This window comes from Devosia sp. J20-27 (assembly GCF_055808595.1).
Window position 1 is genome coordinate 3830742 of sequence record NZ_CM147875.1, and the last position, 56503, is coordinate 3887244.

52 protein-coding genes and 2 riboswitches (2 of these 54 only partly in view) are annotated in these 56503 nt (G+C 65.4%); of the genes, 23 read left to right on the forward strand and 29 right to left on the reverse strand.

Features of this window, described 5'->3' with window-relative positions; translation table 11 throughout:
* Positions 1-576, forward strand: partial view of an HD domain-containing protein gene (locus AC0L4C_RS19050; protein WP_473401320.1) — the 3' portion only. Its footprint begins 36 nt before the window's first position; 576 of the gene's 612 nt are visible here — the last part of the coding sequence; its start codon lies off the left edge, out of view; it ends in the stop codon at positions 574-576.
* A 100-nt stretch (positions 577-676) separates the two neighbouring features.
* The gene (locus AC0L4C_RS19055; protein ID WP_473401321.1) at positions 677-1198 is read left to right on the forward strand and encodes a hypothetical protein; all 522 of its coding nucleotides are present in this window, start codon (positions 677-679) and stop codon (positions 1196-1198) included.
* A gap of 73 nt (positions 1199-1271) precedes the next feature.
* Here AC0L4C_RS19055 and AC0L4C_RS19060 read toward each other — a convergent pair whose 3' ends face one another.
* Together AC0L4C_RS19060 and AC0L4C_RS19065 are read right to left on the reverse strand one after the other, a co-directional pair.
* Complete coding sequence (locus tag AC0L4C_RS19060) at positions 1272-2195, reverse strand: cell wall hydrolase (RefSeq protein ID WP_473401322.1); 924 nt, start codon at positions 2193-2195, stop codon at positions 1272-1274.
* 222 nt (positions 2196-2417) lie between these two features.
* A complete protein-coding gene (locus tag AC0L4C_RS19065; protein ID WP_473401323.1) occupies positions 2418-4685 on the reverse strand; it encodes a putative PEP-binding protein in 2268 nt (755 codons plus the stop codon).
* 99 nt (positions 4686-4784) lie between these two features.
* On the opposite strand from AC0L4C_RS19065, the gene ispH reads away from it, so the two are divergent.
* The 4 genes from ispH (at position 4785) to AC0L4C_RS19085 (ending at position 7347) form a co-directional block, all read left to right on the forward strand.
* A complete protein-coding gene (gene ispH / locus AC0L4C_RS19070; protein ID WP_473401324.1) occupies positions 4785-5756 on the forward strand; it encodes a 4-hydroxy-3-methylbut-2-enyl diphosphate reductase in 972 nt (323 codons plus the stop codon).
* Positions 5753-6280, forward strand: coding sequence for a GNAT family N-acetyltransferase (locus AC0L4C_RS19075; RefSeq protein ID WP_473401325.1), 528 nt, complete (start codon positions 5753-5755; stop codon positions 6278-6280). Before ispH ends, AC0L4C_RS19075 begins: the two co-directional genes overlap by 4 nt.
* Positions 6277-6747, forward strand: coding sequence for a ribonuclease HI (gene rnhA / locus AC0L4C_RS19080; protein ID WP_473401326.1), 471 nt, complete (start codon positions 6277-6279; stop codon positions 6745-6747). Before AC0L4C_RS19075 ends, rnhA begins: the two co-directional genes overlap by 4 nt.
* Before the next feature lie 261 nt (positions 6748-7008).
* On the forward strand, positions 7009-7347 hold the full coding sequence (locus tag AC0L4C_RS19085; RefSeq protein WP_473401327.1) for a hypothetical protein: 339 nt from the start codon (positions 7009-7011) through the stop codon (positions 7345-7347).
* A 371-nt stretch (positions 7348-7718) separates the two neighbouring features.
* Here the strand turns inward: AC0L4C_RS19085 and glyS are convergent, their stop codons facing one another.
* The 7 genes from glyS to AC0L4C_RS19120 form a co-directional block, all read right to left on the reverse strand.
* Positions 7719-9743 carry a glycine--tRNA ligase subunit beta gene (gene glyS, locus AC0L4C_RS19090; RefSeq protein WP_473401328.1) on the reverse strand — a complete coding sequence of 675 codons (2025 nt, stop codon included), beginning with the start codon at positions 9741-9743 and terminating at the stop codon, positions 7719-7721.
* A 77-nt stretch (positions 9744-9820) separates the two neighbouring features.
* Complete coding sequence (locus AC0L4C_RS19095; protein WP_473401329.1) at positions 9821-11728, reverse strand: DUF2207 domain-containing protein; 1908 nt, start codon at positions 11726-11728, stop codon at positions 9821-9823.
* Between the two features lie 23 nt (positions 11729-11751).
* Positions 11752-12309 (reverse strand): LemA family protein, encoded by a 558-nt coding sequence (locus AC0L4C_RS19100; RefSeq protein WP_473401330.1) that lies wholly within the window; start codon positions 12307-12309, stop codon positions 11752-11754.
* Between the two features lie 340 nt (positions 12310-12649).
* Complete coding sequence (locus tag AC0L4C_RS19105) at positions 12650-13552, reverse strand: glycine--tRNA ligase subunit alpha (RefSeq protein ID WP_473403558.1); 903 nt, start codon at positions 13550-13552, stop codon at positions 12650-12652.
* A gap of 92 nt (positions 13553-13644) precedes the next feature.
* Positions 13645-13866, reverse strand: coding sequence for a hypothetical protein (locus AC0L4C_RS19110; protein ID WP_473401331.1), 222 nt, complete (start codon positions 13864-13866; stop codon positions 13645-13647).
* Between the two features lies 1 nt (position 13867).
* Positions 13868-14695, reverse strand: coding sequence for a S49 family peptidase (locus tag AC0L4C_RS19115; RefSeq protein ID WP_473401332.1), 828 nt, complete (start codon positions 14693-14695; stop codon positions 13868-13870).
* Between the two features lie 50 nt (positions 14696-14745).
* Positions 14746-15528, reverse strand: a complete 783-nt coding sequence (locus AC0L4C_RS19120; protein WP_473401333.1) for a tRNA1(Val) (adenine(37)-N6)-methyltransferase — start codon at positions 15526-15528, stop codon at positions 14746-14748.
* Between the two features lie 67 nt (positions 15529-15595).
* Between AC0L4C_RS19120 and AC0L4C_RS19125 the strand changes: the two genes are divergently transcribed.
* Entirely contained in the window at positions 15596-16615 is a 1020-nt protein-coding gene (locus AC0L4C_RS19125) for a polyprenyl synthetase family protein (protein WP_473401334.1), read from the forward strand.
* 351 nt (positions 16616-16966) lie between these two features.
* On the opposite strand, the gene AC0L4C_RS19130 is transcribed toward AC0L4C_RS19125, so the two are convergent.
* The 6 genes from AC0L4C_RS19130 to AC0L4C_RS19155 all read right to left on the reverse strand — a co-directional run bounded on the left by AC0L4C_RS19130 (position 16967) and on the right by AC0L4C_RS19155 (position 24687).
* Entirely contained in the window at positions 16967-18178 is a 1212-nt protein-coding gene (locus AC0L4C_RS19130) for an ABC transporter permease (protein WP_473401335.1), read from the reverse strand.
* 1 nt (position 18179) lies between these two features.
* Positions 18180-18917, reverse strand: a complete 738-nt coding sequence (locus AC0L4C_RS19135; protein WP_473401336.1) for an ABC transporter ATP-binding protein — start codon at positions 18915-18917, stop codon at positions 18180-18182.
* Positions 18917-20104 carry an efflux RND transporter periplasmic adaptor subunit gene (locus AC0L4C_RS19140; protein WP_473401338.1) on the reverse strand — a complete coding sequence of 396 codons (1188 nt, stop codon included), beginning with the start codon at positions 20102-20104 and terminating at the stop codon, positions 18917-18919. Before AC0L4C_RS19140 ends, AC0L4C_RS19135 begins: the two co-directional genes overlap by 1 nt.
* Positions 20105-20249: 145 nt before the next feature.
* A complete protein-coding gene (locus tag AC0L4C_RS19145; protein WP_473401340.1) occupies positions 20250-21125 on the reverse strand; it encodes a 4-(cytidine 5'-diphospho)-2-C-methyl-D-erythritol kinase in 876 nt (291 codons plus the stop codon).
* Positions 21126-21136: 11 nt separating this feature from the next.
* A complete protein-coding gene (locus tag AC0L4C_RS19150; RefSeq protein WP_473401341.1) occupies positions 21137-22927 on the reverse strand; it encodes a tetratricopeptide repeat protein in 1791 nt (596 codons plus the stop codon).
* Positions 22928-23037: 110 nt separating this feature from the next.
* Positions 23038-24687, reverse strand: a complete 1650-nt coding sequence (locus AC0L4C_RS19155) for an electron transfer flavoprotein-ubiquinone oxidoreductase (protein WP_473401342.1) — start codon at positions 24685-24687, stop codon at positions 23038-23040.
* A 77-nt stretch (positions 24688-24764) separates the two neighbouring features.
* On the opposite strand from AC0L4C_RS19155, the gene AC0L4C_RS19160 reads away from it, so the two are divergent.
* From AC0L4C_RS19160 to AC0L4C_RS19185, 6 genes are all read left to right on the forward strand, one after another.
* Entirely contained in the window at positions 24765-25592 is an 828-nt protein-coding gene (locus AC0L4C_RS19160; RefSeq protein ID WP_473401343.1) for a uracil-DNA glycosylase, read from the forward strand.
* 80 nt (positions 25593-25672) lie between these two features.
* Complete coding sequence (locus AC0L4C_RS19165) at positions 25673-27082, forward strand: MFS transporter (RefSeq protein ID WP_473401345.1); 1410 nt, start codon at positions 25673-25675, stop codon at positions 27080-27082.
* Positions 27069-27605 (forward strand): molybdenum cofactor biosynthesis protein B, encoded by a 537-nt coding sequence (gene moaB, locus AC0L4C_RS19170; protein WP_473401346.1) that lies wholly within the window; start codon positions 27069-27071, stop codon positions 27603-27605. Before AC0L4C_RS19165 ends, moaB begins: the two co-directional genes overlap by 14 nt.
* A 497-nt stretch (positions 27606-28102) precedes the next feature.
* Positions 28103-29245 (forward strand): PA0069 family radical SAM protein, encoded by a 1143-nt coding sequence (locus AC0L4C_RS19175; protein ID WP_473403559.1) that lies wholly within the window; start codon positions 28103-28105, stop codon positions 29243-29245.
* Positions 29246-29400: 155 nt separating this feature from the next.
* A complete protein-coding gene (locus AC0L4C_RS19180) occupies positions 29401-30051 on the forward strand; it encodes a ribonuclease HII (RefSeq protein ID WP_473401347.1) in 651 nt (216 codons plus the stop codon).
* A 132-nt stretch (positions 30052-30183) separates the two neighbouring features.
* The gene (locus tag AC0L4C_RS19185) at positions 30184-31314 is read left to right on the forward strand and encodes a DNA methyltransferase (RefSeq protein WP_473403560.1); all 1131 of its coding nucleotides are present in this window, start codon (positions 30184-30186) and stop codon (positions 31312-31314) included.
* Between the two features lie 24 nt (positions 31315-31338).
* Here the strand turns inward: AC0L4C_RS19185 and AC0L4C_RS19190 are convergent, their stop codons facing one another.
* Positions 31339-32439 (reverse strand): A/G-specific adenine glycosylase, encoded by a 1101-nt coding sequence (locus tag AC0L4C_RS19190; protein WP_473401348.1) that lies wholly within the window; start codon positions 32437-32439, stop codon positions 31339-31341.
* A gap of 90 nt (positions 32440-32529) precedes the next feature.
* Here AC0L4C_RS19190 and AC0L4C_RS19195 point away from each other — a divergent pair, with 90 nt between their 5' ends.
* The 9 genes from AC0L4C_RS19195 (at position 32530) to AC0L4C_RS19235 (ending at position 40704) form a co-directional block, all read left to right on the forward strand.
* Positions 32530-33039 carry a DUF721 domain-containing protein gene (locus AC0L4C_RS19195; RefSeq protein WP_473401350.1) on the forward strand — a complete coding sequence of 170 codons (510 nt, stop codon included), beginning with the start codon at positions 32530-32532 and terminating at the stop codon, positions 33037-33039.
* A gap of 104 nt (positions 33040-33143) precedes the next feature.
* Positions 33144-33785: a DsbA family protein gene (locus tag AC0L4C_RS19200; protein WP_473401351.1), complete on the forward strand. Its 642-nt coding sequence runs from the start codon at positions 33144-33146 to the stop codon at positions 33783-33785.
* Between the two features lie 24 nt (positions 33786-33809).
* Positions 33810-37268: a chromosome segregation SMC family protein gene (locus AC0L4C_RS19205; RefSeq protein ID WP_473401352.1), complete on the forward strand. Its 3459-nt coding sequence runs from the start codon at positions 33810-33812 to the stop codon at positions 37266-37268.
* 186 nt (positions 37269-37454) lie between these two features.
* Positions 37455-37850, forward strand: a complete 396-nt coding sequence (locus AC0L4C_RS19210; protein ID WP_473401355.1) for an AtpZ/AtpI family protein — start codon at positions 37455-37457, stop codon at positions 37848-37850.
* A 24-nt stretch (positions 37851-37874) separates the two neighbouring features.
* Positions 37875-38630 carry a F0F1 ATP synthase subunit A gene (locus AC0L4C_RS19215; protein ID WP_473401356.1) on the forward strand — a complete coding sequence of 252 codons (756 nt, stop codon included), beginning with the start codon at positions 37875-37877 and terminating at the stop codon, positions 38628-38630.
* Between the two features lie 68 nt (positions 38631-38698).
* Entirely contained in the window at positions 38699-38926 is a 228-nt protein-coding gene (locus tag AC0L4C_RS19220; protein ID WP_395010337.1) for a F0F1 ATP synthase subunit C, read from the forward strand.
* Positions 38927-39001: 75 nt separating this feature from the next.
* On the forward strand, positions 39002-39676 hold the full coding sequence (locus AC0L4C_RS19225; RefSeq protein ID WP_473401357.1) for a F0F1 ATP synthase subunit B family protein: 675 nt from the start codon (positions 39002-39004) through the stop codon (positions 39674-39676).
* A complete protein-coding gene (locus tag AC0L4C_RS19230) occupies positions 39673-40173 on the forward strand; it encodes a F0F1 ATP synthase subunit B family protein (RefSeq protein WP_473401358.1) in 501 nt (166 codons plus the stop codon). Before AC0L4C_RS19225 ends, AC0L4C_RS19230 begins: the two co-directional genes overlap by 4 nt.
* Positions 40174-40248: 75 nt before the next feature.
* Positions 40249-40704, forward strand: a complete 456-nt coding sequence (locus tag AC0L4C_RS19235; protein WP_473401359.1) for a GNAT family N-acetyltransferase — start codon at positions 40249-40251, stop codon at positions 40702-40704.
* A gap of 9 nt (positions 40705-40713) precedes the next feature.
* Here AC0L4C_RS19235 and AC0L4C_RS19240 read toward each other — a convergent pair whose 3' ends face one another.
* The 8 genes from AC0L4C_RS19240 to AC0L4C_RS19275 form a co-directional block, all read right to left on the reverse strand.
* On the reverse strand, positions 40714-42120 hold the full coding sequence (locus AC0L4C_RS19240) for an MFS transporter (RefSeq protein ID WP_473401360.1): 1407 nt from the start codon (positions 42118-42120) through the stop codon (positions 40714-40716).
* Positions 42121-42309: 189 nt separating this feature from the next.
* Entirely contained in the window at positions 42310-43854 is a 1545-nt protein-coding gene (gene gcvPB / locus AC0L4C_RS19245) for an aminomethyl-transferring glycine dehydrogenase subunit GcvPB (RefSeq protein WP_473401361.1), read from the reverse strand.
* Positions 43854-45188 (reverse strand): aminomethyl-transferring glycine dehydrogenase subunit GcvPA, encoded by a 1335-nt coding sequence (gcvPA, locus tag AC0L4C_RS19250; RefSeq protein WP_473401363.1) that lies wholly within the window; start codon positions 45186-45188, stop codon positions 43854-43856. Before gcvPA ends, gcvPB begins: the two co-directional genes overlap by 1 nt.
* Before the next feature lie 176 nt (positions 45189-45364).
* Positions 45365-45730 (reverse strand): glycine cleavage system protein GcvH, encoded by a 366-nt coding sequence (gene gcvH / locus AC0L4C_RS19255; protein WP_473401364.1) that lies wholly within the window; start codon positions 45728-45730, stop codon positions 45365-45367.
* Positions 45730-46881, reverse strand: coding sequence for a glycine cleavage system aminomethyltransferase GcvT (gene gcvT, locus AC0L4C_RS19260; protein ID WP_473401365.1), 1152 nt, complete (start codon positions 46879-46881; stop codon positions 45730-45732). The genes gcvH and gcvT overlap by 1 nt, the downstream gene beginning before the upstream one ends.
* 54 nt (positions 46882-46935) lie before the next feature.
* Positions 46936-47031, reverse strand: a riboswitch (glycine riboswitch).
* A riboswitch (glycine riboswitch) is annotated at positions 47032-47129 on the reverse strand.
* 57 nt (positions 47130-47186) lie between these two features.
* Entirely contained in the window at positions 47187-47777 is a 591-nt protein-coding gene (locus AC0L4C_RS19265; RefSeq protein ID WP_473401366.1) for a hypothetical protein, read from the reverse strand.
* A 13-nt stretch (positions 47778-47790) separates the two neighbouring features.
* Positions 47791-48291, reverse strand: coding sequence for a redoxin family protein (locus AC0L4C_RS19270; RefSeq protein WP_473401367.1), 501 nt, complete (start codon positions 48289-48291; stop codon positions 47791-47793).
* Positions 48292-48363: 72 nt separating this feature from the next.
* Positions 48364-49164 (reverse strand): protein-disulfide reductase DsbD domain-containing protein, encoded by an 801-nt coding sequence (locus AC0L4C_RS19275; RefSeq protein WP_473401368.1) that lies wholly within the window; start codon positions 49162-49164, stop codon positions 48364-48366.
* A gap of 152 nt (positions 49165-49316) precedes the next feature.
* Here AC0L4C_RS19275 and AC0L4C_RS19280 point away from each other — a divergent pair, with 152 nt between their 5' ends.
* The gene (locus AC0L4C_RS19280; RefSeq protein ID WP_473401370.1) at positions 49317-49895 is read left to right on the forward strand and encodes a YqgE/AlgH family protein; all 579 of its coding nucleotides are present in this window, start codon (positions 49317-49319) and stop codon (positions 49893-49895) included.
* Between the two features lie 5 nt (positions 49896-49900).
* Here AC0L4C_RS19280 and AC0L4C_RS19285 read toward each other — a convergent pair whose 3' ends face one another.
* The 5 genes from AC0L4C_RS19285 to AC0L4C_RS19305 form a co-directional block, all read right to left on the reverse strand.
* Positions 49901-52780 carry an EAL domain-containing protein gene (locus AC0L4C_RS19285; protein ID WP_473401371.1) on the reverse strand — a complete coding sequence of 960 codons (2880 nt, stop codon included), beginning with the start codon at positions 52778-52780 and terminating at the stop codon, positions 49901-49903.
* A gap of 74 nt (positions 52781-52854) precedes the next feature.
* Complete coding sequence (locus tag AC0L4C_RS19290; RefSeq protein ID WP_473403561.1) at positions 52855-53460, reverse strand: GNAT family N-acetyltransferase; 606 nt, start codon at positions 53458-53460, stop codon at positions 52855-52857.
* 15 nt (positions 53461-53475) lie between these two features.
* Positions 53476-54738, reverse strand: a complete 1263-nt coding sequence (locus AC0L4C_RS19295) for a M16 family metallopeptidase (RefSeq protein ID WP_473401373.1) — start codon at positions 54736-54738, stop codon at positions 53476-53478.
* Positions 54735-56141: a threonine synthase gene (gene thrC, locus AC0L4C_RS19300; protein WP_473401375.1), complete on the reverse strand. Its 1407-nt coding sequence runs from the start codon at positions 56139-56141 to the stop codon at positions 54735-54737. Before thrC ends, AC0L4C_RS19295 begins: the two co-directional genes overlap by 4 nt.
* Before the next feature lie 103 nt (positions 56142-56244).
* Positions 56245-56503, reverse strand: partial view of an SURF1 family protein gene (locus AC0L4C_RS19305; protein ID WP_473401377.1) — the end only. 446 nt of this gene lie beyond the right edge of the window; 259 of the gene's 705 nt are visible here — the last part of the coding sequence; the start codon falls outside the window, past its right edge; its stop codon occupies positions 56245-56247.

Below are 56503 nucleotides of genomic sequence, written 5' to 3' on the forward strand. Positions count from 1 at the left end.
CTGAGCGGCAGGCGCCTGGACATCCTTGATCCGTCGCCGCTCGACGTCGAACTCAGTGATATTGCACATGGGCTGGCCCGCGTGGCGCGCTGGAACGGCCAGACGCAGGGCGACTACCCGTTTTCCGTGGCACAGCACTCGGTGCTGGTACTGGAACTGTTCCGGGCGCTCAATCGCGAGGCGACGGTGGCCGAGCAACTCTACGCGGTGCTGCACGATGCGCCCGAATATGTGATGGGCGACCTGATCAGCCCCTTCAAGACAGTGATGGGCGGCAACTACAAGGACGTGGAGAACCGGTTGCTCGGTGCGGTGCACCTGCGGTTCTCGCTGGGCGCCATGCCGCCGGCGCAACTGGTCAAACGGATCAAGATTGCAGACCGCGAGTCGGCCTATCTCGAAGCCGTGCATCTGGCCGGGTTCGACGTAGGCGAGGCCCGCAAGTTCTTCGGCGAACCGGCCCTGCCCGCCTTCGAGCTCGACCGGTTCGAGCAGTTGATCCGGCCATGGCCGACTCGGGAAGCGCATGATCGCTTCGTGGCCGCTGTCGAGGACCTGGCAGACAACCTCCACTGAATGGTGAAGTTAACGTAAACGAGCGTTCCATTTTGACACAGTCGCCCGGATGGTTGATGAAGAGTTAAGGCTCTCATGAGTCATCCGCGGAGCGACCCCCATGGCCGACAAGACCAAGCATATCCTCATCGGTGCAGTGATCGGCACGGTGGTTTCTGTCGGATTGGCGTGGCCGAACCTGATCCCCCACGCCATCGCCGACGACCAGCCGATGAAAGTCCTGACGGCCAACAAGGCCAAGCTGATCGAGATCTTTGAAGGGCGTCCCGCAGAGTTCTTCAAGCCGGACTGGACAGTGGAAGCGAGCGTCTCGACCGACGTGCAGAGCACCCGCACGGTGCGCAAGATTTCCGCCGGCAAGACGAGTTTTGTCACCGTCGCCACGACGGCAACCGGCGTCTATTCAAGCGACGGGCTGACGTCCGAGAATGTGCGCTATCCCGGCATCCATGCCGAAGGTCAGGCTGCGGCGACCCTGGCACTGCTCGCCGGCGGCCACTGGAGCGTGGTCCAGCCGGTGGCGGCCGGATCGTTCATGCACGTCATCCGCACCGAAGCGGGCGGCAGCATCGTCACCGGCGGCGGCTCGTGCCATTTCGTCAACGGATCGATGTTCTGCTGAGCAGCCCATAGCATCGACGGACTTCACACATCGCTTCAACGATGGCGATTTGTCGTTTCCGAACGAGTCCTTCTCAGCCGAACTTCCAGCCACGCTTGAACTGATAGAAGACGTGCAGGCCGACCTTGGTCACCTTTTTCATGCGCGGCGCCCAGTGCGGGTAGACATAGGTGGCGTGGTAGTGCGTGGCGTAGCCGACCTCGGTGAGATAGAGGCTGCCGTCGACGATGCCCTTGGCGATTTCCTGCGCCTGCTTCCACGGCTTGGGTTCGTTGATCCGCTCGGGGATGCCGTCGCAGGCAAACGAGAACTGGCAGGCATTGCGCTTGGACTGGTTCTGAAAGACGACGCCGCAGATCGTCGAGGGGTAGAGCCGGTGCTTGACGCGGTTCATTACCACCTGCCCGACCGCGACCTGGCCACGATAGGCCTCGCCACGGGCCTCGAAATAGATGGCAGTGGCCAGACAACCCAGTTCCTTCTGGCTCCACTTCCTGCCGTCCCTGGAGGTGGCGGGCGCATCCAGATCGATGCCGCCCAGGCCGCCGTCGGAGGGCGCGTAGGCGAGCTGGGATTCGGGCCGACGCTTGGGGACCACCAGATCGGGCGCCATGTCGTCGATGGCGTCGAGCGCAGTAGAGCCCAGCGACACATCGACAGAGGCGACAGCCACCGGGGCCGACTTGGCCACGACGACGGTCTGGGGCAGGCGCAGCGCTGCCAGTCGCGCGCGGACGCCGGCAAAGCCACTGACATGGGTCATGACATCGACCACCGGACGCAGGCGATCCTGCTTTTCCGAACGGTTGGGACCGGCGAAGGCCTCGAACATGTGCTCGATGGAGCCGGTGATGATGAGATCTGTGCCGGACCGGGTGAGGCTGGCGAGGGGCGAAACCGAACCGGCGATATCGCCATAGGCGGGGCCGACGGCCGGAAAGGTGAGCCCGGCGTAGCCGACCAAGGCCAACACGGCCGCGCCGAAGCCCTTGAGCACGGCAAACTCGCTCCGAACCCTACGGGCTCCGGCGGACCTGAACTGAGGGGCCATCAAACTCTGTACTACCCAAAACGCAACGCAACTAAAACAACCCGGCAATTCAGATAAACTGTGACGCAAAAGCCGGACTTCGGAATAATGCGGCAGTAGGGTTATTTAGTCGTAAACGCCGGAGAAACTTCAGTTTGCGGGCGTTTGGCCGGTTAGTTTGCCGGCCGTTCAGCGGGTCGCGGCCTGGGCCAGGGCGAGGCGGGCGACAGGCACGCGGTAGGGCGAACAGGAGACGTAATCGATCGGCAGACCGGCGAAAAAGCGCAGCGATGCCGGGTCGCCGGCATGTTCGCCGCAGATGCCGATCTTGAGGTCGGGGTTGGCTGCCCGGCCCCGCTCGATGGCAATCGAAATGATCTCGCCGACGCCCCGCTGATCGAGGGTGACGAAAGGATCGAGTTCGAACACGCCCTTGCGCTGATAGGCAGCGAGGAAGGCCGGCGCATCGTCGCGCGAGATGCCGAAGGTGGTCTGCGTCAGATCGTTGGTGCCGAAGGAGAAGAAGTCGACGGCATGGGCGATGTCGCCGGCGCGCAGGCAGGCGCGCGGCAGCTCGATCATGGTGCCGAACTTGAACCGGCTGCGGGCTTCCTTTGGCAGATCCCCGGCATCGACGATCTGCATGACGCGGTCGCGCATCCACAGCACTTCGGCGGCCAGCGAGACGAATGGCACCATGACCTCGAGCGCCACCGGCTCGGACTGGCGGCGCGAGGCCTCGCGGACGCCGGCGAGCAGCGCCTGCATCTGCATTTCGAGGATTTCGGGATAGGTAATGGCGAGGCGGACGCCGCGGTGCCCGAGCATCGGGTTGACCTCGGCAATGCGATCGAGCCGCAAGCGCAGGGCGCGGCTGGCAAGACCGAGCGACTGCGCGGTTTCCTCGATGTCCTCTTCGGTGCGCGGCAGGAACTCGTGCAACGGCGGATCAAAGAGGCGCACCGTGACGGGCTTGCCGCGCATGGCGGCGAAGAGGTCGGAATAGTCGCCGGTCTGGTAGTCAACAAGGCCGGTGAGGGCGGCGGCGCGGTCGTCTTCGTCCTCGGAGAGAATCAGCCGGCGCAGCGCCACCATGCGTTCGTTGGAAAAGAACATGTGCTCGGAGCGGGCGAGGCCGATACCCTGGGCGCCAAAGCTCTGGGCGGTGCGCAGCGCCTCGACTGTCTCGGCATTGGCCCGCACCTCGATCTGGCGCGAGGCATCGGACCAGTCGAGCAGCGTGCCCATGGCGCCACCGATATGAGGCTGGGCCAGCGGCAGGGCATCGAGATAGACCGACCCATCGGTGCCATCGATGGTGATGCGGTCCCCCTGCTGGAAGACGCGGTCACCGATGCAGCAGGTCATTTCCTGCAGGTCGACCGACAGCGAGCGGACCGAGGCGACGCAGGGCTTGCCGGTGATGCGGGCAACAACGGCGGCGTGGCTGGTCATGCCGCCGCGAGCCGTCAGAATGCCGGTGGCGGCCTTCATGCCCTGGATATCGGTGGGGCCGGTCTCGGTGACGACGAGGATGCAGTGGCGGCCACGCGCCTTGAGGCGCGCGGCGTCTTCGGCAGTGAAGACGATCAGCCCGGAGGCGGCACCGGGCGAGACGCCAAGGCCGGTGGCGATGGGCTCGGCGTCGGTCGTCTTCAGACGCGGATGCAGCAACAGCGCGAGGCCGTTGGGATCCAGACCGGCGACGGCGCGCTGGCGGTCCCAGACCTTGTGCCGGACGCGATCGACGCTGGCCTCGAGCACGGCAGCCATGCTGGCCGGCAGCGGCCGGGCCGAGACCAGGCGGGTGACATCCCCCTCGACAGTGACAAGGGCGGACAGGAAAGGACCGTGCGGATCGAGCGCCTCGACGAAGGCGTCGGCGCCCTCGGGCGGCGCCTTGCCATCGACAGGCAGGGGCCCGACGACGCCGGTCTGCGGGTCGCGGGTCATGAATTGCGACAGCGTACCGGGCGACGCTGCCTGCACGATGATGATCTGGCCGGCGCGGGTGGTGGTCTTTTCCGACGTGGTCCAGCTCTCGCCATAGGAGGCGAAGGCTTCATCGATGGCGCGGGCCAGGGGCTTTTTGGGATCGACGGCGTCGGCCTCGCTGGCCGGCGGGGTGATGCCGAGACGGGCGGACATCAGGCCGGCGGAGTGCACATCGGCCGACGTCCGGACCACCAGCGCCGGCGGCTTGCCGTCGCGGGCAACGAGGCGGAACAGCGTTGCCACCCAGTGCACCAGCAGGCGGGAGTCACCGGCCTTGCGCTCGGCCTGCAGCCCGTCCCAGGCGGCACGGGTGAGGACGATGGTGGGGACGGTGGGCAGACCCGCTTCGGCCGCCAGCCAGATCCACCGCGCCTTGCCGGTGAGCAGGGACTGCTGGAACGTGCTGAGGCCCGCCTTGCCATGGGCAGGCGCGGCAGCGAACATTTCCAGGGCAAGTGACAACCCTAAGTCCCTCAAGTTATTGGAGGCATACTGCCCCACGCGCCCCATTCACCGCAACAAGGCTTGACTTGGCAGCGGCGAGAAAGCATCTGCAGTGCTATGCAAACAAGGCCGCAGCTTGACATTACGCTCTGTGCGCCGCGCGGATTCTGCGCAGGCGTCGACCGTGCCATCCAGATTGTCGAGCTCGCGCTCGAGAAATTCGGTGCCCCCGTTTATGTGCGCCACGCCATCGTGCACAACAAATATGTCGTGGATGGCCTGCGACAGAAGGGCGCCGTCTTCGTCGAGGAACTCGACGAGATCCCCGATACCGGAGCGCCGGTGGTGTTTTCGGCGCATGGCGTGCCCAAGAGCGTGCCGGCCGGCGCCAGGGCGCGAAACATGTTTTTCCTCGATGCCACCTGCCCGCTGGTGAGCAAGGTGCATATCGAGGCCAACCGGCATTTCAACCAGGGCCGCGAAATCGTGCTGATCGGACATGCCGGGCATGTTGAAGTGATCGGCACGATGGGGCAGTTGCCGCCGGGCGCCATCACGCTGGTGGAAACGGTGGCGGATGCCGAGGCATTCACGCCGCGCGACCCGGCCAATGTGGCGTTCGTGACGCAGACGACGCTGAGCGTCGACGACACCAAGGAGATTGTCGACACGCTGCGCCGCCGCTTTCCGGCGATCACGCTGCCGCACAAGGAAGACATCTGTTACGCCACGACCAACCGGCAGGAAGCGATCAAGCGCGTTGCCCCCGAGGTCGATGCCATGATCGTGGTCGGGGCGCCCGAGTCGAGCAATTCGGTGCGGCTGGTGGAAGTAGCGCTGCGCGCCGGCTGCCGCAAGGCCATGCTGGTCGAGCGGGCCGACCGGATCGACTGGAGCCAGTTCGAGGCCATCCGCACGCTCGGCATCTCGGCTGGCGCGTCGGCGCCGGAAGCGCTGGTGGACGAAGTGATCGAGGCGTTTGCACAGCGCTTTGACATCAAGGTCACGGCCAGCGGCGAACAGCGCGAAAGCATCGTCTTCAACCTGCCACGCGAATTGCGGGCGCCAACCGGACCGCAGGCAGCATGAGCGACCTCGACCTATTCGAAACCGAGAGGCTCGTCCTGTCGGGCTGGACACCCGAGCAACTGCCCGACCTGGTGCGGCTGCATGGCGACCCGGTGGTGGCACGCTATCTCAAGGCGCATGGCCAGCCGTGGTCGATGGCCGAGATGGAGACGGCGCTGGGGCACTGGATCGAGCTGTTCGAGACCCGGCAGCTGGGCAAGCTGCGGGTGCGGCGCAAGGAAGATGGCGAACTGGTCGGGCGGGCCGGGTTCGGCATCTATGGCGAGACCGGGGAGCCGGAGATCGGCTATTCCCTGTTCCCCGAGCACTGGGGCAAGGGCTACGCCTCCGAAGCAGCGAGCGGGCTGCGGGACTGGTTCTTCCGGGAAACCGACGGCGATCACTTCATCGGCCTGGCGGACGTCAACAATGCCAATTCACTCAAGGTGCTGGACCGGATCGGAATGACGCGGACCCGGGTCGGCACGACGCCCGGCGACAACCAGCTCTGCCAGTTCTTCATCTACGAAAGGCCCGTGGCGTGAGCGGCGTGACCATCCATACGGACGGCGCCTGCTCGGGCAATCCCGGTCCGGGGGGCTGGGGCGCGGTGCTGCAGTATGGCGATACCGTCAAGGAGCTGAAGGGCGGCGCCCAACTGACCACCAATAACCAGATGGAACTGACCGCGGCGATCGAGGCGCTCAACGCGCTGAAGCGGCCGTGCGAGATCGAACTCCACACCGACAGCAACTACGTCAAGGACGGGCTGACCAAGTGGATCCATGGCTGGAAGAAGAACGGCTGGCGCACGGCGGACAAGAAACCCGTCAAGAACGTGGAGTTGTGGCAGGCGCTGGACGCCGCCGTGACGCGTCACACCATCAACTGGCACTGGGTAAAAGGCCACAATGGCGACGAAATGAACGAGCGCGCCGATCAGCTGGCAAATGAGGGCATGGCACCCTACAAACCAAAGCGACCGACGGCAGAACTCCTGCCGCCGGTCTAGCAAGACATTTCGTTGCATCGGTCACTATAGAGCACCGGCAGGGCTGCGGGGGAGGAGACCGCTCCCTGCCTGTGCAGTCATCAGAAAATGCACTGGCCGTTGCATCTTCAGACCGAGGCATAGAGACCAAGACGTCTACTTCCGGTTGCTGAGGAGACATCGCAACCGCTGATCAGTTCCTGAAGAGTGCGACCAAGTTGTTAACAAGCTGTAAACGCCGGCGGGGCTTGCGCGGCGGGCCGCTTTAGGCAACATCGGCATATGCGCACGTTCCCCATCGTCGTCGCCCTGCTGACCGCCGCGGCTCCCCTGCCCGCCTTGGCGCAGTTTCCGCCGCCCGGTGTCTATTTCTGCACCACCAGCCAGGGCGCCCCGTTCGGAACGATCGATCTGTTTGCCGCCGGCGATTACCAGCTGCTGCGCGACACCGGTGGCGCAGGAACCGGCCAGATCGCTTCGGCCGGGACCAGCCTGCGGGCGCTGAGCGGCCCGCTGGCCGACATCCATGTCAAAGGCGTGTTCGTCACCGATGACAGCGGCACCACGCGCCTGACGCTGGATTCCGATGTCGGCCCGATCGATTGCGGGCCGATGGTGTAAGGGGGCGTCCCGCCGCCACTCACCCCTCATCCGGCGCTGCGCGCCACCTTCTCCCGCAAGGGGAGAAGGGGTTCCGGGATGGTGCCATATTCCCCTCTCAGCGGAGGTCAGGAAGGTGGGTGGGGTGCTTTTGAAGTGCTCTCGGCGAGCGCTGCCCTGTCCCTCACGCCGTCATCCTCGGGCTTGACCCGAGGACCTATGCTGCCTTGGCGCGGACCGAGAAATGGATCCTCGGATCAAGTCCGAGGATGACGGTGGCTGGGGTGGGTTCGGTGGCATGCCGAACGGTCGGAGTGATCGCGCTCGCTGCGGCACTCCCCCCTCATCCGGCGCCGCGCGCCACCTTCTCCCGCAAGGGCGGATGAGGGGTCCTAGCCTGCCACCTTCGAGAAATCGGCGACGAGGCGCATGGTGTCGCGGAGGCGCGATAGCAGCGTCAGGCGGTTGGCGCGGATGGCGGGATCGGCGTCGTTGACCATGACCGCCTCGAAAAACGCATCGACCGGGGCGCGGAGCGTTGCCAGGGCGCTGATGGCGCCCTTGTAGTCGTTGCCGGCCACCTTGGCGCCGACCGTCGCGTCGGCAGAGGCGAGCGCCGTGGCAAGGGCCTGTTCCTCGGCCAGAGAGAGCAATTGCGGATCGACCGAGCCGGCAAAGCTCCGGCCGTCCTTCTTCTCCTCGGCGGCGAGGATGTTGGCGGCGCGACGGTAGCCGGCGAGCAGGTTCTGGCCATCGGGCGAACCGAGCAGCGCCGACAGGGCCTCGACGCGCTGGGTGATTTCGAGGATGTCGTCGCTCTCGGGTGTGATCACGGCATCGACGAGGTCATGGCGGGCACCGGCGTCGCGGAGCGTCACCTTCAGGCGGTCATGGAAGAAAGCGAGCAGGTCGGGCTCGACCTGCAGCGGGAACTTCAGATTGTTGTCGGTCACGATGCGGATGACACCCAGCGCCGCGCGGCGGAGGGCGAAGGGATCGCGCGAGCCGGTGGGCTTTTCGTCGATCGACCAGAAACCGGTGAGGAGATCGAGCTTGTCGGCCAGGGCGACGGCAATGGCGACCGGCTCGGCGGGCACCAGATCGGTGGGGCCGAGAGGTTTGTAGTGATCGGCAATGGCGTTGGCGATGGACTGCGGCTCGTTCTGGGCCAGCGCATAATAGCGGCCCATCAGGCCCTGCAGTTCGGGGAACTCGCCGACCATGCCGGTGGTCAGATCGGCCTTGGCCAGCATGGCGGCGCGCCTGGCCTGCTCCGCATTGGCGCCGACCAGCGGGGCGATGTCGCCGGCCAGCTTGACCAGCCGCTCGACGCGCTGGAACTGGGTGCCCAGCTTGGCGTGGAACACCGATTCCTCAAGCTTGGGCAGGCCGTGCTCGAGCGGCAGCGCCAGATCATGGTTGTAGAAGAACTCGGCATCGGACAGCCGGGCGCGGATGACGCGCTCGTTGCCGGCGATGATCGTGGCGCCGCCGTCGCTGGCGATATTGTTGGACGTGATGATGAAATTGGGCGCCAGCTTGCCCGAGGCATCGCGCAGGCAGAAGCACTTCTGGTTGGCGCGGATGGTGGCGATGATCACCTCCTCCGGCACGGCGAGGAATTTCGGGTCGAACGATCCCATCATGACGACCGGCCATTCGACGAGGCCGGCGACCTCCTCGAGCAGGCCATCGTCATGGATGACGGAGAGGCCCTGGGCAAAGGCGAGGTGATCGGCGTCGGTCTTGATGATCTCCTTGCGGCGATCGATGTCGAGGACGACCTTGGCCCTTTCCAGTGCCTGGATGTAGTCGTCGAAGCGCTTCACCCGGATGGCGTCGGGCGACAGGAAGCGGTGGCCGAAGGTGGTCTGGCCGGAGGCCACCAGGTTGGACTCGAACGGGATGACCACCGGTTCGTCGTTCTCGGTGCCGAAGGTGGCGGTGATGGCGCGGAGCGGGCGCACCCAGTTGAGCCCGCCATTGCCCCACTGCATGGATTTCGGCCACTGGAAGCCGGTGATGATGCCGGGCAGGATGCCGGCGAGAATGCTCTCGGCTCCGGCGCCGTGCTTTTCGATGTGGGCGACGTAGAATTCGCCCTTCTTGGGATCGGATTCGATCTTGACCTGGTCGATGGAGGTCAGGCCTGCAGCCTTGAGGAAGCCGTCGATGGCCTGCTGCGGCGAGCCGACACGCGGCCCCTTGCGCTCTTCGCGGGTATCGGGCGAGCGGGCCGGCAGACCGGTGACGGTCAGTGCCAGGCGGCGCGGCGTGACGAAGGCCTTGGCGCCCTCGTAGACGAGACCGGCATCGACCAGCGCGTTGGTCACGGCCTTCTTGAGCTCCTCGGCAGCGCGGCGCTGCATGCGCGCGGGGATTTCTTCAGAGAAGAGTTCGAGGAGAAGTTCGGGCATTTCGGCTCTACCGCGCGATTTTCAAGGGGCGCGGTGAGTTAGCATGCGGGGGTTTGAGTTGTCACCCTCGGGCGAAGCTACCAGCCGCCACCGCCGCCACCGCCGCCGCCGCCGCCCGAGGACCCGCCGCCGGACGAGCCCGACGAAGACGACGAGGCGGGCTGGGCCGAAATCATGGCCGCAGCCATGCCGGAGGTTGCGGCGGCGACGGTCTTGCCGAAGCCGTTGCCCGAACTCCAGTCGGTGCCGGAATACCAGCCCGGGTGATAGGTGCCGCGGACATCGCTGACGGCGTGGCGGGAGAGTTCGCCCTCGAAGTGCTCAGACCAGGGCTTTTCGACGCCGAGGGCGATGGCAAAGGGCAGGATGGATTCAAAGCGCGACACCGTCATCGGCGGCGCCCCGGCAAAGTTCAGCCGGTTCTTCTCGGCGGTCTCGAGATACATCTTGAAGCCATCGATCTGGTCCATGACCTTGCGGCCCTGCACGGTGGGCGCGCGCATCAGGACGGCGAAGACGACATTGACCAGGACAATCGACCCGGCCGCCAGCAGGCTGGTATCGATGCGGATGTCGGTGAGGACACCGAACAGAGCGCCGAACAAGTTGCTGCCAAAGATGGCCAGCCAGCCGAGCAGGATGATCTTGCCCACAATGCTGCCGGCCCAGAATTTCGGGATCACCGAGACGAACACACCGATGGCAATGCCGCCGATGAAGGCAAAGATCAGGAACACCGGCTCGAGAATGCCGAACACCACGAGGCCGATCAGCAGCAGCGCCGACAGGGCGATGCCGCCAAAGATATAGAGGCCGTTATTGTTGAAGTAGCGGGCGCGATTTTCGCCCTGCAGGGCACTGATGAACTCGGCGCGTTTGCCGTTGATGGCTGCGCCGGTGCTGGTGTTGACCGTCAGTTCGCCCTTGCCGGCAATGTACTTGTAGACGATGGCCTCGCCGGCGGGCAGGTCGGCGGCCTGCTTACCGGTGACCTTCAGCTTGAGCTTCTTGCCGGTGTTGTCGATGGTGACGAGCCCTTTGACGCCAAGATCGAAAATGGCAGCGGTAAAGGCCGTCCAGCCCGAGTTCTGCCAGCCCATGCGATGGACAAAGTGCATCAGCGCCGGCGAAAAGCCCTTGGGCGGATGGAAGAGCGGGATGATGGTCCCCTTGGCCGGGTCGCGGCCCACGGCGTTCCATGCCAGCAGGTTGTAGAGCAGCACCAGCAACACGGCGAGAGCCGGAAAGACCACATCGCGGTGGTCCGACAGCCAGTTGGCGCCGGCAGCAAGACCTTCGGGCTGGGTCAGGATGCCTTTCTGAAAGGCCGCTGCCACGGTGACGCCTTCGCCGGAGCGGAGCGGACGGGTCAGCGTGAACGTCGCGCTGTTGGCGGCAGTCTGCTCGATGGCGAGGGCCCGCTCAGTGGAACCCGGGGCTCCGGTATAGCCGGCAAGGCTGGAAATCTGGGCACCGGGCGGCAGGCTGATCGTGGTCACCGATTGCTCGATGGGGAAGTCCCAGTAGTTGCCGGTGGCATTCCAGTAGAGCTCGTCATAGCCCTCGAAAAACCGGCCCATGCGGCTCATGGTGTAGCGGATTTCGTAGGTGTGGACGCCGTAGTCGAGAAAGACGTCGGCGTCGCCGATGCGGATGCGCTTGATCGAGGTGCTGAGGTTCTCGATCTCGTAGGGCTCGGTACGGCCGTCGCGCTTGACCGAAATGACCTTGAGGTCGGAGCGCAGGCGGGAGTTGTCCTCGTTGACGAGAGTGATCGGGATATCGCGATAGATGCCGCGACGGATCTGGTTGCCCTCGGCGTTGACGGCGATGGTCTCGATGACGTCCACAGTGCCGTCGACTCGCAGGGTGACGTCGGTGTTGAACGACCGGATGGTCTCGGCGGCAAGGGCCGGGAGCGCCAGCGCCAGCAGCAGGGCAAGGGCCGCAGTGGCCCGTGTCAGAAACCGTGCCAATATCGCCATGTCGGTCGCTCCCCCCTGCCCGATCAGAACTTGACGTTCGGAACCGCGCGATCGGCAGCGTTCTCGAGCTCGAAATATTCGGCCTTCTCGAACCGGAACATGTTGGCGACAATGACCGAGGGGAAGCTCTCGACGGCCGTGTTCAGGTTGCGGACGGTGCCGTTGTAGTAGCGGCGGGACAGCTGCAACTCGTCCTCGACGGTCTGCAGCGCCTGCTGGAACTCGAGGAAGGTGGTATTGGCCTTGAGGTCAGGATAGGCCTCGGCGATGGCCAGCAGCCTGCCCAGCGCGCCCGAGAGTGCGCCTTCCACCTTGGCGCGATCCTCCGGCGAAGCGCTGGCGGCTGCAGTGGCATCGGCGCGGGCCTTGACCACGGCCTCGAGCGTCTCGCGCTCGTGGCCCATATAGCCTTTGACGGTTTCGAGGAGGTTGGGAATGAGATCGGTGCGGCGCTTGAGCTGCACATCGATGCCGGACCAGCCCTCCTGGGTGAGCTGCCGGTTCTTGACCAGGTCGTTGTAAAGATAAACGGCGTATCCGAGTACGGCGACGACGATCGCGAGAATGATCAGTCCAGTCATCTTGCCCTCCTGAGCTGATGGGTCCGCGTGGCGGCACACGAACTTTTGGCAGGTTGCCCCGGGAAGGGCAATTGCCGCAGTCCGGCTGAATGGAGGATGAATGGGACCGGGGCACCGGAAGAGTGCCCTCAAACTTACCAGAACCTGTTTCTGGTTGATCGGTTTATATTTACTGCATTTCAGTTATTTCGTCTGTCTCCCACAGGAGCTTGCCGGCCAGGTAAGCTATGAGGAAGGATAAGGCAGCCGCGTCAGGCTTTCGCCCTGAGGCAGACGCCCGCCGATATCGGCGAAGATCGGGGTAACTGGCCTAGAGCGGGCGCAATGCCCCCTGTGCGGACTACTCCGCGCCGCCGCCGGCTGTCTGCAACCACGCGGCGCCACATTCCTTGGCGAGGTCGCGGATGCGGAGAATGTAGCTCTGGCGCTCGGTGACGGAGATGACGCCGCGGGCGTCGAGCAGATTGAAATTGTGGCTGGCCTTGACGACCTGCTCGTAGGCCGGGACGGCCATGGTCTGGCGGTTGCCCTCGGCACCCTTTTTCAGGATGGCCTTGCACTCGTTCTCGGCATCGGCGAAGTGGCGGAAGAGGATTTCGGTGTCGGCGGCCTCGAAATTGTACTTCGAGAATTCCTGCTCGTTCTGCAGGAATACGTCGCCATAGGTGACCTTCTCGTCGCCCTCGCGGCCGTTGAAGTTGAGATCGTAGACGTTTTCGACACCCTGCACATACATGGCGAGGCGCTCGAGCCCGTAGGTGATCTCCCCGGGGACAGGCTTGGTCTCGAAGCCGGCGACCTGCTGGAAATAGGTGAACTGGCTGACTTCCATGCCGTCGCACCAGCATTCCCAGCCGAGGCCCCAGGCGCCCAGCGTCGGGCTCTCCCAGTCGTCCTCGACAAAGCGGATATCATGCAGTTTGGCGTCGAGGCCGATCTCGGCGAGGCTGTCGAGGTAGAGCTGCTGGATGTTGTCGGGTGACGGCTTGAGGATCACCTGGAACTGGTAATAGTGCTGCAGGCGGTTGGGATTTTCGCCGTAACGGCCATCCTTGGGGCGGCGCGACGGCTGCACATAGGCCGCCTTCCAGGGCTTGGGGCCGAGGGCGCGCAGGGTGGTGGCGGTATGGAAGGTGCCGGCGCCCATCTGCATGTCGTAGGGCTGCAGAATGACGCAACCCTGATCCGCCCAGAAGCGCTGGAGCGTCAGGATCAGACCCTGGAAGGAATTCTTCGGGTCCATGTGGGCGGGACGGTCGGACATTATTTCTCACCGGCTGGAAGTGCGGCGCGAACCTAGTGGCAGCAGGCGAACGGGTCAATCGGCCGTGGCGGCTATTGGCGATCCCGCTCCTCGGGCTGCCGGAACTTGCCATCCTTGTCGCGGGTCAGGGTAACGACATCGGGACGCGCGCGTTCGGCGACGTCGCGCTTGTGCTTTGCCTTGTCGACGGCCTTGAAGGCGTTTTTCCAGTCGCGCCAGATGCGGCGGGCGCCGAACCAGATCAACAGGACGATGACGACAAAGAGCAGGATGCGGAACAGGAAGATGGTCATGTCAGAGCCCTATGCGAGCCCAGACGGCCCGATCCTCGAGGACGGCAGTGGCGTCGCTGGCCAGTGAAAAGCCTAACGGCGGCAGGGAGATGAAGCTGCGCTTGGGCTCGATCAGCTTGAGCTGGATGTGCTTGCCGAAGCGGTCGCGGAGAACCTGGCGGAGGTCGCCGAGGGCGTCCACCAGCCCGAGCTGCAGCCCCCGGACGCCGCTCCAGAATTCACCGGTGAACACATCATCGTCGGCGGCAGTGATCTTGCCGGCCCGCCGCGCCTTGACCCAGTCGATGAACACCTCGTGGATGTCCAGCTCGAGCGTCTTGATGCGTTCGATGTCCTCGGGCTTTTCCGGCAGGAAGGGATCGAGGGTTGACTTGTTGCGGCCGGCGGTATGAACGCGGCGCTCGACGCCGAGCTTGTCGAGAGCGCCGACAAAGCCGAAACCGGCCATGATGACGCCGATGGAGCCGACGATGGAGGACGGGTCGGCAATGATCTCGTCGCCAGCGGTGGCGATGAAATAGCCGCCGGACGCCGCAGCATCCTCGACGAAGACGAGCACCGGCTTGCTGTTTTCATCAGCGAGGTCGCGGATGCGCTTGGCGATCAGGCGGGACTGCACCGGCGAGCCGCCCGGCGAGTTGACGATGATGGCGACGGCGGGGGCGGACTTCATGGCAAAGGCACGCTTGAGCAGCGGCCCGACATTGGCAATGTTGAGACGCCCGGCGCGCTGGTCGGCGGCGATAACGCCCTGCAGGCGGACCACCGGAATGACCGGCCCGCCCTTTCCGAACAGGCGGCTGATCATGCTGACAAGTCTGTTGGCCATAAAGTCCCCTTGCGGCGTGCGCGCCCAGATTTAGGGAAGCGCGCCGCCAATTACCAGTCGAGCCGTGCGCTACCGCGGAAGATCGCGTCGAATTCGGGCTGAAAGCCGCGCCCGTCGGCCAGATGCAGCACCCGCGAGGCGAGCAGGCGGGTGGGCGCCCGCGACCCCTTGATGCCGCGGATCAGGATGCGGCTGGCGGCATCGGCGTCGCGGGGCACCAGTGGCAGGACGTGCACGGCGCCGAAACGGCGCGCAAAGGCCGCCAGCAGGGCCGGCAGGCCCTCGGCGGGGTAGATGAAGATGATTTCGCCGCCGGGTGCAGCGGTCGAGGCAGCCGTGCGCACCCAGAGGTCGAGCGCATCGGGTGGCATATGCCGGGCGGCGCTGCGTTCGCTGGAGGGCGCGGTGCCGCGGGCCGGATCGAAAAAGGGCGGGTTGGCGATCACGGTGGTGAAGCTGTCGGGCGACAGCCCGGCATCGACGCGGGCGAGACCGGAGGCCGTGATATCGACATGGGCGGCGCGGGCCCGACCGGTAAAGCCGTTCTCGGTGATGTTCTGCCCGGCCAGAGCGGCCGTGGGGGCATCGATTTCGGCGAGTGTGCCAACCAGGCCGGGATTGAGGGCGAAGGCTACCAGCCCGGCGGTCCCGACGCCGGCGCCCAGGTCGAGCAGGCTGGCGCTGCCGCGATCGACCGCCGCCCCGAGAAGCACCGAATCCAGCCCGGCCCGGAAGCCGTTGCGCGGTTGCGACAGATTCAACCGGCCGCCGAGAAAGGCGTCGCGCGTCAGCGTTTGTTGTTTTACAAAATCGGTAGCGTGGTCTAGGGACATTCGCACCAGGTTGCCGGTTGCACGGGAAGCTATCTAGCCCGCAATGTACCGCTCAAACGAGGAATTTATGGCAACTTCGTCAGCAGCGGCGACCAAACAAGCGACCGGCGCGGGCGCGCTGGATCGTCTGCTCGCCGTCACGCAGGGGGATATGGAGCGCGTCAACGCGCTGATCCTCAAGCGTGCCGAGTCCCATGTCGAGATGGTGCCGCAACTGGCCCGCTACCTGATCGAAGCCGGCGGCAAGCGGTTGCGACCCATGCTGACGGTGGCGGTGGCGCAGCTGTTCGGCAAAGGCAAGGGCGCCGAAATCAACTACGCGGCAGCCGTCGAGTTCATGCACAATGCCACGCTGCTGCACGACGACGTGGTCGACGAGAGCGACATGCGCCGCGGCCGGCCGGCGGCGCGGATGATCTGGGGCAACCAGGCCAGCGTGCTGGTGGGCGACTTCCTGCTCGGTCAGGCCTTCATGATGATGGTGGAAGCCGGCGATATCAACGCGTTGGGCGTGCTCTCCAAGGCAGCAACCATCATTGCCGAGGGGGAAGTGTTCCAGCTGGCCAAGGCCAAGGACCTCGACACCACCGCCGAAGAGTATCGTCAGGTGATCCAGGCCAAGACGGCGACGCTGTTTGCCGCCGCGGCGGAGGTCGGGGCGATGGCCGGCGGCGCCGACGCGGCCGGATGCGAGGCGATGCGCGTCTATGGCGAGGAGCTCGGGCTGGCGTTTCAGCTGGTCGACGACGTGCTCGACTATCGCGGTGAGAGCGGCACGCTGGGCAAGAATACCGGCGACGACCTGCGCGAAGGCAAGATGACGCTGCCGGTGATCCTCGCATTGGGGGACGCCAACCCCGCCGAGCGGGAGATCATCGCCTCGGCGCTGGGGCAGAGCGAAACGCCGGATGGCGTGCTCGAGAAGGTGGTGGCGATCTTCAACCGCCACAAGAGCCTCGACCGGACCGTGGCGCAGGCCGACGAGCATGTGCGCAAGGCGCGCGCCGCCCTCGCCCCCCTGCCCGCGTCCGAGATGCGGACGCTGCTCAGCGACATCGCCGATTTCTACGTCGGACGCGCTTACTAGGTACGGGCGCCGGGGCGTTGCCCCTGATACAAAGGTTCGTTCGCGATTGAATCGCCCTGCCGCTCTCGGCATTGCTGCTTGCTCTCTCCACCGCCCGCTTGCTCCACCCCCATCGTCAGTGCGGCGGAGGGATGGGTCCTCGGGTCAAGCCCGAGGATGACGGTGGTTGGGGTGGGACTGTGAACGTGCCGAGTTGCGTTCCCGCCTCGTGGTTCGACAAGCTCAGCATGAGGCTCGTTGGGCACGGGCATGCTGACTTCATCGGGACAACCCGTAGACCTCACCCTGAACGTGTCGAAGGACGAGGTCGTGGTGCGGATAGTTGCGATCCGTGCGCGGGCCAGCCAGATCCTACTCGCGGCGCAGCGCTTCGATCGGATTGAGACGGGCGGCCTGGCGGGCCGGGAAATAGCCGAAGATCACGCCGATAACGGCCGAGAAGGCGGAGGCCCCGAAAACGACGATCGGATCGATGACGAAGGGCACTGCGAGGAAGCTGCCGGCAATGGCGGCGAGGGCAAGCCCGAGACCGATGCCGATGATGCCGCCGAACAGCGACAGCGCGATGGCCTCGACCAGAAACTGCATCAGAATCTGGCTTTCGGACGCGCCGATGGCGAGGCGGATTCCGATTTCCTTGGTTCGTTCGGTGACCGACACCAGCATGATGTTCATGATGCCGATACCGCCCACCAGCAGACTGACCCCGGCCACGGCGGCGAGCAGGCCGGTGAGAATGCCGGTGACCGTGGAGAGCATGGATGCCACCTGTTCCATGTCGAAGACATTGAAATCGTCGTCCTCGCCGGAGGCGATCTGACGGCGTTCACGCATCAGCAACTCGATGTCGCGGATCACTTTTTCGGTCGAAAACCCCTCGCGGACGGCGACATAGATCATGTTCACATCGGCATTGCCGGCGACGCGACGCTGGAAAGTGCGCAATGGCATGATGACGGTGTCGTCCTGGTCGGAGCCGAAGCTTGAACCGCCGCGGGAAGCGAGAAGGCCGATGATGCGGCAGGAGATCTGGCCGACGCGAATGGTCTCGCCGATGGGATCGCCGGCGCCGAAGAACACTTCTCTGGTGGTATCGCCGATGATGCAGGCAGCGCTGCCGGCCTGAAGTTCGCTTTCGTAAAAATCGCGGCCGCTCTCGAGCGGCCAGTCGCGGGCGATGAAATAGCGATTGTCGGTGCCAGTGACCACGGAGGTATGGTGCTCGGCGCCGAATACCAGGGTCATCGACTGCGACGCATAGGGCGCTGCAGTCTGGGTGCCGGGAATCTGATTGGCAATGGCGTCGACGTCGCGAATGGTGAAGCGCGCCGAGCTGGCGCTGCCCGAGGCGGGGCCGCCGGCGACCTGTCCGGGCAGGACCATCAGCAGGTTGCTGCCCAGTTGCGCGACTTCGGTACTGACCCGCACTGTGGTGCCCTGCCCCAGCGTCACCATGGCGATAACGGCGGCGACGCCGATCACCACGCCCAGCACGGTCAGCGAGGAGCGCATGGCATTTCGAAAGATCGCCTGAATAGCCAGCCTGCCGGTTTCCACGATCATCTCAGGCGGCTCCCTTCGTCACGGCATCGGACTCGATGCGCCCGTCGCGGAAGCTGATCAGCCGGTCGGCATAGGCTGCCATGTCCGGCTCATGGGTCACCATGACGATGGTAATCCCCTCGTCGCGGTTGAGCGCAACCAGCAGGGTCATGATATCGGCGGCCATGGCCGAATCCAGATTGCCGGTGGGCTCGTCGGCAAGGACGACGTCGGGGCGGCTGACGATGGCGCGGGCAATGGCGACACGCTGCTGCTGGCCACCGGAGAGTTCCGACGGATCGTGGTGTTCGCGTCCCTTCAGGCCGACACGGGCGAGCGCCTCCAGCGCCATGCGGCGCCGGTCTGCAGGCGAGACGCCCTGGTAGATGAGCGGCAGTTCGACATTGTCGAGCGCCGAGGTGCGGGCAAGCAGGTTGTAGCCCTGGAACACGAAACCGAGAAAGTTGCGGCGCAGCAGCGCACTCTGCTGGCGGCCGATATCGCCAACATTGACGCCACCGAACAGGTAGGTGCCGGCAGTGGGGCTGTCGAGACAGCCGATGATGTTCATGGCGGTGGATTTGCCCGAGCCGCTGGGGCCCATGATGGCCACGAACTCGCCACGGGCAATCCTGAGATCGATGCCGCGCAGGGCCTGTACCTCGGCCTCGCCGGCGCCAAAGATCTTGGTGATGCCACGAAGCTCGATGAGTGTCTCTGGCGCCTCTGGCGCTTGGGGCGGCACCGCGCCGGGTGCCATCAGGCCGGGCCCGCGTCGACGATGACACGATCGCCAACGGCGAGGTCGCCGCTGCTTACCGCGGTGAAGCTGCCATCGCTGCTGCCGGGTTGAATACTCACCGGCTCGGCCTGCTCGTTGCGCAGCACCCAGACGGTTCGCTGCCCGGCCGTCTCAGCTGGCGAGACCGTCGGCGCGGGCGGAATGAACCGCAAGGCCGCATTGGGGACGCGCAGCACATCGTGCGACTCCGCAACGACGATGGAAGCGGTAGCGGTCATGCCCGGACGCAGCAACAGGGCGGAATTGTCGACGTCCAGGATGGCCTTGTAGGTCACCACACCGTTGACCGTCAGCGGGGCGTAGCGCAGCTCGGCGATCTCGGCCGGAAAGACCTTGTCCTGGAAGGCCTCGACGGTGAAGCTGGCCTTGTCGCCTTCCGAGACGAGGCCAATCTCGGCCTCGTCAATGTCGACTCGCAACTGCATGCGCCCCAGATCCTCGGCCAGGGTGAACAGCGTCGGAGCGGAGAATGAGGCCGCGAGGATCTGACCGACCTCGACATTGCGATCGAGGATGATGCCGTCGATCGGGGCGCAGATGCAGGCCTTGGCAAGATTGGCTTCGTTGAGCGCCAGATCGGCCTTGGCAATGGCGACGTTGGCAGTTGCGCTCTGCAGCGCGGCAGCGGCACGGGAGAAATTGGATTTGGCGTTGAGCAAGGCCTGATCGGAGGCAACGCCCCGGTCGGCGAGTTGCAGAGAGCGTTCGTAGGACTGATCCATCTCCTCGAGCGTCGCCTGGGCCTCGGCCAGTCGCGCCTCGGCGGCATCGACATTGGCGCGGGCGCGGGTGAGGTTGGCCTCGAGCGTCTCGGTATCGAGCTGGGCCAGGACATCGCCCGACTTGACGGTATCGTTGAAGTCGTAATTGACGGACCGGACCGTGCCCGAGAGCTCGGTGGAGATCTGCACGGTATTGGTGGGCTCTACCGATCCGGTGGCCGTGACGGTGACAATGACATCGCCGCGATCGATGGTTTCGGTCACGTATCGGGAGGCGTTGTCGCCGCCGGCCTGCGGCCACCAGAGCCAGACGCCAGCCGCAACCAGACCCAGCGCCGCGACGGCCAGTGCTGGCCAGATCCAGTTGCGCCGCGGCTTTGCCTTGCGCAACACAGCTTCAATATCAGATGTCGTGGCCGGCACGCGGCAGCTCCTGGGCGCGATCGAAGGCGGGATTTCTCTCGTCCGGGCGCAACCCTGACAGAGCGGGACACGCGGGTATTGACGTACGTCAACCCGCAGCGCGATTTCGGATCTTCGGCCTCGCCTTGCCGGCCGCCAATGGGGGCTAGATGACTGGCGCGGCAGCGACCCAGTAGCCGGGCCAGACGGCACGCAGTTCATGGGCGGCGTTGTGGGCCTGGGCGCTCGAGCCGAAGAGACCGAACACGGTGCCGCCGGAGCCTGACATGCGGGAGAGCATGCACCCCTCAATGGCATTGATGCGGGTGATCAGGTCGCCAATCACCGGCAGCAGGGCGATGGCGGGTGGCTCGAGATCGTTGCGAGTTTCCGACAGCCAGATGCCGAGCTGGGCCGGGCGGGTCAGCGGCTGCGGCAGCGCCGGCATGCCGGGGTTGTCGCGCCGTTGCAGGCGACGGAATACATCGGCGGTGACGACCGGCTGCAAAGGATTGACCAGCACAAGGTGCAGATCCGGAAAGGCCGGCAACGGATGGATGATTTCGCCGACGCCGCGGATCTCGCAGGGGCGGGAGAGGAGGCAGGCGGGCACATCGGCGCCGAGGCCCAGCGCGATGGCCGTCAGATCGGCCAGCGGGATGTCGTCGCCAGCGAGCCCGGCGAGCAGGCGAAGGGCGGCGGCGGCATCGGCCGAGCCGCCGCCGAGTCCGGCGGCAACCGGCAGGTTCTTGCGCAGTTCGATATCGAGTCCGGTCTCGATGCGATCGGGCCAGCGGGCGCGAAAGGCGGCGACGGCGCGGGCCACCAGATTGCTGTCGCCGCTGCCGGCGGCCGTGGCAAACGGCCCGGTGACGCGCAGGCCATCGCGCCTGGCGGGCATGGCCACGATCTCGTCGGCAACATCGGCAAAGACGACGAGGCTTTCGAGCTCATGATAGCCATCGGCGCGGCGGCCGGTGACATGGAGTGCAAGATTGACCTTGGCGGGTGCCGCCTCGATCACCGGGAAATCTGCCGTCAAGCGCCGCAGCCCTAGAGTGCTGCGGGTGGAGCGACGCGGCTGATGGCAGCCTGGCTCTTGTCCAGCCGGGCCGCATCATCTTCCTTGCCTTCGGCCGCCTTGGGCACGACGGGATCGTCGATCGGTCCCTGCGACGGCGAAGAGAGCTTCCGGGCGACCCGCTCGCGCACGGTGCCTTCCTTGTCGACCGAACTGGCGACATTGTACTGGAAGCGGGCCTCCAGCTTGCGGCCCGCCCGATAGTAGGCATCGCCGAGGTGATCATTGATCTCGGGATCATTGGGCTTGAGCATGACGGCCTGTTCGAGCGTCGTCACCGCCTCGTCGTAGCGGCCCAGGCGGTAATAGGCCCAGCCGAGGCTGTCGATGATGTAGCCGTCGTTGGGCGCGGCAGCGACTGCCTTCTGGATCAGTTCCAGCGCTTCGGTGAGGTGTATGCCCTGGTCGACCCAGCTGTAGCCGAGATAGTTGAGCACCTGCGGCTGGTCGGGGCGGAGTTCCAGGGCACGCTTGAAGTCGGCCTCGGCCTTGGGCCACTCCTTGTTGCGCTCGTAGGCAATGCCGCGGACGTAGTAGAAGCGCCAGTCGCCCGGCACGTCGCCCTCGTTCACGGCGATGGCGCGCGAATAGGTTTCGGCGGCGTCGGCATAGCGCTTGTCGGACCGCTGCATGTCGCCCAGCACAGACAGGGCGTCGACATCGGTCGGATTGGCACTGACGATATTGTTCAGCCGGCGGAGCGCCTCGGGCCTGTCGCCCATGGCATCGATGTTCTCGGCGACGCGGACGACGGCAGTGGCCTTCATCGGCGAACCAGCCGGTACGGCATCGTAGAGCGCGTTGGCCGCGGTGTGCTGACCAGAATCATCGAGGAACTGGCCGAGCACCAGCGCAATGACATCGGCCTGCGGATCGAGATAGAGCCCGAGGCGCAGGAAGACCAGCGCCAGTTCGCTATTGCCCTCGCGCGCCAGCGCCACGCCGATGCCGTGGAACATTTCGGCGGCACCGGTCTGCACATTATCGGCAAACGGTCCGGGGGCCTGCTTGCGCTGCACCGCGGCACGCACATTGGCGACCAGCGGGTGGGTCAGGCCCTCGGCGGCAAAGCCGGCCAGTACGGAAGCTGCCTTGTCGAAGCGACCGGCATTGCCGAGCATGCGGGCATAGGCCTCGACGATGCGGGCGACATAGGGATCGGCCTCATAAGCCTTGGCGACCAGATCGATGGCCTCGTCGTGCTGGCCGGCGACGTCAGCCATCAGCGCGCGATGGAAGACGAGGAAATCGCCGAGCCCGTTGGCAACAACGGGTTCAAGGCTGGCGAAGCCGTCCTCGAGCTTGCCCTGCCCGACGAGGGCCCAGGCGCGGATGATCGAGCCGGTAATGCCGGCAAAACTCTGGTTGCCGAGCTTGTCGAGACCGGCAATGACGTCGTCATAGCGCCCCTGCTTCAGCGCCTCGGTAGCGATGACAAGCAGGGCCAGTTCATTGCCTGGGTCGACCTGCAGCATATGCCGCGCCGCATTGGCCGAGTCGGTGATCTGGCCATTGGCGGCAAAGGCGATCAGCGCGGTCTGCACCACCTGCGGATGATCGTAGTCGCCCTCGAGCGCATCGCGCAGATAGCGCGAGGCGGGACCGGTTTCCATCGACATCAACGCTGCCTGGCCGGCAAGGTAGCTGCCGGTGGGACTGGGTTGCTGAGCCTGGAAGGTCACTGCGCCGGCCGCGCCGGAAGTTACGAGGACGGCCACCAGGACGGTGGTGGACAGCAGGCGCGAGATCAGGGTCACAGGCACAGAGCCTCCGGGGTCATTCGGGATAGTGCGATTAGCGCACAAAGATGGGCCATAATACGGCTGCGCCGCAAGAGCGCGCCACAGTTTCGTGAGGCGGTGCGCTCGGCCCCCTACATCCCCGAATAGTTCGGGCCGCTGCCGCCCTCTGGCGGCACCCAGGTAATGTTGCGGGCTGGGTCCTTGATGTCGCAGGTCTTGCAGTGGACGCAGTTGGCGGCGTGGATGCGAAACACCGGCACGCCGCCCTCTTCGGCCATTTCATAGACACCGGCGGGGCAATAGAGCGGCGCCGGTTCGCCATAGCGGGGCAGGTTTTCGCGCACTGGGACGGTGGGATCGGCCAACCGGAGATGCACCGGCTGGTCCTCGTCATGGGCGATGTTGGCGAGAAAGACCGACGAGGCGCGGTCGAAGGTGGTTTTGCCGTCGGCGCGCGGATAGGCGATGGCCTGGACGTCGGCAAGCGGCTTGAGCTTGTCCGAGTCGGCGCTGGCATGTGGCAGGGTGCCAAAGAGCGAGACGCCGAACAGCGCCTGTGTCCACATGTCGAAACCACCCAGCGCCACGCCCAGCAGCAGGCCGAAGCGGCTCCATAGCGGCTTGACGTTCCGCACTTTCGCCAGTTCAACACCGATGCCGGTGGCGAGCACCCTGTCATTGAGGTTTTCGAGCGTGTCGTGGGCGCGACCGGCAACAACTGCCTCGCCGACAGCGTCGGCGACCGCCATGCCGGAACGGATGGCGCTGTGGATGGCCTTGAGGGCGGGCATGTTCATGAAGCCTGCGGCACAGCCGATCAGCGCGCCGCCCGGAAAGGCCAGGGTGGGGATCGATTGCAGGCCACCCGAAGTAATGGCGCGGGCGCCATAGCTGACGCGACGGCCGCCCTCGAGCAGCGGCGCAATGGCCTTGTGGGTCTTGAAACGCTGGAATTCGTCGAAGGGCGAGAGTGTGGGATTGGCGTAGTCGAGATGGGTGACGAAGCCGAGATAGATCTGCCGATTACCGGCGTGATAGCAGAAGCCGCCGCCGGAGGTCTCAAGATCGAGCGGGTGGCCGAGATAGTGATCGACACGGCCGGGCTGGTGCCTTTCGGCCGGGATTTCCCAGATTTCCTTGATGCCGAGGCCGTATTTCTGCGGGCTGGCGGCGGCAAGGTCGAAGGCGGGGATCAGCGCCTTGGCCAGCGAGCCGCGGGCGCCCTCGCCGATCAGGGTATATTTCGCTTCCAGGGCAATACCGCGTGCAAAGCCCGACTTCGGGTTGCCGGCTGCGTCGATGCCGAGATCGCCGGTGATGATGCCGCGCACCTCGCCATCGGGACCCGTGAGGACATCGACGGCGGCGGTCATGGGGAAGATGTCGACGCCGAGCGCGGTGGCCTGTTCGCCCAGCCAGCGGCAGAGGTTGCCAAGGCTGACGATGACGGCGTCGCTGGTGTGCATCTGCGGTGGCAGCATGAAACCGGGCAAGGCGATATCGGCGCCGGCGGTCAGCCAGTGATAGGTGTCGCGGGTAACGGCGGGGCCGACGGGAGCACCCTTGTCGCGCCAGCCGGGGATCAGTTCATCCATGCCGACGGGGTTCATGACGGCGCCCGAGAGGATATGGCCGCCGATCTCGGCGGCTTTCTCGACCACGGTGACGGCCAGATCGGGATGGCGCTGCTTCAGCCGGATGGCTGCCGCCAGCCCGGCCGGGCCGGCGCCGACGATGACGACATCGGTTGGGAGTGTTTCGCGGTCACCGGCCTCGGCCAATCGTCACAATCCTCGGAATTCAGGGTTCGGTCTGGTCGCGCTGGCAGCGCATGAAGGGCTGTGACATAACAGAAGGCATGGCTGAAGATCGACCGCTAAATGACGCCGAAATGCTTGCGGCGCTCGACTGGTATCGGGCGGCGGGCGTCGACCTGAGCGTCGGCGAGGAGCCGGTCGACCGCTTCGCCGCCTCGGTCCCGGCCGCCCGATCGCGGCCGGCCAGCGTGGCGCCGCAGCCGGTCCAGGCGCGTGCGCTGGATACGCCGCCACCGGTGGCGGCGCCGCTCAATGCCGATCCGTCCGAGACGCGGGCGCTCGCCGCCGGCGCCGCGACACTGGATGAGCTTCGCGCCGTGATGGACGCCTATGAGGGGTGCCTGCTCAAGAAGCGGGCGACCCAGCTCTGCTTTGCCGACGGCAACCCGGAGGCCGAGATCATGCTGGTGGGCGAAGGCCCGGGCGAGCAGGAAGACCTGCAGGGCAAGCCCTTCGTGGGCAGGGCCGGGCAGTTGCTCGACAGGATGCTGGCAGCCATCGGGCTGGACCGCAGCAAGGTCTATATCGCCAACATGGTGCCGTGGCGGCCACCCGGCAATCGCAACCCGTCGCCGGAGGAACTGGCGCTGTGCGCCCCGTTCCTGCATCGGCAGGTGGAACTGGTGGCGCCCAGATTGCTGGTGACGCTGGGCAATGTGCCGACCCAGGCGCTGTTCGAGACCAGCCTCGGGATCACCCGGACACGCGGGCAGTGGAAGACGCTGACGATCAATTCCCACAGCGTGCCGGCACTGCCGACCCTGCACCCGGCCTATCTGCTGCGTTCGCCTGCCTCCAAGGCCATGGCTTGGCAGGACATGCTGAGTCTCAAGCAGGCAATCGACCGGGAAAATTCTGTTGCGGGTTGAAGGATTGGCCTGAATTTGGTCTGAGTTGAGGGGCAAGCGACCGCCTGCCCTCGCAGCGGCTTCGGATACGCAGAAGACCCATGACATCAGCCTACAAGATCTACGCCCTGTTTATTGGTTCGGCGCTGCTGATGTTTGGCGGCGGGCTGCAGGGGCTGCTGCTCAGCGTGCGTGGCGCCGAAGAAGGGTTCTCGCTGATGTCGTTGGGCCTGATCGGCACCGGCTGGTCGGTCGGGTTCGTGGCCGGATCGGTGACGGTGCCGATGCTGGTGCAGCGCGTCGGGCATATCCGGGCGTTTTCGATCATGGCCGCCATTGGCACGGTGACGATCCTGCTCAACCTGCTCTGGGTGCAGGATATCGGCTGGATCGTGATGCGGGCCTTTTCCGGCTTCTGCTTTGCCGGCGCGGCGATGATCGTTGAAAGCTGGCTCAACGAGGTGGCGGAGAACCGCAGCCGCGGCACCATTTTTTCGATCTATGTGACCATCAACATGGCGGCCTCGACGATCGGCCAGCTAGCCATGTCGGTCACCGGGACCGGCGGCTATGTGCCGTTCGTGATCGGGGCCATTGCCTTTATCTGCGCCATTCTGCCCAGCGCGCTGACTTCGACGCCGCAGCCGCGGCCGCTGAAGTCGGCAAAGCTCGATGTGCGCCTGCTCTACAAGACCTCGCCGCTGGCGGTGATCGCAAGCTTTGCCTGCGGCATGACAAACGGCAGTTTCGGCACGCTGGCGCCGGTCTACGGATTCAAGACGGGGCTCGATGCGGCCGGCATCGCCCTGCTGTTTGCGGTGACGGCCATCCTCGGCGCCGCAGCGCAGATCCCCTTCGGGCGGCTGAGCGACCGGATGGACCGCCGGCTGGTCATCGTCTTTCTGAGCGGCGGCGCGTCGCTGGTGGGGCTGTTCACGGTGCTGGCGGGGACCACAGGACTGCTGGCGGGGGGCAGCGTGCTGACCTTCGTGCTCTTCGGGCTCTACGGCTTTGCCGCCAATCCGCTCTATGCCATCGCGGTGGCGCACGCCAACGACTTCGCCAAGGACGGCGAGTTCGCGCGGGTGGCCGGCGGCATGCTGCTGATCCTCGGCACCGGGCTGGCCGTGGGACCGATCATTGCCTCGTGGGCGATGGAGCATATTGCGCCGGTCGGGCTGTTCATCGTCACGGCGACATTTCACGGCGCGCTGGCGGTGACGGCGTTCCTGCGCATGAAGGTACGGCCGGTGCGTGATGCGGCCGGGCGCGTGCGGTTCCGGGCGATGAATGCCGAAAAGGGCGTCACCCCGGGTTCGGTCGAGCTCGATCCGCGCGCCGACGAGACGCAGGAAAACCTGCCGCGGACCGCCGCGACGTCGCGCCCGCACGAGGCCGATATCCTGGTGCCCGACCCGCTCAATCCGACGGTGATCGTCGAGGACGTGCCCAAGACCGTAGACGGCGAAGACGCGCCAAAAGAGAAAACGGACAAGAATGTTCAAGAGTGAGCTCGACCAGAGCAAGCCGTTCGTGCCGCTCCGGATTGCGGTGCTCGCCGTCTCGGACACCCGAACGCTGGAGACCGACACGGCCGGGGCCCTGCTCAAGTCGCTGATGGAGGCCGACGGCCATATCTGTGCAGAGCGCGCCGTGGTGCGCGACGATATCCACCAGATCCGCAACACGGTGATGGGCTGGGTGGTCGATCCCGATATTGACGCCATCCTCACCACCGGCGGCACCGGATTTTCGGGCCGCGACGTGACGCCAGAGGCGCTGGAGACGCTGTTCCAGAAGCGGATGGACGGGTTCTCGGTGCTGTTCCATCAGTATTCGGCAACGACAGTGGGCACGAGTTCGCTGCAATCGCGGGCGACGGGCGGGCTGATCGGCGAGACTTTCGTTTTCGTGCTGCCGGGCTCGCGCGGCGCCTGCCGCGACGCCTGGGAAGGCATCCTGCGGGCGCAGCTCGACAACCGGCACCAGCCCTGCAATTTCGTCGAACTGATGCCACGGCTGGCGGAGCGGTAGGCGCTTCCGTTTGCAGCACGGGGAACCAATCAGGATTGGCTTCACCGCTGTCCCGCTTAATTCCATCTATGATGCTCTGGCGCCGCAACCGTCTCATGGCGCCACCATCCATCCCCTCGCACCGCCATCCATCCCCTCGCACCGTCATCCTCGCGCTTGACGCGAGGATCCATGCCGCCGCCGGTGTGAGGGTGAGATGGGTCCTCGGATCAAGTCCGAGGATGACGGTGTTTGGGGCGGGTTGGGGACAATTACGGCTGGGCGGCCGTGTGCCTCGCCGGCTCCAGCGCTTATCCAAGGCCATCTGCGCCCCTTCGCGAGGCCAGCTGTAGGCACCACCTAATGGGGAGGGCAACGCTTTGCCTTTGCAGCGCGTTGTGCACGCAAGCCCCATGAAGAACGCGTTCCAGCTTTTGTTCTTCCTTTGTTCTCTTTTCCGCGTTAGTGTCAATCCATGATGCAGGCCGAATCGGCCCGCCAGGAGACAGACCATGGCAATGCACGTTGCCCCAAGTTTTGAAGCCTTGGAGAAACTGAGCCAGACGCGCGATGCCGATCTGATCGGCCGCAGGCTGCTGGACTCGAGGTCCAATCGTGGCCGCGGGGCGCAGAGCAATCGCGCCGGACGGTTCGAGATGCAGAGCCGCGAAGCGGTGGACGACGGCTGGGGCCAGGTCGAGGAACTGAAGGGTTTCGAGACCGTCGAGCATATCGAGCGGGCGCGAACCATCATCACCCGCAATGACAGTCCCGATATCGGTTTCGACCGCTCTATCAACGCCTATCGCGGCTGCGAGCACGGCTGCTCGTACTGCTTCGCGCGGCCGACGCATTCCTATCTCGGGCATTCGCCGGGGCTGGAGTTCGAGCGCGACATCTATGTGAAGGTCAATGCCGTCGAGCAGCTCAAGAAGGAGCTGGCCGACAAGCGCTACAAGCCCAGGCCGATCGCCATGGGCACCAACACGGACCCCTATCAACCGTCCGAGCGCACCCACAAGCTGACCCGCGAGATCCTGAAGCTGCTGCTGGAGACGCGGCACCCGGCGACGATCACGACCAAATCGGCGCTGGTGGTGCGGGACCTCGACATCCTGCAGCCGATGGCCGAACTGGGGCTCATCCGGGTCGGCATCTCGGTGACCAGCATGGACCACAAACTCAGCCGCAAGATGGAGCCGCGGGCCTCATCGCCGGAAAAGCGGCTTGAGGCGCTGCGGCTGTTGAGCGAGGCGGGGGTGCCGACCGGCGTCATGGTGGCGCCGATCGTGCCGGCCATCAATGATATGGAGCTGGAACGGATCATCGACGCAGCGGCGGCGCAGGGCGTCAGGACGGCGCATGCGATCATGCTGCGGCTGCCGGGCGAAGTGCGGGACATTTTCCGCGAGTGGCTGCTGCGGCACTATCCGGATCGGGTGCGGCACGTCATGAGTCTCGTGCGCGACGTGCGGGGCGGCAAGGACAATGACCCCAATTTCGGCACGCGCTTTGTCGGCGAAGGTCCCTATGCGGTGCTGATGCAGCAGAGACTGGAAAAGGCGCGGGTGCGCTATGGCCTCGTCGACAAGATGCCAGCGCTGCGCACTGACCTCTTCGTGCCGCCGCGGCTTGAGGACGCACAGCTCGACCTGTTTTGAGCACATGGGCTGCGGCGTCATGGCCGCGAAGGCGGGGCCGGGCGTTTGCAGGTCCAGTGAGCAGGCCCTGTTCCGGCCGGCTGGCCGCCTTCGCGACCCTGACGCCGCGGCGCAGAGCGCCTTTACTGGCGAGGCGGGATCGGCATGCTGGAGACATGCGTGCCGATTCGCCCGATACCGGAAAAGGTCCCGACCTCGCCTTCGAAAGGCGGGCGGTGCGGCGCGGCGCAACGGTGGTGGCCGGTATCGATGAGGCCGGACGCGGGCCGCTGGCCGGACCGGTGGTGGTCAGCGCCGTGGTGTTCGACAGGCGGAAGGTGCCTGTGGGGCTCGATGATTCCAAAAAGCTCACTGCCGCCGAACGCGAGACGCTCTACGACAGGATCATGGCGACGGCGACGGTGAGCATCGTGATGGCGCCGCCGCTGGTGATCGAGCGTCTCAACATCCTTGGCGCCACGCTCTGGGCCATGCGCCAGGCGGTCCTGGGGCTGGCCCTGACACCTGACCACGTGCTGATCGACGGCAATCGCCCGCCCAAGGACATGCCCTGCCCGGTCGAAACCATTATCGGCGGCGACGGCCGCAGCGTCTCGATTGCAGCGGCCTCGATCGTCGCCAAGGTGACGCGCGACCGGATGTGCGCGGTGATGGATTGCGAAGAGCCGCATTTCGGCTTTGCCAGCCACAAGGGCTACGCGGCGCCGGTGCATATGGCCGCCCTGACCATGCATGGGCCTGGACGACACCACCGCATGGATTTTGCCCCCTGCGCCCAGGCGCTGCGCCTGAAATCGGTGGCCTGACAGGCGGCGGCAAAGTTGCGACCCTGCCTGCAGAGGACCAGCTAACCCTCTGTTAACCCTGATGCTTAGCCCAGCCTTAACCCTGACGGCCTAGAACGGCATGGTTAGTGCTGCGTTAGGGTTATCAGTATGTTGCGTACCGCGCGTCAAATGGACGAAGCCGCCACGGCGGACCAGGCTCACCTGCCGATCGACACCATTCTGGTCGGTGACTGCATCAAGCAAATGAACGCCCTGCCGGCCGGTTCGGTCGACCTGATCTTCGCCGATCCACCTTACAATCTGCAGCTCGAGCAGGGCCTGACCCGGCCCGACCAGTCCAAGGTCGATGCGGTCGATGACGAGTGGGACAAGTTCGAGAGCTTCGGCCATTACGACGTGTTCACCCGCGCCTGGCTGCAGGCAGCGCGCCGCGTGCTCAAGCCGGACGGAGCGCTGTGGGTGATCGGATCGTACCACAACATCTTCCGGGTCGGCGCGGCGCTGCAGGATCTCGATTTCTGGATGCTCAACGACGTGGTCTGGCGCAAGGCCAACCCGATGCCGAACTTCCGCGGCACGCGCTTTACCAATGCGCATGAGACGCTGATCTGGGCGGCGCGCAGCCAGAAGAGCCGCGTCACCTTCAATTACGAAGCCCTCAAGCAGGCCAATGACGACACGCAGATGCGCAGCGACTGGCTGTTTCCGATCTGCACCGGCGGCGAACGGCTGACCGATGACGCTGGCGACAAGGTGCATCCGACGCAGAAGCCCGAAGCCCTGCTCTACCGGGTGCTGACTGCCACGACCAGGCCGGGCGACGTGGTGCTCGATCCGTTCTTCGGAACCGGGACAACGGGCGCTGTAGCCAAGAAGCTGGGCCGGCATTTCATCGGCATCGAGCGCGAGGACAGCTATATCGCGGCGGCGCTCAAGCGCATCGCCTCGGTCAAGCCCTACAGCGCCGAGACCATTGCGACGGCGCCGACCAGGCGCAGCGCCCCGCGCGTGCCGTTCGGTTCGCTGATCGAGATGGGCATGATCGAGCCCGGGACATTCCTCTACGACGACCGGATGCGCTATTCGGCGCTGGTGCGGGCCGACGGTTCGGTGAGTTCCGGCGAGCACGCCGGCTCGATCCACAAGGTCGGGGCGCTGGTCCAGGGCGCCGAAGCCTGCAATGGCTGGACCTTCTGGCACGCCGAACACCAGGGCCGGCTGGCCCCCATCGATATCTTTCGCGCCGATATCCGGGCGCAGATGGACCGACTATCTGCCTGAGTGGACCTCCAAAAAGCGTCAGGCCTATGAACCGCCGGTTCCGTGCATGGACCGGCGGTCTTCTTTTGCCGCAAGGCCCGCTGCCGCGAGGACCTTGCGGAACAGCGTCGGCAAGGCCTCGCCGGAGAGATCGTGCGGGGCGGCCCACCAGCCGCCTTCAAGGCCGGCGGGATCTACCGTCGCCGACCAGATCTCGAGTTCGAGGCGGAAATGGGTGAAGATGTGTACCACCTGGCCGTGGTGTCTCCAGTCTTCCTGCCGCGGAAAGACAGGGGCTGATTTCTCCGGCAGCCAGGACGAACCGGGGGTTTCGGTCATCTTGGCGAGCAGCCCCTTGTCCGGGCGGCTCTGCAGGTAAACGTCGCCCGAGGGGTCGCGCATGACGAAGGCATGGCCATGGCGGACGGGCCGCTCGGGCTTGACCGGTTTGACCGGGAAGGCAAGCGGATTGCCCTTCGTCCCCAGGCACCCCGCCTGCAGCGGGCAGAGCATGCAGAGCGCGGCGCGCGGCGTGCAGATTGTGGCCCCCAGATCCATCAGTGCCTGGGCAAAGTCGCCGGCGCGCTCCGGCACGGCGGCCTGCACGGTCTGGCGGATCAGGTCCTTGGCCTCGCGAACCGGGGTCTCGAGGGCGAGATAGCGGGCGAGGACGCGATCGACATTGCCATCGACGACGGCAACGCGTTCATCCGAACTGATGGCGGCGACGGCCGCCGATGTGTAGGGGCCGATGCCCGGCAGCGCCGAGAGCGCCGCCGAGGTGCGGGGAAACTCGCCGGTCGTTGCCATGACCGCCTCGGCACAGGCGTGCAGATTGCGCGCCCGGGCGTAGTAGCCAAGGCCGGCCCACTCCTTGAGCACGGCGTCCAGCGGCGCCGTAGCGAGATCGGCGACCGTCGGCCACAGGCTGGTAAAGCGCAGGAAGTATTTCTGCACCGCAGCAACGGTGGTCTGCTGCAGCATCACCTCGCTGAGCCAGATCCGGTAGGGATCGGGCACAATACCGGCGCGGCGATCGGCCGGGCTGACGCGCCAGGGCAGGTCGCGGGCGTGCTGATCGTACCAGGCAAGCACGGCATGCGCGTCGATGGGTGCAGGGTTTTGTCGGGAAGCGGCTTGCGGCATGATAGATGACGAGAGATGAATGAGCCGGCGCCGCGGCGCAAGCGCATTGATCGGTTATCAGCGACGCGTGATCGGCGGGGAAGAGGCGACATGGCTGCAAAGCCCAAGGCGGACACACCGCCCAAGCGGCTCAACCGCACCGTCGACATGGCCGAGGCGCTCAAGGGCGCGCTCGATCCGGCGATGCGCAAGCGCGGCTTTGCCAGCCGCGATATCCTGACCCACTGGGCGGCGATGGCGCCCAAGCCCTATGACACGGTGACCATTCCCGACCGGCTGACCTGGCCCCGCGGCGAGCGCGGCTCGGACGGGGCGACGCTCTATCTGCGCTGTGCGCCGGGCCATGCTTTGGCGGTCAGCCACGAGGGCGCGACGATCGCCCGGTCGATCAATCGCTATTTCGGCTACCTTCTGGTTGCCAATTGCCGCATCTCGGCGGAGCCGTTCACGCCCCGTTCAGCCGACGAGGACGAGGTAGTTCCCCTGTCCGAGCCGGCACGGCGCACCGTCGGCGCGGCAGTCGAGAAGGTGGAGGATAAAGGCGTCAAGGAAGCGCTGCGGCAGCTCGGCCTGGCACTTGCCGGGCGCAGGAAGGGCTGAGAACCGGACACTCCCGGATCACTGCCTCTTGATGCGACTGCCCCCTTGCCGCCACCTTGCTGAAGTGTAGTGTGCGCTACAAATTCAAGAACCGGAGCTAACCAGTGAAACTTACCCGCCGCGACACGCTGATCCTCGCAGCCTCGGCCTCTCTCGCCACGTCACTCGGGCTCGGGTCGGCTCAGGCGCAGGAAGGCACCACCAAGGACGTGGCGGCGCTTGCCGATGTGGCGATCCCCGACAAGGTGCTCGGCCCGGACGATGCCAAGGTTACGGTGATCGAATACGCGTCGCCGACCTGCCCGCATTGCGCGACGTTCGCCAACGACGTCTATCCCAGCTTCAAGGCAGAATATATCGACACCGGCAAGGTGCGCTTCATCCTGCGCCCGTTCATCCGCAATCTGCAGGACGCCGTGGTGTTCCTGCTGGCGGAAGCCGCGGGCGAGGAGAAGTATCACCAGGTCGTCGACACCTATTTCGCCACGCAGGCGACCTGGGGCATTGCCGAAAAGCCGCGCGACGCGCTGCTGGCGGTGGCCAAGCAGCTCGGTTTCACCGACGAGACCTTCGATGCCGCGCTGGCGAATCAGGAGCTGTTCGAGAAGCTCAAGGTGATGCAGGAGCAGGCGGCCAACGAATTCAAGCTGGAAGGCACCCCGACGTTCTACGTCAACGGCAAGCAGTTGACTGGGGACAAGTCGCTCGAGGAGCTCAAGGCGGTCATCGACCCTCTCCTCAGCTAACCGCCATTCTGGTAAAGGCGCGGGATGAAGTTCTCGCGTCTCAAGCTGCACGGCTTCAAATCGTTCTGCGATCCGACCGAGCTCCATCTGGAGCCCGGTCTGTCCGGTGTGGTCGGTCCGAACGGCTGCGGCAAGTCCAATCTGGTCGAAGCGCTGCGCTGGGTGATGGGCGAAAGCTCGTACAAGGCGATGCGCGCCTCGGGCATGGACGACGTGATCTTTTCCGGTTCGGGCAACCGGCCGGGGCGCAATGCCGCCGAAGTCACGCTGGTGCTCAACAATTCCGACCGCACCGCCCCTGCCCTGCTCAACAATGCCGATGTGCTCGAGATCACGCGCAGAATCGAGCGGGAAGAAGGCTCGGTCTATCGCGTCAACGGCAAGGAAGTGCGCGCCCGCGACGTGCAGCTGCTCTTTGCCGATGCCTCGACCGGCGCCCATTCGCCGGCACTGGTGCGGCAGGGACAGATCGGCGAACTGATCGCGGCCAAGCCGCAGCAGCGCCGCGCCCTGCTCGAGGAAGCCGCCGGCATTTCCGGCCTGCACTCGCGCCGGCACGAGGCCGAATTGCGGTTGCGGGCCGCCGAGCAGAACCTCGAACGCGTCGACGACATCATTGCCCAGGTCGAGCAGCAGCTCGAACAGCTCAAGCGCCAGGCGCGGCTGGCGATACGCTACCGCGCCCTGTCGGGCGATATCCGCCGGGCCGAGGCAACGCTCTTCCATATACGCTGGGTGCATGCGCGCGCCGCCGAGAAAGAAGCGGAGGCCGAGCAGGGCCGGCTGGTCAACCAGCTCGCCGAGGCCCAGCATCTCGAGCTGGAAGCGCAGAAGGTGCTGTTCCTCGCCGACAAGGCCGTACAGCCGCTGCGTGAGGAAGATGCTGCCAAGAGTGCGGCGCTGCAGCGTCTCACCATCCTCGCCGAACAGCTGGCCGAAGAGGCCCGCCGGGCCGAAGCGCGGCGCGAAGAACTGGCAGTTCGTCTCAAGCAGGTCGAGGCCGATGCGGCGCGCGAGCGGACGCTGGCCGGCGAGAGCGAAGAGACGCTCAAGACCTATATCGAGGAAAAGGCGCGGCTCGAGGCCGAGACGGCCGGCGAACAGCAGGCCTATGACACGGCGCGACAGGCGGCCGAGGCGGCTCAGGCCGCCGTCGCAGCTGCCGAGGCAGAGGCCCGCAGCGCCGCCGATGCGCAGGCGCAGGTGCGGGCCCGGCGGGCCCAGGCGCAGCGCACGGCCGAAGACGCACGGACGCGGGTGGCGCGGCTCAAGCAGCAGATCGCCGACGTGGTGCAGGAAGCGGCGGGCATTGCCAGGTCGCTCGAGGCCGACGACACGCTCAAGCGGGAGCGGGCGGCGCTGGCAGCCGCACAGGCGGCGACGGCCGATGCCGAAAGCGCGGCAGTGACGGCGGAGAATGCGACGCAGGCGGCACAGGCGGCCGTCGATGGCGCCCGGCCGGCCCTGCAGGAGATCGAGAACCGGCTCAATCGGCTCGACGCCGAAGCGCAGACGCTCGAGCGCATGCTCAAGCGTGGCGGCAGCAGCGCCTGGCCGTCGATCGTCGACAGCCTGACGGTGCAATCGGGCTACGAAACTGCGCTGGGCGCGGCACTGGGCGACGACCTCGATGCCTCACCGGATGCAGCGGCACCGCTGCACTGGGCAGGCCCGCTTGATGGTGCGGGCGACCCTGCCCTGCCCGCCGGCGTGACGCCGCTGTCGCAGATGGTGTCCGGCTCGGCCCTCTTGAAGCGGCGGCTGGACCAGATCGGACTGGTCGAGAACGGCGATGGTCCGCGCCTGCAGAACGAACTGAAGCCCGGGCAACGGCTGGTGGCGCGGGACGGAGCGCTGTGGCGCTGGGACGGGCTGGTCGCAGCCGCCGACGCGCCGAGTGCGGCAGCCGAACGGCTGGCGCAAAAGAACCGCCTGACGGAGCTGCAGGCGGACATCACCGACGTGCGCGCCGAGCGCAACTCGAAGCGGGCCGATGTCGCGGTGCTGAGCGAGGCCCTCGAAAACGCCCGCAGCATCGAGCGCGACAAGCGCGAAGGCTGGCGCCGGGCGCAGCACGCCATCGGCGTGGCCCAGGCCGCCGTCGACAAGGCACAACGGGCAATCAGTGAGTTGACGGCGCGGCAGAGCGCGCTGGAAGAAGCACGGACACGACTCGATACGGGACTCGCCGAAGCCGAGGCCGCACAGGCCGAAGCCGAGAAGGCGCTGGCGGAGGCCCACGACGAGAGCGAGGCAGCCGAAGTGGCGGCAGCCCGACAGGGCCTGCTGACCGCAGCCCGTGACAAGGCCGACCAGGCGCGGCTGCGCCTCGGCACGTTCGAGACGGCGGCGCGGATGCGCAGTTCCCGGCTCGGGCAGATTGCCACGGAAACCAGCAACTGGCAGCGGCGGCGCGAGGCAGCGGTCAACCAGGTGGCGACGCTGGAAGCCCGGCTGGCCGAGGTGGCGGCGCAACTGGCGGCCGCGTCGGCGACACCGGAAAGCTTTGTGGCCCGGCGCGGGGCCATCGACGCCGATATCGCTCATGCCCGGGCGGCGCATCAGGCAGCCACCGACCGGCTGACAGAGGCGCAGAACCGGCATCGCGATGCCGACAAGGCGCAGCGGCTGGCGGCCGAAGGCTTGAGCGGGGCCCGCGAACTGCTCGGCCGGGTCGAGGAGCGGATGAAGGGGCTCGTGGCGCAGCGGCACCAGATCGAGCGTCAGGTCAACGAAACGCTGTCGATCCAGGCCAGCCAGACGGCGCAGGCCGCCGGCATCAAGCCGGAACAGGCGCTGCCCCCCGAGGCGCAGGTCGAGACACAGGTCGAGCGTCTCAAGACCGAGCGCGAGCGGCTGGGCGGGGTCAACCTGACCGCCGAGAAGGAAAGCGAAGAGGTCCGCGAGAAGCTCGACATCATGGTCAAGGATCGCGACGACCTGATCGCGGCGATCGCCAAGCTGCGCGGCGGCATCCAGAGCCTCAACCGGGAAGGCCGGCAGCGGCTCAACGAGGCCTTCGACAAGGTCAACGCACACTTCCAGGAGCTGTTCACGACCCTGTTCGGCGGCGGTACGGCAGAACTGCAGTTCGTCGAGAGCGACGATCCGCTGGAAGCCGGGCTCGAGATCATCGCCCGGCCGCCGGGCAAGAAACCGACCACCATGACGCTGCTGTCGGGTGGCGAGCAGGCACTGACGGCGATGAGCCTGATCTTTGCGGTATTCCTCACCAATCCGGCACCGATCTGCGTGCTCGACGAAGTCGATGCGCCGCTCGATGACGCCAATGTGGAGCGCTTCTGCAACCTGCTCGACACGATGCGGCAGCGCACCGAAACCAGGTTTCTGGTGATCACCCACAATCCGATCACCATGAGCCGGGTGGACCGGCTGTTCGGGGTCACCATGGCCGAGCGCGGCGTGAGCCAGCTGGTGTCGGTTGATCTGACGACGGCACACGCCGTGGCGGAGGCAGGTTGAGAGAATCCTCGCGACCGGGAGATGACTTAATGTCACACCCGAATTGTGGAAGAAAACTCCCTTCTATTTCAATGCGTTACATCGATTTTGGCAGTCTTGACACACTTCGGGCGCAACACTATGGTGCGCGCGACTTTCAGGGCTCCGTAAAGTGTTTCGGACCGGATACGTGGCGAGGACGGCGGTATGGTTGATCCGCGCGAGACGAAGCGTTCCGGTGGTACTGGCAAAACCGGGGGATTGACCTCGGATCTGGCAGCGCGCATTCGCCGTGCACGGGAGCAGGACAAAGTCGGGCAGGCCTCTTCGGGGGGAAACGCTGCGCGGGACATGTCCGGGTTGAGCCGCGGTTTGCGGCTCGGGTCGGAATTCATCGCGGCTATTCTCGTCGGGGCCGGCATCGGGTATCTGCTGGATCTCTGGTTGAACACCGGACCCTGGCTGTTGCTGGTGCTGCTGATGGTCGGTTTTGCGGCGGGCGTGCTGAACGTCACTCGCGCGGCCGCCGAAATAAACCGGGCGTCACCACCGCCGCCCGGCTCGGACCTCGGTCCGGGAACTGACGAAGACGACAACGTATAACCCCTGTCCCAGAGGACCTAAGTCTTGGCCGATCCGAACAAAGTCGACCCGATCCACCAGTTCGTGATTACCGACCTCTTCTCCTTTGGAGATGGCGGTTTTGGCTTCACCAATTCCTCGCTGTTCATGCTGCTGACGGTCGGCCTCATCGCCGGCTACCTGCTGCTGTCGACGCGCAACCGCTCGATCGTGCCGAACCGCTGGCAGGCGGTGTCCGAGATGCTCTATGAGTTCGTCGCCAAGATGGTAAGAGACTCGGCGGGCAAGGAAGGCATGAAGTTCTTCCCGTTCGTGTTCTCGCTGTTCATGTTCGTGCTGGTGGCAAACCTGTTCGGCATGGTGCCGTTCTTCTTTACGGTCACCAGCCACATCATCGTCACCTTCGCCCTGGCGATGCTGGTGTTCATCACCGTCATTATCTACGGCTTCTGGCGCAACGGCTTCAAATTCCTCAAGCTGTTCGTTCCGGCTGGCGTGCCCGCCTATGTGTTGCCCATCGTGGTGCCGATCGAGGTCGTTTCGTTCCTCTCGCGCCCGATTTCACTCTCTGTCCGTCTGTTCGCCAACATTCTGGCTGGCCACATCACCCTCAAGGTGTTCGCCGGCTTCATCGTGACGCTCGGTTCGCTGGGCTTCCTCGGCTGGCTCGGCGCACTGCTGCCGCTGGCCATGACGGTGGCGATCACGGCTCTCGAATTCCTCGTGGCGGCCCTGCAGGCCTATGTGTTTGCAGTCCTGACCTCGATGTACATCAATGATGCGATCCATCCGTCGCATTAATCTCTGACCGGTTCACAGTGAGGCGGCGGTGAGCGTCGCCAATCGGTCGCTAACAGGAGCAGACTATAATGGAAGCTGAAGCAGCAAAGTTTATCGGCGCAGGTATCGCCGCAATCGGTATGGCCGGCGCCGCCATCGGTGTGGGCAACATCTTCGGCAGCTTCCTGTCGGGTGCACTGCGCAACCCGTCGGCTGCACAGAGCCAGTTCGGTAACCTGATTTTCGGTTTCGCCGTGACCGAAGCTCTGGGCATCTTCTCGTTCCTGATCGCCCTGCTCCTCCTGTTCGCAGTCTGATTTTTCAGACCGGGACGGACGAGACGAAACATCGAGCCCCGGCGTGCCGGGGCTCGGGTGGCATAGGGACAGAAAATGGCGGGTTCGACCTCCAACATCATCATTGTCGCGCAGGCCGAGACTGGCGATGCGTTGCAGGAAGGCGTCGTCGTCGACACGCCTGACGCGGGCCATGCTACCGACGCGGAGCATGCCGCCACGGACGCTACCCATGCGACCACTGAAGCTCATGCCGCCGGCACCGAGCATAGTGAAGTTTTTCCGCCATTCGATCCGGCAGGCTTCGGCGGCCAGTTGCTCTGGCTGGCGATTGCCTTCGTGTTCCTTTACGTGGTGATGAGCCGGGCGGCCCTGCCGCGCATCGGCTCGATCCTCGAGAGCCGCCGCGTGCGGATCGAGGGCGACCTCAAGGAAGCCGAGCGTCTGCGCACGGAAACCGAACGGGCGGCCGAGGCCTATGAGCAGGCTCTCAGCGATGCGCGCGCCAATGCGCACAAGATCGCCGAGGAGACCCGCAGCTCGATCAAGGCCGATATCGACGGCAAGCGTGCCGATGTCGAGGCCGACCTCAGCAAGCGCGTTGCCGCTGCCGAGGCCCGGATCGCCGAGACCAAGCAGACCGCCCTGGGCAATGTCGACGGCATTGCGGCCGATACGGCCGTGGCGCTGGTCGAGAAGCTCTCGGGCAAGGTAACCGCCGCCCAGGCCAAGGCCGCCGTGGCAACCGCGACCAAGGAGATGGCATCGTGAGCTTCGGTTTCGACGCAACGACTGGCGCAACCATCTGGGCCACCATCGGCCTGCTGATCTTTATCGGCGTGGCGATCTATTTTGGTGTCCCCAAGATGCTGGCCAAGGCCATTGATGGCCGGATCGCCCAGATCGAGAAGGAACTCGCCGAAGCCGAGGCGCTGCGCGCCGAAGCCAAGGACCTGCTCGCCGACTACCAGACCCGGCGCGAAAACGCCGAGAAGGAAGCCGAGGACATCGTCGCGGCCGCCCGCGAGGAAGCCTTCCGGCTGACCGCCGACGCCAAGGCGTCGCTCGAGCAGATGATCGTGCGCCGCACCAAGGCCGTCGAAGACAAGATCGCCCAGGCCGAGGCCCAAGCGATTGCCGATGTGCGATCGCGCTCAGCCGATGTCGCAGTGGAAGCTGCGCGCGTGCTGCTCACCCAGCAGATGGCCGAAAAGGGCGACGCTCTCGTCACCCAGGCGATCAAGGATGTGGGCGACCGACTGAACTGAGGCGCTGCCGTCAGTCAGAGGTTTTGGAAGGCGGGCAGCGAGCCCGCCTTTTTTGTTTTGGGCTGGAGGTTCTGAATGGACAGCGACAGCGGTTTCCGGCGGGCCAGAGCAGATGAAGCCAGCGTGATCCGCGACCTGGTGCGCGCGGCCTATGCCAAGTGGGTGCCGGTGATCGGCCGGGAGCCTCGGCCGATGCAGGCGGACTACGAGGCCGCGCTCAAACGCCACCGCTTCGACGTGCTGGAGCAGGCCGGACGCATGGTGGCGCTGATCGAGACCGAGCCTCGGGACGATCACCTGTGGATCGAGAACATCGCGGTGACGCCGGAGGCGCAGGGCCAGGGACCGGGCAAGCGTCTGCTGGCGCATGCCGAGGAACTGGCGCTGGTACAGGGGTTTGGCGAGATCCGGATGCTGACCAACGGGCGGATGGGCAGCAACCGCCAGCTCTACGCCGACCATGGCTATGTCGAGGACCGCGAGGAGCCATTCGGCGACGGTACCGTGGTCTATTTGAGCAAGCGGCTGTAGTTCCGCCTTCTAGCCGCGCTGGTGACCAGACACTTCGGCGCCGGCCGCCCGATGCAGCGTCAGCAGCTGCAGCGACGCGGCAATGGTGATTGCCCCGACGAACATGAAGGCGAAGCGGAAATCACCCAGGCCCAGTGGTTCGCCGCTGTGGAACAACTGGGCGACGTTGAGCAGGCCGATAATCAGCGCGATGCCGAACACCGAGGTGATCTGCTGGAACATCGATTGCAGGGTCGAGGCCGAGGCGCGCTGGTCGCCTTCAATATCGGCGAAGGCCAGCGTCGCGAGGGCGGTGAACTGCATCGAGCGGGTGAGGCCGGCAAAGACCAGGATGGCGACCAGCAGGGGATAGGGCGTATCGGGCATCAGGAAGCCGCAGAGCACGATGCCGATGCCGGCCATGGTGCCATTGATGGTGAGGACATTGCGGAAGCCGAAGCGGCGCAGCACCGGCGTCGACACCGTCTTCATCAGCAGGTTGCCGAAGAAGTACGCCATGACGAGCCCACCCGATTGCAGCGGATCGAGGCCGAAGGCGACCTGGAACATCAGCGGCAGCAGGAATGGCGTGGCATTGATGGCGAGCCGCAGGGCGGCGCCGGCCAATGCCTCGGCAGCGGCAAAGGTGGGGATGCGCAAGGCGGTCAGATCGAGCAAAGGATGCGCCGTGCGGCGAAGCCAGAGGACGGCGGCAGTGCCGATGGCAAGGCTGAGCGTGATCAGCAGAGCGGAGAGCTCCGGCTGCAGGGCGCCGTTGGCAAGACCGTCAAAACCATAGAGTAACCCGGCAAGACCAAGGGCCGAGAGCAGGAAGCCGACCCAGTCGAAGGGCGACTCGCGCCGTTCGGTGTCGGCCGGGATGATCAGCATGACCATCGCCAGACCGAAGAGGCCGAGCGGGATATTGACCAGGAAATTCCAGTGCCACGAAATATAGGTGGTGAAAAAGCCGCCGATGGCGGGGCCGATGACCGGGGCGAACAGGGCCGGCCACACGGTCAGCCCGATCGCGGAGACGATTTCGGACTTCTTGGCGTTGCGCAACACGATGATGCGGCCCACCGGCACCATGATGGCGCCGCCCATGCCTTGCACGAAGCGGGCGACGGTGAACTGGGTGAGATCGGACGACAGGCCGCAGGCCAGTGAGGCAAGAGTAAAGAGCGCCATCGAGGCCAGGAAGACGCGGCGCGCGCCGAAGCGGTCCGACAGCCAGCCGGCCGCCGGAATGAAGATGGCGCTGGCCAGCATGTAGATGGTGACACCGATGCTCATCTGCAGCGTATCGACGCCGAAGGCCACCGCCATCTGCGGCAGCGCAGTGACGATGATCACGCCATCGAGCAGTTGCAGGAAGAAGGCAGCGGCAACGACGAGAGCGACGTTGCGCGCCTGCGGAGAGAATGTGGGGGGCATGGGCTACGCGACAGGAGTGGAATTCCAGCAACCTAGCACAGCCCGTGCGCGAAGTCTCACGCGAGGGTTCGTATATCGCTGCCCTGTCACTCCCCTCCCCCTTGAGGGGAAGGGCTGGGGGTGGGAGTCCATCAGTGACACTGGACCACCCCACCCTCGATCCCTCCCTCAAGGGCGAGGGAAGCCAGGTTACTCGGCGGCCTGCGGCACGTCGGCCTGGGGCTCCCACTTTAGACGCGGCGAGCGGGCGGCCCGGGTCTCGTCGAGACGGCGGCGCGGGGCGCGGGTGGGTGCGGCGGTAAAGCGCGCACTGTTGCCGGCCTTGGCGTCGGCAGCCAGTTCGAGCATGACATCACAGAAATGGTCGAGGGTCTGCCTGGGCTCGCTTTCGGTGGGTTCGATCAGCATGGCGCCATGCACGACCAGCGGGAAGTACATGGTCATGGGATGGAAGCCCTCGTCGATCATCGCCTTGGCAAAATCGAGGGTGGATACGCCGGTGCCCTCGAGGAAGCTGTCGTCGAACAGGGCCTCATGCATGCAGGGCTGATCGGGATAGGGCACCGAGAACACACTCTCGAGCCGTGCCTTCACGTAGTTGGCGTTGAGCACCGCATCCTTGGCGGCCTGGGCGAGGCCGTCGCCGCCGTGGCTGAGCATATAGGTCAGTGCCCGCACATACATGCCCATCTGTCCCTGGAAGGCGGTGATCCGCCCCAGATGGGTGCCTTCGGCATGCTCGACCAGCGCCAGCGGGCCATCGCCCTGCCGGACGAAGGGGACCGGCGCGAACGGCGCCAATGCTTCGGACAGTACCACGGGGCCGGCGCCCGGCCCGCCACCGCCATGCGGCGTGGAGAAGGTCTTGTGCAGGTTGATGTGCATGGCGTCGATGCCGAGATCACCGGGGCGCACGACACCCATGATGGCGTTGAAGTTGGCGCCGTCGCAGTAGAAGAAGGCGCCGGCCTCATGAACCGCCGCGGCAATCTCGATGACCTGCGGCTCGAAGAGACCGCAGGTGTTGGGATTGGTCAGCATGATGGCCGCCACATCGGGCGACAGCACCGCCTTGACCGCCTCGACGTCCACCGTACCATCATCGCGCGCCGGGACAGCCCGCACGGAATAGCCGAGGAAGGCCGCCGTGGCGGGATTGGTGCCGTGGGCACTTTCGGGGACCAGGACGATCTTGCGATGGCCCTGCCCCGCCGCGTCCTGTGCGGCGCGGATAGCCATCATGCCGCACATCTCGCCATGTGCCCCGGCCTTGGGGGTGAGACACACGGCAGCGGTGTTGGTGAGGGTCATCAGCCAGTGGGCAAGCTGGTTCATCAGTTCCAGCGCGCCCTGCACCGTCGAAGCCGGCTGCAGTGGATGGATGTCGGCAAAGCCGGGCAGCCGCGCCATCTTCTCGTTGAGCCGCGGGTTGTGCTTCATGGTGCACGAGCCGAGCGGATACATGCCGCTGTCGATTGAGTAGTTAAGGCGGCTGAGGCGCACATAGTGGCGCATCGCTTCGGGCTCGGAGAGACCGGGCAGCCCGAGCGGCGTGTGGCGTTCGAAGCCGCCGAGATGACTCATGTCGATCTCGGCTTCCGGCAGGTCGACGCCGGACACCTCGGTGTCGCCGAGTTCGAAGATCAGCGGTTCATTGGGCAGCAGCGACGAGCCGGTGGAGGCGTAGCTGCCGCTGCCGATGCCGGTCGGCCGGCCTTGTGTGTTCATGGCCATCAGAGCACCTCACGCAGGCCGGCAACGAGCGCGGCAATATCGTAATCAGTGGTCAGTTCAGTCGCGGCGACGATCAGCAGGTTCTCGACGTCGGGATGTTCGGGATCGAGGCGGCCGGCAGGGACGCCGGCCAGGATGCCGCGATCGGCGAGGATATCGACGACACGGGCGGCCGGCTTGTTGAGGCGCACGGTCATCTCGTTGAAATAGGTCTTGTTGATCAGTTCGACCCCGGGCACCACCGCCAGCGCATCAGCCAGCTTTCTGGCATTGGCGTGGTTGAGGCGGGCAAGCCGCTTCAGGCCGGCTTCACCCAGCAGCGACAGATGGATGGTGAAGGCCAGCGCGCAGAGGCCGGAATTGGTGCAGATATTGCTGGTCGCCTTCTCGCGGCGGATATGCTGCTCGCGGGTGGAGAGGGTCAGCACGAAGCCGCGGTTGCCGTCGGCATCGACGGTTTCGCCGCAGAGGCGGCCGGGCATCTGGCGGATGAATTCCTTGCGCGTCGCCATCAGCCCCACATAGGGACCGCCGAAGTTCAACGGATTGCCGATCGACTGGCCTTCGCAGACGACGATATCGGCGCCGAGCGCACCGGGCGATTCGAGCAGCCCGAGCGAGACTACCTCGGTGACCACGACGATCAGCAGCGCGCCGACATCATGGGCCAGCAGCGCATATTCCTCGATATTGCGCAGCGAGCCGTAATAGTCCGGCGTCTGCACGACGATGGCCGCGGTCTCGGTGTCGATGCGCAGCGGCAGGCTGCCGGCCTGGGCGTGCGGGACGATGACGAGATCATCGCCGTCGCCGACATAGGTGCGAACGACATCGCGATAGTGCGGATGCAGACCGGAGGAGAGGATGATCTTGTTGCGGCGGGTCAGCCGGCGGGCCATCAGCACCGCTTCGGCGGTGGCGGTGGAGCCGTCATACATGGAGGCGTTGGCGACCTCCATGCCGGTCAAATTGGCCACCTGGGTCTGGAATTCGAACAGCATCTGCAGGGTGCCCTGCGACACTTCCGGCTGGTAGGGCGTATAGGCCGTCAGCCACTCGGAGCGCTGGATCAGATGATCGACCGAGGCCGGCACGTGGTGGCGATAGGCGCCGGCGCCGAGGAAGAACGGGCCGTCACCGGCCGCACGATTGCGTCCCGCCAGGGCACGCATATGGGCTTCGACGAGAAATTCGGGCAAATGCGACGGCAGATCGAGGGGCGAGCTCTTGTAGGCGCCGGCGGGCACACGGGCGAACAGCGCATCGACATCGCTGGCGCCGATGGCGGCCAGCATATCGGCCCGATCAGCCTCGGAATGAGGAAGGTAACGCATGGGGTCAGATCTTTCGGGTGAAACGGCTGATGGCGGCGCGAGAGGCATCCCCCCTCCCCGCCTCCCCCACCAGGGGGGAGGTGTGGATCGAGGCAACGGCCCGATCCTGCACAACCCATCGGCGGACACCCTCCCCCTTGCGGGGAGGGTTGGGGAGTGGGTGGAGGGCCACCGTTCTAGGCCTTGATTTCGGCGTAGGCGGCGGCGTCCAGCAGGGCGTCGAGTTCGTCGGCGCTGGCGATCTCGATGCGGTAGATCCAGCCGTCGGTCTCCGGATCGGTGTTGATGAGACCCGGCTCGCCGGAGAGGCGCTGGTTCACCTCGGTGATGGTGCCCGAGACCGGGGCGTAGATTTCGGAGGCGGCCTTGACCGACTCGACCACGGCGGCCTCGTCGCCCTTTTTCACCTGCTTGCCGACTTCGGGGAGTTCGACAAAGACGATGTCGCCGAGTTGCTCCTGGGCGTAGGGCGTGATGCCCACGGTGCCGATATTGCCGATGACGGCGATGTATTCGTGGTCCTTGGTGAACTTGGTGGTCATCACTTGGCCTTCCGGAAGTAGCGATGGGGAACGAAGGGGGTTTCGGCGACCTGAGCCGGCTGCGAGCGGCCGCGGACGGAGACGGAGAGCATGGTGCCGGCAGCGGCACTGGCCGGCGGCACGAAGCCGAGGGCGATGGCGCGACCGAGCGTCGGGGCGAAGCCGCCGGAGGTGACCTTGCCGATCACTGCGCCGGAACTGTCGAGGATGTCGGCGCCCTCGCGAGCCGGTGCGCCGTCGACCAGCAGGCCAACGCGGACCCGATCGAGTTCACCGCCGAATTCCTTGAGAATACGCGCCGCGCCGGGGAAGTCGGCGGCTTCGCGGCGGCGTTTCGAAACGGCAAATTTCAGGCCCGCCTCGACCGGTGACACGGTCTCGTCGAGGTCGTGGCCATAGAGCGGCAGGCCGGCCTCGAGGCGGAGGGAATCGCGGGCGCCGAGGCCGATGGGCCTGACGCGCTCGTCGGCGAGCAGAGCGTCCCAGAATTCGGCGACGCGATCGGCACCACAGAGGATTTCGTAGCCGTCTTCGCCGGTATAGCCGGACCGCGAGATGATCAATTCCTCACCCTTCCACTGGAAGGGCGCATAGGTCATGAAGCCGAGTTCGGCAACGCCGGGCACCATGGCCTCGAGCACCGCGACAGCTTCCGGCCCCTGCAGGGCCAGCAGCGCATTGTCGTCGACCCGGGTGAAGCTGGCCTTGTCGCCGGCAGCCTTGGCAATAAGGGCGAAATCGTCCTCCTTGGTGCCGGCGTTGACGACGATATAGAGCGCACCGGCAAATTTCGGCGACCGCGCGATCATCAGATCGTCGAGGGCGCCGCCGGACGCATTGAGCAGCAGGGTGTAGCGGACCTGGCCGGGCTTGAGGCTCTGGATGTCGCCGCAGATCAGCGGTTCGACCAGGGCAGCGACGGCGGCGTGGTCGGCCTCGGCATCGCCGGTCGGCGCGGTCAGCGTCAGGAAGCTGGGGCCCATGTGCGAGACGTCAAACAGGCCGGCGTGTTCGCGGGTCCATTTGTGCTCGGCCATGATGCCGGTGGGATATTGCACCGGCAGGGAATAGCCGGAGAACGGCACCATGCGGCCGCCGGCGGCGACGTGCTGGTCGTTCAATGCGACGGTCTTGAGATTGGCGTCAGACATAAGTCACCCGCGGTTCGAAGGCATGCTATCGCGCAAGGGCGAGCCCTCACACGTCATGCCCCCTCTGTCCGCTAACCTGAGAGATTTCCCTGCCAGCCTATGGGCAGGTTGCTCCTTCGGTGGGGCGAGATCGCCCGCTTTCCAGAGTGACTAAGAACTGCGGTCCTTTTGCCTGAGAGTTTCCGGGGCGGTTGCTCCTTCGGCGCCGACGCGGACATGGTCCGGACGGTCTCTCCCGCAGTCAATTCCTCTATTGCGGCCTGGGCGCCGCCGAGTCAATCGGCGGCGTCAGCAAGCCACAGCGATCAGCCCTTGGTGTCGAAGCCGACCCAGATGGTGATGCGCTCGCCGCCCAGGTAAGGGATGTCGACGTTTTCGACGACCTTGACGAATTCCTCGGCCTGGCTGGGTGGCGTGATGTTGACCGGAATGTCGTAGCGCTCGGAGAACACGGCAACGCCTTCGCGCTCGACGGCAAAGCGGAGCGGCAGGTTGACGTTGGTCTGGTTGCCGGCCGGGCCAAGCAGCAGCCGGCCGACGACGCCCATCTTCACGGAAATCAGGCCGTTGGACACGACGCAGTTGCGCGACTGCTTTTCGATGACGGCCTGGTAGTTGAGGCTGCGCGGATCGCCGACCTTGCCCTTGCCGTAGTAGAACAGCGCCTCGCTGCCGGGCCGGACCTTGATTTCCGGGCATTCGGTGGCGATCGCAGGCAGGGCATTGGTGCTAGCGGCCGAGATTTCCTGCGGCGTGGCGCTGGAATTCTTCAACTTCGCGGACTGGCCGGAGTCGCCCGGCGCGAACATGTTGCCCATCGAGCAGGCCGACAGGATCAGGGCCAGGGCCCCGACGCCGGCAAAGCGCGCGGCCCGCGCCACATCAGACTTACGCATAGTCAACTCCCCCTTACGCACTGATACGCGCGTCCTGCCCCTCGAGGGCAAGGATGATTGCGGCGGCACCGGACACGGTGACACCCGACACGTCCTGAACGAAGACATCCTGCACGATGCCATCATTGAGGATCATGGCGAAGCGGGCAAAACGCTTGCCCAGATCGCCGAAATTCTTGGACAGGCCGATCGCATCGGCCAATTCGGCGTGCGCATCGGCAATGAAATCGACCTTGCCCAACGCCTCGGAGCGTTCGGCCCAGGCCTTGGTGACGTGATGGTCATTGACCGTACCGCAGACGATGCGGTCGACGCCGAGCGCCATGATCCGGTCTGCGGTGGCGACGAAACCGGGCAAATGGGAGGTGTCGCAGGTCGGCGTAAAGGCGCCGGGAACGCCGAAGAAGACGACCTTGCCGCTGCCTAGCACCGCGTTGGCTGTCGTGTCGCTGACGCCGCCGGTGTCGACGAGTTTGACGGGCACCGGGGGGATGGCATCACCGGATCGGATCATCAAAGGCGCAACCTCGAAATTTGACTCAAATGCCGCCAAGGCAGCGGCGCGCACCCTAGATCACCCGGCGATCTACGTCGACCCACCGGCAGCGATCTTGCGCACCACCCTGAAGGGGCCCGCGGGCGTCATATAGTTGATCTCGATGGATTGCCCCACCAGTGACGGCTGCGCGTCGCCCCCGAACACCGGCAGGACAATTATGCCGCTATCCGGGCTTTTTTGCGGCGCGCCGATCAGCACCGACGGGTCGTCGACAGCGGCCACGATCGAGGCGGGATCGATGGCGGCATCGATCAGCGGAACCGCAAGGCCTGCCGGGGTCTCGGTGACCTCGCCGATCACCGCGTCGTCGGGCGCCGGCAGGGGGACCTCAGCCAGCGCCTGGGTCAGCCGCAGTGCCTGCCCCACATCTGGTCTGGCCAGATCGACCGGCAGCGAGAACGTCGCCTGCACCGGCACGCAGATGTCCGAGCAGACGCCCATCACCACCCGCAGTTGCAGGTCGAGGGCGCCCCCGTCGGCATCAAGTTCGAGCGGCAGCAGGGTGGGCCCGTGGTAGACGAAATCCAGAAAACCCTGGGACTGGTCGATAACCGGCAAGGGCCAGAGAATCCTGTGGGCATCCAGGCCGGTGGAGCCGGCGAAATCCACCGTTGTGGGAATGCCGGACTCGCCGGGAACCCGCCAGTAGGTCTTGTAGCTCTGCGGCATGTCGATCTCGATGCCGGCCAGCAGCCTGCCGTCAGCGGTCAGCTGATCGCTGGAGATCAGACGGATCATGGTATCGGGCGCCACCTGCTGCCAGTCCGTGGCGGCGGCGAGGACGGGAGTGCTGCAAAAGACGGCGAGGACGAGGGCAAAAAAGCGCATGCACAGCGATAACCGAACTTCGGGCTGCAAAAAAGACACTCCTGGTTCATCGCCGCGTGAGCGGACTTTGCAGGGCCCCGATTGCGGTCTAGACTCTGATTTGCGGTGGCTGTTTGGTTCTCGCCCGACGATCAGGCGAAGGAGTTTTGCAGATGATTTCGCTCAAGGGCCAGTTTCTGGTCTCCATGCCCGACATGGGAGACGACCGCTTCAGGAATTCGGTGATCTACATGGTCGGCCATGGCGACGAGGGCGCCATGGGCCTGGTCGTCAACCAGAGTTTGGAGGACATGCGCTTTGCCGACATCCTCGAAGAACTGGGCATTGGCGAGGAAGAGGATCTCATCCGCCTGCCCGACGATATCAAGGGCCGGCAGGTGCTGCGCGGCGGTCCGGTGCAGCGCAGCCGCGGCTTTGTGCTGCACTCTTCGGACTATTTCCGGCAGGACAACAGCTACACCGTCAGCGACGATGTCTGCCTGACCGCAACGCTGGATGTGCTCAAGGCGATGGCGTTCAAGAACCAGCCGGCCGAGGCGCTGTTCGCGCTGGGCTATTGCGGCTGGAGCCCCGGCCAGCTCGAGAACGAGATCAAGAGCAATGGCTGGCTGACCGTGCCGTTCTCGCGCGACCTGCTGTTCGAAACGCCGATCGAAATGCGCTATGACGCTGCCCTGGGAACGCTGGGGATCACCCGCGCCAGCCTCAGTTCGACGGCCGGCAATGCCTGACCGCTCTAGCGGCTGAACTGCGTTGCCAGCCGCTTGCCCAGTTCCGCACCGGTCATGGCTGCCCCAAAGGCATAACCCTGCGCGTAGTGACAGTTGAGCTGCTGCAGGCGCTCGATCTCCTCGAGCGTCTCGACGCCCTCGGCGATGACCAGCATGTCGAGATCGGTCGCCAGGGCGATGACGGCCTTCATGATCGGCACCTGCGTGTGGGCAATACCGCTGTCATCCCCCATCTGCACGAAGGGCGCCGGGATCTTGATGGTGTCGACCGGGAAGCGGTGCAAATAGCTGAGCGAGGAGTGGCCGGTGCCGAAATCGTCTAGCGCCAGCCGCAGGCCCAGCGCCTTGAGGGCCGACAGCATATAGGCCGAGTGCTCGGGGTTGGTCATCACCTGGCTCTCGGTGATCTCGAGCTTGAGGTGGCCGGCGACGGTGCGGTGCTCGTTGACCAGCACGCGCATGTCATTGAGCAGCGTCTCGGTGGACAGCTGGCTGGGCGACAGGTTGACTGAAACGAAGAAGTCCTCGGGCAGCTCGAACTGGTTGACCCAGTCGCGGGTCTGGTTGGCCGCCTGTTCGAAGGCGAGCCGGCCGAGCCGCTCGATCAGGCCGGTGCGTTCGGCCAGCGGCACGAACTCTTCGGGTGGCACAAGTCCGCGCTGCGGATGGTTCCAGCGCATCAGCGCCTCGCAGCCGGCGATGACGCCCGAATGGATGTCCATGATCGGCTGGAACTGCACCTGCAGCTCGCCATGACGCAGGCCGCGGTCGAGGTCTTCCTCGCTGGCCTTGGAATAGGCGGCGATCGAGCGGGCCGAGGCCCGGTAGGCTTCGATGCGGTCGCCGCCAAGCCGCTTGGCGTAATACATCGCCAGTTCGGCGTCGCGCAGCACGTCCTCGGCACCCACCGGATTGCCATCGTAGATGGTGACGCCGATCGAGGCGGTGAGGCTGAGATCACGTTCGCCGAAGTTGAACGGCGACTTGAGCTGCTTGCGGATCTGTTCGGCGGTTTCGGCGATCTTGCCGGCAGCCTGCTCGGATCCGAGGATGACCGCGAACTGGTCGCCGCCGAGGCGGGCCACGGTATCGAGCGGCCGCATGATGCGGGCGATACGGCGCGAGATGGCCAGCAGCACCGAGTCGCCGGCCGAGTGGCCAACACGCTCCTCGAGCTCCATGAAGCGGTCGATGTCGATGAGGAAGACGGCCGGCTTGATGCCATTGGGCAGGCGGGCGCGGACCAGGCCGCGCTCGAGCCGGTCGAGGAACAGCTGCTTGTTGGGCAGGCCCGTCAGGCTGTCATGCACGGCATCGTGCAGCAGCCGGTCGCGGCTGGCGCGCTCCTCGTTGACGTCCTGCAGGGTGCCGACAATGCGGTTGACCTGGCCATCGCCGCCGAGCACCGGTTTGACGCGCATGCGGAAGGTGCGGAAGCTGCCGTCATGGGCGATGAGCCGCATGTCGGCCGAGACCTTGCCCCGACGCAGCTCGACGAGCGTATCGAAAGCGGTACGGAAACGGTCGCGGTCTTCGGCATGGACGCGGTCGAGCCAGCGCTTGATCGAGCCGCGCAAAGCGCCGCGGCGCTCGCCGAGGCGGGTGCCCAGTTCATCGGACACGGCGACGCGGTCGCGTTCGATGTTCCAGTCGAAGACGAAGTCACCCGAGCCGGTGAGCGCCAGGGCGCGGCGCTCGACTTCCGAGAGCGTGCCGATCGAGACCTGGCCTTCCGAGAAGGCGTGCTGGACCGAGGTAAACCCGAGCAGCATGACGGTGAGCACCAGTCCGCCGGCGACGGCCGGCTGGGCCACGTCGTTGGAGACCTGACCGGTCACCACCAGCCAGGCGTAGAACAGCCAGGCGATGTAGATGATCCAGGTCGGCACCAGCAGCACGGCGCGGTCGTAGCCGCGCAGCGCCAGCAAGAGGATCAGGAAGAAGCCGGTAATGCCGAGCAGCGCCAGCACGAGGCGGGCCACGGTCGAGGCGATCTCGGGCTGGAAGAAGGCAAAGCCGAAAAGCGCCAGGAAGACCACCACGAGGGCGAGCGCCAGGTGGATGAAGCGCAGGTGCCAGCGATGGAGATTGAGATAGATGAACAGGAAGCCGAACAGAGTCGTGGCGATGGCTGCCTCGGCGGCGGCGCGGAAAGGCTGCACGGCGCCGTTGGATATGCCCAGCAACGGCCCGAGCACGCCGAAATCGATCAGCAGGTAGACCAGCACGGCCCAGGAAAATGCCGCAGTGGCCGGGAAAATGCCCCTGCCCCGCACCACGAACATGATGGTGAGAAAGACCGCGGCCAGCGAGGAAACGCCCAGCACCGTGCCGCGGAACAGCGTGAACGAGTTCACATAGTCGCGGTAGGCATCGGCCTTCCACATATAAAGTTCTGGCAGATCGCCGCTCGACAGCTCGGCAACGAAGGTGACGGTCGCACCCGGGTCGATGGTGACCTCGAAGACGTCGGCCTCGCGGTCGGTGACGCGAACCGGGCGAAGACCGGCACTCGGGGTCAGGACCTTGATGCGTTCCGCGCCCAGGTCGGGGCGAAACACGCCCGAGCCGGGCAGGCGGAAGAACGGGGCGACCAGCAGGCGCTCGACCTGGGCATCGCCGTCATTGCTCAGGGCGAACAGGGCCCACTGGGGATTGGTGCCATTGGTCGAGGCCAGCACTTCGATGCGGCGGATAATGCCGTCCTCGCCCGGAGCGGTAGACAGCTGCACCTTGCCGCCCTCGGACGGGACGATGTCGACAACGCCGGTGAGGTTCACCGCGTTGACGTCCTCGGGGATCGTGATCACTTCGAAAGCCGCGGCGGGCAATACTGTGACCAGCGCGAACACGAGACAGATCGCGAGGCTACGAAGCAGGCGCATTAGTGGCAAATTATTCCGGCCGCTGTCATCAATGGGCAACCTAGGTATCGGGGTTTCCCCTTTGCGACAAGCATTCAGCGTCCCGCCTGCTTAACGAGCGTCTCATAACGTTCACGTGTCAGTCCGAAAAGCACGTGATCGGCCCATCTTCCGTCGATCTGCAGGTAGTTCTCGGCGAATCCTTCTTCCTTGAATCCGTTCTTTTCAAGGACCCGGCGGCTGGCCATGTTGTGGGGCATGAAGGCGGCATGCACGCGGTGCAGCAGCAGGCCATCAAAGGCATGGGCGACGACCAGGCGGACGGCCTCGGTCATCAGGCCCTGCCCGGCATAGTCCCGCCCCATCCAGTAGCCCAGGTTGCCGAACTGGGCGGCCCGGCGGCGGATATTGGAGAGGGTGACGCCGCCGGCCAGAACTTCGCCGCCGCTCTGCTGCAGAAAGATGAAGAAGGTGAAGTCGCTGCCCTCGCGTGATTCCTGCAGGCTGCGCCGGAGGCGGGCACTGTAGACGCGGTGTGCCAGGTCGGCCTCGGTCCAGCGCGGCTCGAATGGCTTGAGGAAAGCACGGCTGGACTTGCGCAGGTTGTGCCAGGCCTGGAAATCGGACGGCCGGGGCGCCCGCAGGGTCACCCGCGAACCGATGAGGACTGGCGTATCGTCGCGCGCGAACCACGTGAGCATCACGGCAGACGCACCTTATCCCTTGAGTTCGGCCGTCAGCGATCTGAAGTCCGGCAGCCGCGCCACCGGCCCGATGCCGGCGAGCGAGACCTCGCCCGAGGTAAACAGCTGATGGGCGACGTGCTTGACCCGATCGGCAGTGATGCGATTGATCCGGTCGACGGTCTCCTGCAGCGGAATGGTGCGGCCCCAGAGGATCTGCTGGCGGGCCAGCTGCCCGGCGCGCGAGGACGGGCTCTCGAGCGACATCAAAAGGCCGGCGCGAATCTGGTTGCGCACGCGGATGACTTCCTCGTCGGTGATGGTCTGGGTGGCCCTGCGCAGTTCCTCGACGACGACGGGCATCAGGTCGGCCACCTCGTCCTCGCCGGTGGACGCGGCGACGCCGAATATGCCGCTATCGGCAAAGGCCCAGTGGAACGCATAGACCGAATAGCAGAGGCCCCGTTTCTCGCGCACTTCCTGGAACAGCCGGGACGACATGCCGCCGCCCAGGATGGAGGCCAGGATCTGCGCGGCGTAGAAGCCATCGGAATTATAGGCGCGACCTTCAAAGCCAAGGACGATGTGCGCCTGCTCGTGGTCGGACAGCACGCGTTCCTCGCCGCCGCGATAGGTGGCCTTTTCCGGCTGCGGGGCGCCGGAGGGCTTGAGCGTGTGGAAGCGATCGTTGGTGATGTCGACCAGCTGGTCGTGATCGACATTGCCGGCGGCGCAGAGGACCATCTGGTCGCCGACATAGTTGCGATCCATGTAGGCGCGGATAGTGTCCGGGCCGAAGCTCCTGACGCTGTCGATGGTGCCCAGAATGGTGCGCCCGATCGGCTGGCTCGGATAGGCGGCCGACTGAAACAGGTCGAAGACGTGATCATCGGGATTGTCGCGGGCAGCGCCGATCTCCTGGATGATGACCTGCTGCTCGCGGTCGAGTTCATCCTGATCAAATTTCGAGTTCTGCATGATGTCGGACAGGATATCGGCGGCAAGGGCCACGTCTTCCTTGAGCACGCGGGCAAAGTAACCCGTATGCTCGACCGACGTCGCGGCGTTGAGATCGCCACCCACATCCTCGATCGCCTCGGCAATCTGCAGCGCGTTGCGGGACTGGGTGCCCTTGAACGCCATATGCTCGAGCATATGCGAGATGCCATGCTCGGCGGCAGTTTCACTGCGCGAACCGGCCTTGACCCAGATGCCCAGGGACGCACTTTCCAGATGCGGCATGCTGTCGGTGAGGACAATCATGCCGTTATCCAGGGTGGTGGATCTTACGCTCACTTCGTCTCCTCCAGGACCCGCGTACGGGTCGAGATGAAGCTTTCCACTTCACCCTGATCGTTGTCGAGAACGGCGAACCGTTCTTCCCGGTCGTAAAGGTCAGCCAACCACAGCGGCAAGGCCGGTTCAATGCCCGACGCCGCCGCGACGGCGGCCGGGAACTTGGCCGGATGCGCCGTCGAAAGGGTAATAACCGGCGTATCGCCGCCGACCTGCGGCGTGGCCACGGCTACGCCTACGGCGCTGTGCGGATCGAGCAGGTAGCCGGAGTCCTTGAGGACACGGGCAATGGTCGCAGCCGTCTCGGCCTCGGAGGCGCGGGCGGCCGTAAACTGCTTGCGGATCGCCGCCAGCGCTGCCGCCGGGACGGTGAAGCTGCCGGACTGGCCGAGGCTGTCCATCAGGCTTTGCAGCGTCGCCGCGTCGCGATCGAGGCTCTCGAACAGCAGTCGCTCGAAATTGGAGCTGACCTGGATATCCATGGAGGGCGAAGTCGTCGGGGTGACGCTGCCGGTCTCGTAGCGGCCGGTCTCGAGCGTGCGCGCCAGGATGTCATTGGAGTTGGTGGCAATGGCGAGGGTGCGGATCGGCAGGCCCATGCGCCGGGCGCAGTAGCCGGCAAAAATGTCGCCGAAATTGCCGGTCGGGACCACGAAGGTCACCTCGCGGTGCGGACTGCCCAGCGAAACGGCCGCCGTGAAATAATAGACGATCTGCGCGACGATGCGGCCCCAGTTGATGGAGTTGACGCCCGACAGCTTCACGGCATCGCGGAAGCGGTGATTGTTGAACAGGCCTTTGACGATGGTCTGGCAGTCGTCGAAGGTGCCGCGAATGGCGAGATTGTGGACGTTGGCGTCGAGCACCGTGGTCATCTGCCGGCGCTGCACGGCCGAGGTGCGGTTTTCCGGGTGCAGGATGAAGATGTCGGTGGTCTCGCGACCCCGGAAGGCCTCGATGGCGGCTGAACCGGTATCACCCGAGGTGGCGCCGACAATAGTGGCGCGGGCGCCGCGCTCGGCGAGGATGTGGTCCATGGTACGGGCGAGGAACTGCATGGCCACGTCCTTGAAGGCGAGCGTCGGCCCGTGGAACAGTTCGAGGATGAAATGCCCGGGCGCAATCTCCACCAGTGGCGCCACCGAAGGATGGCGGAAGGTGGCGTAGGCATCATCGATGATGCGCTTGAGCGCCGCATCGGGGATTTCGCCGTCCACGAACCGCGAGATGATGTCGAAGGCAACTGTGGCGTAGGGCTTGTTGGCATAGCCGGCGATTTCGGCGGCCGATAGCTGTGGCCAGGTCTGCGGCACATAGAGCCCGCCGTCGCTGGCGAGCCCCGCCAGCACAGCGTCAGAGAAACCGAGCGCCGGCGCTCGGCCGCGCGTTGAGATGAAGTGCATTATGGGAAGTGCCCCGTCTTGCTGCTGGCATGTTCCCGCAAACATGCTCTGGGATTGCGCGGCAACCTAATCAAGCGGGGCGAAAAGGGCAAGTTTTGCGCCATCAGGGCCGGTCACGTCGCTGACGCGCCAGCCAAAAGCCGAGCAGGATCGGCGTCAGGACGGCAAAGCCGAACCAGGTGATAGCATAGCCCAGATGGTTGTTGGGGAACTCGACAACGGTCTCGCCGCCCTGCGGCAGCTCGCCGGCGGCGCCCGCCGGCAGGTCGATATAGAAACTGGAAAGCGGCTGTGGCAGGTCGCCGACCAGCAGGGCGAGACGCTGTGGATCGCGCACCCAGTCGATGCGCTCCGCGACATTG

What these genes read in the sequence shown, in the direction of transcription:
- AC0L4C_RS19055 (WP_473401321.1), top strand. Translation starts at nt 677, where the DNA reads ATGGCCGACAAGACCAAGCATATCCTCATCGGTGCAGTGATCGGCACG.
- ispH (WP_473401324.1), top strand. Translation starts at nt 4,785, where the DNA reads ATGCAAACAAGGCCGCAGCTTGACATTACGCTCTGTGCGCCGCGCGGA.
- AC0L4C_RS19075 (WP_473401325.1), top strand. Translation starts at nt 5,753, where the DNA reads ATGAGCGACCTCGACCTATTCGAAACCGAGAGGCTCGTCCTGTCGGGC.
- AC0L4C_RS19085 (WP_473401327.1), top strand. Translation starts at nt 7,009, where the DNA reads ATGCGCACGTTCCCCATCGTCGTCGCCCTGCTGACCGCCGCGGCTCCC.
- glyS (WP_473401328.1), bottom strand. Translation starts at nt 9,743, where the DNA reads ATGCCCGAACTTCTCCTCGAACTCTTCTCTGAAGAAATCCCCGCGCGC.
- AC0L4C_RS19095 (WP_473401329.1), bottom strand. Translation starts at nt 11,728, where the DNA reads ATGGCGATATTGGCACGGTTTCTGACACGGGCCACTGCGGCCCTTGCC.
- AC0L4C_RS19100 (WP_473401330.1), bottom strand. Translation starts at nt 12,309, where the DNA reads ATGACTGGACTGATCATTCTCGCGATCGTCGTCGCCGTACTCGGATAC.
- AC0L4C_RS19105 (WP_473403558.1), bottom strand. Translation starts at nt 13,552, where the DNA reads ATGGACCCGAAGAATTCCTTCCAGGGTCTGATCCTGACGCTCCAGCGC.
- AC0L4C_RS19110 (WP_473401331.1), bottom strand. Translation starts at nt 13,866, where the DNA reads ATGACCATCTTCCTGTTCCGCATCCTGCTCTTTGTCGTCATCGTCCTG.
- AC0L4C_RS19115 (WP_473401332.1), bottom strand. Translation starts at nt 14,695, where the DNA reads ATGGCCAACAGACTTGTCAGCATGATCAGCCGCCTGTTCGGAAAGGGC.
- AC0L4C_RS19120 (WP_473401333.1), bottom strand. Translation starts at nt 15,528, where the DNA reads ATGTCCCTAGACCACGCTACCGATTTTGTAAAACAACAAACGCTGACG.
- AC0L4C_RS19125 (WP_473401334.1), top strand. Translation starts at nt 15,596, where the DNA reads ATGGCAACTTCGTCAGCAGCGGCGACCAAACAAGCGACCGGCGCGGGC.
- AC0L4C_RS19130 (WP_473401335.1), bottom strand. Translation starts at nt 18,178, where the DNA reads ATGATCGTGGAAACCGGCAGGCTGGCTATTCAGGCGATCTTTCGAAAT.
- AC0L4C_RS19135 (WP_473401336.1), bottom strand. Translation starts at nt 18,917, where the DNA reads ATGGCACCCGGCGCGGTGCCGCCCCAAGCGCCAGAGGCGCCAGAGACA.
- AC0L4C_RS19160 (WP_473401343.1), top strand. Translation starts at nt 24,765, where the DNA reads ATGGCTGAAGATCGACCGCTAAATGACGCCGAAATGCTTGCGGCGCTC.
- AC0L4C_RS19165 (WP_473401345.1), top strand. Translation starts at nt 25,673, where the DNA reads ATGACATCAGCCTACAAGATCTACGCCCTGTTTATTGGTTCGGCGCTG.
- moaB (WP_473401346.1), top strand. Translation starts at nt 27,069, where the DNA reads ATGTTCAAGAGTGAGCTCGACCAGAGCAAGCCGTTCGTGCCGCTCCGG.
- AC0L4C_RS19175 (WP_473403559.1), top strand. Translation starts at nt 28,103, where the DNA reads ATGCACGTTGCCCCAAGTTTTGAAGCCTTGGAGAAACTGAGCCAGACG.
- AC0L4C_RS19180 (WP_473401347.1), top strand. Translation starts at nt 29,401, where the DNA reads ATGCGTGCCGATTCGCCCGATACCGGAAAAGGTCCCGACCTCGCCTTC.
- AC0L4C_RS19190 (WP_473401348.1), bottom strand. Translation starts at nt 32,439, where the DNA reads ATGCCGCAAGCCGCTTCCCGACAAAACCCTGCACCCATCGACGCGCAT.
- AC0L4C_RS19195 (WP_473401350.1), top strand. Translation starts at nt 32,530, where the DNA reads ATGGCTGCAAAGCCCAAGGCGGACACACCGCCCAAGCGGCTCAACCGC.
- AC0L4C_RS19205 (WP_473401352.1), top strand. Translation starts at nt 33,810, where the DNA reads ATGAAGTTCTCGCGTCTCAAGCTGCACGGCTTCAAATCGTTCTGCGAT.
- AC0L4C_RS19210 (WP_473401355.1), top strand. Translation starts at nt 37,455, where the DNA reads ATGGTTGATCCGCGCGAGACGAAGCGTTCCGGTGGTACTGGCAAAACC.
- AC0L4C_RS19220 (WP_395010337.1), top strand. Translation starts at nt 38,699, where the DNA reads ATGGAAGCTGAAGCAGCAAAGTTTATCGGCGCAGGTATCGCCGCAATC.
- AC0L4C_RS19225 (WP_473401357.1), top strand. Translation starts at nt 39,002, where the DNA reads ATGGCGGGTTCGACCTCCAACATCATCATTGTCGCGCAGGCCGAGACT.
- AC0L4C_RS19235 (WP_473401359.1), top strand. Translation starts at nt 40,249, where the DNA reads ATGGACAGCGACAGCGGTTTCCGGCGGGCCAGAGCAGATGAAGCCAGC.
- AC0L4C_RS19240 (WP_473401360.1), bottom strand. Translation starts at nt 42,120, where the DNA reads ATGCCCCCCACATTCTCTCCGCAGGCGCGCAACGTCGCTCTCGTCGTT.
- gcvPB (WP_473401361.1), bottom strand. Translation starts at nt 43,854, where the DNA reads ATGGCCATGAACACACAAGGCCGGCCGACCGGCATCGGCAGCGGCAGC.
- gcvPA (WP_473401363.1), bottom strand. Translation starts at nt 45,188, where the DNA reads ATGCGTTACCTTCCTCATTCCGAGGCTGATCGGGCCGATATGCTGGCC.
- gcvH (WP_473401364.1), bottom strand. Translation starts at nt 45,730, where the DNA reads ATGACCACCAAGTTCACCAAGGACCACGAATACATCGCCGTCATCGGC.
- gcvT (WP_473401365.1), bottom strand. Translation starts at nt 46,881, where the DNA reads ATGTCTGACGCCAATCTCAAGACCGTCGCATTGAACGACCAGCACGTC.
- AC0L4C_RS19265 (WP_473401366.1), bottom strand. Translation starts at nt 47,777, where the DNA reads ATGCGTAAGTCTGATGTGGCGCGGGCCGCGCGCTTTGCCGGCGTCGGG.
- AC0L4C_RS19270 (WP_473401367.1), bottom strand. Translation starts at nt 48,291, where the DNA reads ATGATCCGATCCGGTGATGCCATCCCCCCGGTGCCCGTCAAACTCGTC.
- AC0L4C_RS19275 (WP_473401368.1), bottom strand. Translation starts at nt 49,164, where the DNA reads ATGCGCTTTTTTGCCCTCGTCCTCGCCGTCTTTTGCAGCACTCCCGTC.
- AC0L4C_RS19280 (WP_473401370.1), top strand. Translation starts at nt 49,317, where the DNA reads ATGATTTCGCTCAAGGGCCAGTTTCTGGTCTCCATGCCCGACATGGGA.
- AC0L4C_RS19285 (WP_473401371.1), bottom strand. Translation starts at nt 52,780, where the DNA reads ATGCGCCTGCTTCGTAGCCTCGCGATCTGTCTCGTGTTCGCGCTGGTC.
- AC0L4C_RS19290 (WP_473403561.1), bottom strand. Translation starts at nt 53,460, where the DNA reads ATGCTCACGTGGTTCGCGCGCGACGATACGCCAGTCCTCATCGGTTCG.
- thrC (WP_473401375.1), bottom strand. Translation starts at nt 56,141, where the DNA reads ATGCACTTCATCTCAACGCGCGGCCGAGCGCCGGCGCTCGGTTTCTCT.